The 57,671-nt window shown below is 58.2% G+C and carries 47 protein-coding genes and 2 pseudogenes (1 of these 49 running past the window's edge); 30 read left to right on the top strand and 19 right to left on the bottom strand.

Going from position 1 to position 57,671, the window contains the following annotated elements; all coding sequences use genetic code 11:
• Positions 1–1,105: 1,105 nt before the first annotated feature.
• The 3 genes and pseudogenes from ACZ5A6_RS19425 to ACZ5A6_RS19435 form a co-directional block, all read right to left on the bottom strand.
• A pseudogene (locus tag ACZ5A6_RS19425) lies at positions 1,106–1,234 on the bottom strand (type IV secretory system conjugative DNA transfer family protein); the annotation flags it as partial.
• Between the two features lie 54 nt (positions 1,235–1,288).
• Complete coding sequence (locus tag ACZ5A6_RS19430; RefSeq protein WP_464111290.1) at positions 1,289–1,597, bottom strand: mobilization protein; 309 nt, start codon at positions 1,595–1,597, stop codon at positions 1,289–1,291.
• Between the two features lie 187 nt (positions 1,598–1,784).
• Complete coding sequence (locus tag ACZ5A6_RS19435; protein ID WP_464111291.1) at positions 1,785–2,711, bottom strand: nucleotidyltransferase and HEPN domain-containing protein; 927 nt, start codon at positions 2,709–2,711, stop codon at positions 1,785–1,787.
• A gap of 408 nt (positions 2,712–3,119) precedes the next feature.
• Between ACZ5A6_RS19435 and traA the strand changes: the two genes are divergently transcribed.
• From traA to ACZ5A6_RS19455, 4 genes are all read left to right on the top strand, one after another.
• The gene (gene traA, locus ACZ5A6_RS19440) at positions 3,120–6,911 is read left to right on the top strand and encodes a Ti-type conjugative transfer relaxase TraA (RefSeq protein WP_464111292.1); all 3,792 of its coding nucleotides are present in this window, start codon (positions 3,120–3,122) and stop codon (positions 6,909–6,911) included.
• Positions 6,912–7,160: 249 nt separating this feature from the next.
• Positions 7,161–7,691, top strand: a complete 531-nt coding sequence (locus ACZ5A6_RS19445; RefSeq protein WP_111788556.1) for an MgtC/SapB family protein — start codon at positions 7,161–7,163, stop codon at positions 7,689–7,691.
• Positions 7,692–8,004: 313 nt separating this feature from the next.
• Positions 8,005–9,102 carry a hypothetical protein gene (locus ACZ5A6_RS19450; RefSeq protein WP_233284975.1) on the top strand — a complete coding sequence of 366 codons (1,098 nt, stop codon included), beginning with the start codon at positions 8,005–8,007 and terminating at the stop codon, positions 9,100–9,102.
• Between the two features lie 627 nt (positions 9,103–9,729).
• A complete protein-coding gene (locus tag ACZ5A6_RS19455) occupies positions 9,730–11,229 on the top strand; it encodes a DKNYY domain-containing protein (RefSeq protein WP_464111293.1) in 1,500 nt (499 codons plus the stop codon).
• 40 nt (positions 11,230–11,269) lie between these two features.
• Here ACZ5A6_RS19455 and ACZ5A6_RS19460 read toward each other — a convergent pair whose 3' ends face one another.
• Positions 11,270–12,070, bottom strand: coding sequence for a hypothetical protein (locus ACZ5A6_RS19460; RefSeq protein ID WP_464111294.1), 801 nt, complete (start codon positions 12,068–12,070; stop codon positions 11,270–11,272).
• Between the two features lie 397 nt (positions 12,071–12,467).
• On the opposite strand from ACZ5A6_RS19460, the gene ACZ5A6_RS19465 reads away from it, so the two are divergent.
• Positions 12,468–12,746 carry a hypothetical protein gene (locus tag ACZ5A6_RS19465; RefSeq protein ID WP_013760976.1) on the top strand — a complete coding sequence of 93 codons (279 nt, stop codon included), beginning with the start codon at positions 12,468–12,470 and terminating at the stop codon, positions 12,744–12,746.
• A 429-nt stretch (positions 12,747–13,175) separates the two neighbouring features.
• Here ACZ5A6_RS19465 and ACZ5A6_RS19470 read toward each other — a convergent pair whose 3' ends face one another.
• The 12 genes from ACZ5A6_RS19470 to tssH form a co-directional block, all read right to left on the bottom strand.
• Positions 13,176–13,625 (bottom strand): hypothetical protein, encoded by a 450-nt coding sequence (locus ACZ5A6_RS19470; protein ID WP_013760977.1) that lies wholly within the window; start codon positions 13,623–13,625, stop codon positions 13,176–13,178.
• Between the two features lie 2 nt (positions 13,626–13,627).
• Positions 13,628–14,176 (bottom strand): hypothetical protein, encoded by a 549-nt coding sequence (locus ACZ5A6_RS19475; protein WP_013760978.1) that lies wholly within the window; start codon positions 14,174–14,176, stop codon positions 13,628–13,630.
• Entirely contained in the window at positions 14,173–15,510 is a 1,338-nt protein-coding gene (locus tag ACZ5A6_RS19480; RefSeq protein ID WP_464111295.1) for a hypothetical protein, read from the bottom strand. Before ACZ5A6_RS19480 ends, ACZ5A6_RS19475 begins: the two co-directional genes overlap by 4 nt.
• Positions 15,392–15,769, bottom strand: coding sequence for a PAAR domain-containing protein (locus tag ACZ5A6_RS19485; protein WP_013760980.1), 378 nt, complete (start codon positions 15,767–15,769; stop codon positions 15,392–15,394). Before ACZ5A6_RS19485 ends, ACZ5A6_RS19480 begins: the two co-directional genes overlap by 119 nt.
• A gap of 16 nt (positions 15,770–15,785) precedes the next feature.
• Positions 15,786–16,319 carry a hypothetical protein gene (locus ACZ5A6_RS19490; protein ID WP_112154279.1) on the bottom strand — a complete coding sequence of 178 codons (534 nt, stop codon included), beginning with the start codon at positions 16,317–16,319 and terminating at the stop codon, positions 15,786–15,788.
• 6 nt (positions 16,320–16,325) lie between these two features.
• Entirely contained in the window at positions 16,326–17,291 is a 966-nt protein-coding gene (locus ACZ5A6_RS19495; RefSeq protein WP_236763077.1) for a hypothetical protein, read from the bottom strand.
• On the bottom strand, positions 17,288–17,764 hold the full coding sequence (locus ACZ5A6_RS19500) for a hypothetical protein (RefSeq protein WP_139104368.1): 477 nt from the start codon (positions 17,762–17,764) through the stop codon (positions 17,288–17,290). Before ACZ5A6_RS19500 ends, ACZ5A6_RS19495 begins: the two co-directional genes overlap by 4 nt.
• Positions 17,761–19,914 (bottom strand): type VI secretion system tip protein TssI/VgrG, encoded by a 2,154-nt coding sequence (gene tssI / locus ACZ5A6_RS19505; RefSeq protein ID WP_013760984.1) that lies wholly within the window; start codon positions 19,912–19,914, stop codon positions 17,761–17,763. Before tssI ends, ACZ5A6_RS19500 begins: the two co-directional genes overlap by 4 nt.
• Before the next feature lie 13 nt (positions 19,915–19,927).
• Positions 19,928–20,428, bottom strand: coding sequence for a type VI secretion system amidase effector protein Tae4 (locus ACZ5A6_RS19510; protein WP_112154277.1), 501 nt, complete (start codon positions 20,426–20,428; stop codon positions 19,928–19,930).
• Positions 20,429–20,439: 11 nt separating this feature from the next.
• Entirely contained in the window at positions 20,440–20,829 is a 390-nt protein-coding gene (locus ACZ5A6_RS19515) for a Rap1a/Tai family immunity protein (RefSeq protein ID WP_174060789.1), read from the bottom strand.
• Between the two features lie 108 nt (positions 20,830–20,937).
• On the bottom strand, positions 20,938–21,414 hold the full coding sequence (locus ACZ5A6_RS19520; protein WP_004431488.1) for an Hcp family type VI secretion system effector: 477 nt from the start codon (positions 21,412–21,414) through the stop codon (positions 20,938–20,940).
• A 57-nt stretch (positions 21,415–21,471) separates the two neighbouring features.
• On the bottom strand, positions 21,472–24,141 hold the full coding sequence (gene tssH, locus ACZ5A6_RS19525) for a type VI secretion system ATPase TssH (RefSeq protein WP_464111296.1): 2,670 nt from the start codon (positions 24,139–24,141) through the stop codon (positions 21,472–21,474).
• A 220-nt stretch (positions 24,142–24,361) separates the two neighbouring features.
• On the opposite strand from tssH, the gene tssA reads away from it, so the two are divergent.
• From tssA to ACZ5A6_RS19595, 14 genes are all read left to right on the top strand, one after another.
• Entirely contained in the window at positions 24,362–25,417 is a 1,056-nt protein-coding gene (gene tssA, locus ACZ5A6_RS19530; protein ID WP_112493165.1) for a type VI secretion system protein TssA, read from the top strand.
• A gap of 65 nt (positions 25,418–25,482) precedes the next feature.
• Entirely contained in the window at positions 25,483–25,992 is a 510-nt protein-coding gene (tssB, locus tag ACZ5A6_RS19535) for a type VI secretion system contractile sheath small subunit (RefSeq protein ID WP_013760989.1), read from the top strand.
• A gap of 96 nt (positions 25,993–26,088) precedes the next feature.
• Positions 26,089–27,570, top strand: coding sequence for a type VI secretion system contractile sheath large subunit (gene tssC, locus ACZ5A6_RS19540; RefSeq protein WP_004431481.1), 1,482 nt, complete (start codon positions 26,089–26,091; stop codon positions 27,568–27,570).
• Positions 27,571–27,625: 55 nt separating this feature from the next.
• Entirely contained in the window at positions 27,626–29,020 is a 1,395-nt protein-coding gene (tssC, locus tag ACZ5A6_RS19545; protein ID WP_111802158.1) for a type VI secretion system contractile sheath large subunit, read from the top strand.
• Positions 29,017–29,838 carry a type VI secretion system accessory protein TagJ gene (locus tag ACZ5A6_RS19550; protein WP_111796484.1) on the top strand — a complete coding sequence of 274 codons (822 nt, stop codon included), beginning with the start codon at positions 29,017–29,019 and terminating at the stop codon, positions 29,836–29,838. The genes tssC (ACZ5A6_RS19545) and ACZ5A6_RS19550 overlap by 4 nt, the downstream gene beginning before the upstream one ends.
• On the top strand, positions 29,831–30,340 hold the full coding sequence (gene tssE / locus ACZ5A6_RS19555) for a type VI secretion system baseplate subunit TssE (protein ID WP_464111297.1): 510 nt from the start codon (positions 29,831–29,833) through the stop codon (positions 30,338–30,340). The genes ACZ5A6_RS19550 and tssE overlap by 8 nt, the downstream gene beginning before the upstream one ends.
• Complete coding sequence (tssF, locus tag ACZ5A6_RS19560; protein WP_464111298.1) at positions 30,333–32,114, top strand: type VI secretion system baseplate subunit TssF; 1,782 nt, start codon at positions 30,333–30,335, stop codon at positions 32,112–32,114. Before tssE ends, tssF begins: the two co-directional genes overlap by 8 nt.
• Before the next feature lie 9 nt (positions 32,115–32,123).
• Positions 32,124–33,128: a type VI secretion system baseplate subunit TssG gene (gene tssG / locus ACZ5A6_RS19565; protein ID WP_464111299.1), complete on the top strand. Its 1,005-nt coding sequence runs from the start codon at positions 32,124–32,126 to the stop codon at positions 33,126–33,128.
• A gap of 4 nt (positions 33,129–33,132) precedes the next feature.
• Positions 33,133–34,338, top strand: a complete 1,206-nt coding sequence (locus ACZ5A6_RS19570) for a type VI secretion system-associated FHA domain protein (RefSeq protein WP_464111300.1) — start codon at positions 33,133–33,135, stop codon at positions 34,336–34,338.
• Positions 34,328–35,668, top strand: a complete 1,341-nt coding sequence (gene tssK, locus ACZ5A6_RS19575) for a type VI secretion system baseplate subunit TssK (protein WP_464111431.1) — start codon at positions 34,328–34,330, stop codon at positions 35,666–35,668. Before ACZ5A6_RS19570 ends, tssK begins: the two co-directional genes overlap by 11 nt.
• Positions 35,665–37,176, top strand: a complete 1,512-nt coding sequence (gene tssL / locus ACZ5A6_RS19580; RefSeq protein WP_464111301.1) for a type VI secretion system protein TssL, long form — start codon at positions 35,665–35,667, stop codon at positions 37,174–37,176. Before tssK ends, tssL begins: the two co-directional genes overlap by 4 nt.
• Positions 37,173–40,652: a type VI secretion system membrane subunit TssM gene (gene tssM / locus ACZ5A6_RS19585; protein WP_464111302.1), complete on the top strand. Its 3,480-nt coding sequence runs from the start codon at positions 37,173–37,175 to the stop codon at positions 40,650–40,652. The genes tssL and tssM overlap by 4 nt, the downstream gene beginning before the upstream one ends.
• Positions 40,653–40,733: 81 nt before the next feature.
• Positions 40,734–42,146: a type VI secretion system-associated protein TagF gene (tagF, locus tag ACZ5A6_RS19590; protein WP_025594822.1), complete on the top strand. Its 1,413-nt coding sequence runs from the start codon at positions 40,734–40,736 to the stop codon at positions 42,144–42,146.
• The gene (locus ACZ5A6_RS19595; RefSeq protein ID WP_162694281.1) at positions 42,136–43,023 is read left to right on the top strand and encodes a protein kinase domain-containing protein; all 888 of its coding nucleotides are present in this window, start codon (positions 42,136–42,138) and stop codon (positions 43,021–43,023) included. The genes tagF and ACZ5A6_RS19595 overlap by 11 nt, the downstream gene beginning before the upstream one ends.
• 11 nt (positions 43,024–43,034) lie before the next feature.
• Here the strand turns inward: ACZ5A6_RS19595 and ACZ5A6_RS19600 are convergent, their stop codons facing one another.
• The 3 genes and pseudogenes from ACZ5A6_RS19600 to ACZ5A6_RS19610 form a co-directional block, all read right to left on the bottom strand.
• Positions 43,035–44,171 (bottom strand): polysaccharide biosynthesis/export family protein, encoded by a 1,137-nt coding sequence (locus ACZ5A6_RS19600; protein ID WP_013761001.1) that lies wholly within the window; start codon positions 44,169–44,171, stop codon positions 43,035–43,037.
• A gap of 572 nt (positions 44,172–44,743) precedes the next feature.
• Positions 44,744–45,260, bottom strand: a pseudogene (locus ACZ5A6_RS19605) (SRPBCC domain-containing protein); the annotation flags it as partial.
• A 320-nt stretch (positions 45,261–45,580) separates the two neighbouring features.
• Positions 45,581–46,048: an Lrp/AsnC family transcriptional regulator gene (locus ACZ5A6_RS19610; RefSeq protein WP_019566776.1), complete on the bottom strand. Its 468-nt coding sequence runs from the start codon at positions 46,046–46,048 to the stop codon at positions 45,581–45,583.
• A 120-nt stretch (positions 46,049–46,168) separates the two neighbouring features.
• Between ACZ5A6_RS19610 and ACZ5A6_RS19615 the strand changes: the two genes are divergently transcribed.
• From ACZ5A6_RS19615 to ehuA, 11 genes are all read left to right on the top strand, one after another.
• Positions 46,169–47,647 (top strand): NAD-dependent succinate-semialdehyde dehydrogenase, encoded by a 1,479-nt coding sequence (locus ACZ5A6_RS19615; RefSeq protein ID WP_448799163.1) that lies wholly within the window; start codon positions 46,169–46,171, stop codon positions 47,645–47,647.
• A gap of 14 nt (positions 47,648–47,661) precedes the next feature.
• Positions 47,662–49,065 (top strand): aminotransferase, encoded by a 1,404-nt coding sequence (locus ACZ5A6_RS19620; RefSeq protein WP_464111303.1) that lies wholly within the window; start codon positions 47,662–47,664, stop codon positions 49,063–49,065.
• Between the two features lie 159 nt (positions 49,066–49,224).
• Positions 49,225–50,673 carry a MocR-like ectoine utilization transcription factor EhuR gene (ehuR, locus tag ACZ5A6_RS19625; RefSeq protein ID WP_060642585.1) on the top strand — a complete coding sequence of 483 codons (1,449 nt, stop codon included), beginning with the start codon at positions 49,225–49,227 and terminating at the stop codon, positions 50,671–50,673.
• 68 nt (positions 50,674–50,741) lie between these two features.
• Positions 50,742–51,761 carry a hydroxyectoine utilization dehydratase EutB gene (gene eutB / locus ACZ5A6_RS19630; protein WP_464111304.1) on the top strand — a complete coding sequence of 340 codons (1,020 nt, stop codon included), beginning with the start codon at positions 50,742–50,744 and terminating at the stop codon, positions 51,759–51,761.
• A complete protein-coding gene (eutC, locus tag ACZ5A6_RS19635; protein ID WP_464111305.1) occupies positions 51,758–52,771 on the top strand; it encodes an ectoine utilization protein EutC in 1,014 nt (337 codons plus the stop codon). The genes eutB and eutC overlap by 4 nt, the downstream gene beginning before the upstream one ends.
• The gene (gene doeA / locus ACZ5A6_RS19640) at positions 52,768–53,946 is read left to right on the top strand and encodes an ectoine hydrolase DoeA (RefSeq protein WP_013761010.1); all 1,179 of its coding nucleotides are present in this window, start codon (positions 52,768–52,770) and stop codon (positions 53,944–53,946) included. The genes eutC and doeA overlap by 4 nt, the downstream gene beginning before the upstream one ends.
• A gap of 3 nt (positions 53,947–53,949) precedes the next feature.
• Positions 53,950–54,963 carry a N(2)-acetyl-L-2,4-diaminobutanoate deacetylase DoeB gene (gene doeB, locus ACZ5A6_RS19645; protein ID WP_013761011.1) on the top strand — a complete coding sequence of 338 codons (1,014 nt, stop codon included), beginning with the start codon at positions 53,950–53,952 and terminating at the stop codon, positions 54,961–54,963.
• A 60-nt stretch (positions 54,964–55,023) separates the two neighbouring features.
• A complete protein-coding gene (gene ehuB / locus ACZ5A6_RS19650) occupies positions 55,024–55,875 on the top strand; it encodes an ectoine/hydroxyectoine ABC transporter substrate-binding protein EhuB (RefSeq protein ID WP_464111306.1) in 852 nt (283 codons plus the stop codon).
• 60 nt (positions 55,876–55,935) lie between these two features.
• Complete coding sequence (gene ehuC / locus ACZ5A6_RS19655) at positions 55,936–56,601, top strand: ectoine/hydroxyectoine ABC transporter permease subunit EhuC (protein ID WP_013761012.1); 666 nt, start codon at positions 55,936–55,938, stop codon at positions 56,599–56,601.
• Between the two features lie 12 nt (positions 56,602–56,613).
• Positions 56,614–57,306, top strand: coding sequence for an ectoine/hydroxyectoine ABC transporter permease subunit EhuD (gene ehuD / locus ACZ5A6_RS19660; protein WP_004431448.1), 693 nt, complete (start codon positions 56,614–56,616; stop codon positions 57,304–57,306).
• Positions 57,303–57,671 carry the 5' end (the start) of an ectoine/hydroxyectoine ABC transporter ATP-binding protein EhuA gene (gene ehuA, locus ACZ5A6_RS19665; RefSeq protein WP_013761013.1) on the top strand. It continues 411 nt past the right edge of the window, so the window shows 369 of its 780 coding nt (coding positions 1–369); the start codon lies at positions 57,303–57,305; its stop codon lies beyond the right edge, outside the window. Before ehuD ends, ehuA begins: the two co-directional genes overlap by 4 nt.

Here is a 57,671-nt window from a genome sequence, read left to right on the forward strand (position 1 = left end):
CCACGAGTCCAAGCTTGATCGCCGAAACATTTCGAGTGAGTGCTATCCTTGAGGATAGCCAATTCCAAACAGCAGAATGGAAATGCTCGAAATGTCTGATGCTTCTTGGGTAGATTAGTTTCCTCTCGTCTTTTTCCCGGCCAAGATCATAGTGCTCGGCATAGGCATGTATTATGCGATCAAGTGGCATCACGATCAGGCGAAGAAAGATAGCGAGACCAAAGGGCACTGAGCGTGCCCCCTGCTGTCCGTCGCTCAAGCCCGCATTGCGTTGCTGGCTGAAGGCGACGAGAGCGGCAAGCAGTTGCAGCGCCTCCCCGGCGAATTATCAGCCTCATAACTGTCGCGGAACAACGGGCGAACTATGTGAGAACATCCGCGCCAATTGCTCTACATTAGATTTTTCCCAATGAGAGCATTGGCTTACCTCTATCAAAAGCCGCTCCAGATAGCTGGAAGCGGCATGCTTGATGAAATAAATAGAATACGAGTAGCCAATATTCGGGAAAGTATTTGAGCTAGAAAAACGGTGCTCGTTCCCATGAAACGTGGAGATCAATCGAGACTTTCACTCAATTTGTCAATTAGCTCTCATGGATATGCTTAATCTGTAAGCCTCAGCCCATGGCGTCAACGACAGTGCGCCAGCCGTTCGGTGCTCCTTTCCGATTGGGTCCCAGGTCGCTATCGCCTCGTAGAGCGGAGGTCGATCCAGATTTTAAGCGTCAAAACACCTGTTTGCAGGTATACCCAGATAGATTATCAGCCCAAAAAGTGTCATGCCCGGGGTGTCACAAGCGTGAGGAGCCCCACAGCTCATGTGGGAGCTTACGGCATAGTAAATGAGATACGCAATCGATCCAGAACCCGCTATTATTCCTTCACAGCAAGACGCACGCCCGTCCTGCCGCTCACTTCGGCACTATGGGGAGCGCGTTCGCGTCAGGACAGGCTGGATCACCGCGTACCATATTCCGTTCCAGTGGACGCCTGTTCTCGGGGCTTGCCGAGCCATATCCACTTCCCACTACGGTCAAGATAGCACGAGGGCCGCGCGTACAATGGTGTGACGGGTTGCCCAACCGCCTTCTGGACACGCTTCCCGTCAGACTGGATCGAACATCTCCCTGAATTCCGGATCGGCAAAGTAGGCAAGCTTTTCAGCGAAAACTGGTCGTTGCCCGGCCAGGAACAGCAACTGTCCGTGCGCCGGCAGATTGCGCACCTCATCAGGGCGCGGCGGCTCGCATCATGTTCTTGAATGCGTCCCGAGAAAGTCGCAACCGGTTCATGGAGCGCCCTGCCCGCTGTCGCCACCCACTCCCGTGCCCGGCAGTCCTTGTCCGATCAGATCGTCAAACAGCGCCTTGTCATTGTCGCGCGTCAGAAAGCCCGGCAGTTCGCGGCGCAGCCAGTCATCGAGCTGTTGCTTAAACTCCTGATCATTCGCGGTCTCCAGGTGATGCAGAACGAGCGAGCCGATCAGGACCTTGCGGCGCATATCGTTGTTGCGCTCGGTTTTCGAGAGACGGGCCTTGAGGGCGGAACGTTGCGCCTCCAGTTCAGCCAGGCGCTGTTCGATGGTTTTCCTTGCCACGATTATTCCTTTCGATTGCGGTCGCACCGGAACTGCCGCTGTTGAACACGGCTTCGTTCCTGGAAGACAGACCAGTTTCTATGAGGAGATCGACATAGCGATTGTGAGAGTAGGTTGGACCTTATGGTTCATGAGGCTGTAGTCGCCGTCACCTGAGCACAGGAGACTTTGTGCTAACCCGTGAATCTCAGTCGCTGGAATTTGCGGCTTGTCCTGCGGTCTGTTCGAGCTTTTCGATGTGCTCGCGGCAGAGCGTCTCAACCAGCTTGTGAAGTTCCGCGGTCCGCTCCAGAAGCCAGGTGAGCGCCTCTTCGGAAACCTCGAAACGCTTCGAATAGCGTGCCTTGACGTAGGCCTCATTCAGGATGTTGTACCATGTGGTAAATCGCTGACGATCGCGCGGCCAGATGTCGATCAAACGGTGATCACGACCTTCGGAAAGTCCACGCAGGAATTTGAGATTGTGCGACGCGGGCGAATAGTTTGTCAGCGTCAGGAGGTAGCAGTTGTAGGCAGTCTCCACTGCCTGATGGAGTGTAAAGGCCGCTAGATTGAGGTACCCCGACTTCAGGTAAAAACCGACGCCTTCGAGAAATCCCGCTGCATTTTTGAACTGCTTTTCAAAATGCTCCTCTGCCACCCTTAGTGCATCGGCAGGTCTGAGCGGTTTCGGTTCAGCCAGCGGCCTATCGTCGAATTCGTAAAGCACGATGCCTTCACGTGCGAGATCGACAAAGAAGGGTTGGCCATCATTCAAAAAGTTGCTGATCTCGCGGGCGCCATGCACGATAAGGCCGACGGGTGTCTCGATCTCCTTGTCCCACATCAGCCGGTCTGTTGTCTTGTCCCAGTATTTGGGATCGGCAAGTTCCTTGTTGCTGACGATGACGAGGATGTCGAAATCCGAGCGATAGCCTTTCGACGTATGTGGTTCATCCACCCAGGTGCCACGCGCGTAAGAACCGAACAGAATGATTTTGAAGATCCGCCCATCCTTCTTGGCGTCAGACTTGGAGCGCTCGACCAGATCAGCAAACTCTTCCTGGATAATTCCGACGACGCGCGCAAGCTCGCGTTGCTTTCGTTCCGGCAAATGTTCAAGGCTGGTCTTCATGTCTGCTCCGTTTCTGGACGGTATCCTGTATGGTCCATTGTAAACTTCTTTGAAACTCCGATTTTTGGCAGCCGCCAATCAAATGCCTGTCTCCTGCACGCAAATTCTTCCGGCGGGTTGCCTGCGCGCGCTCCTCTATGTCGAGCCGCGCCTGCAATGTCTTCCTCCACTCCTCCCTTCTCCCCGATCAGTCGTGCGATCGACCTGCGCCTATCGCCCTCCCCGGAATGATGCGTTTGCATGCCTATTCAAACACGAGCAATTGCCACTTGGCGACTACTACTTTTAGTAGTCGAAATGCCCGTTCGTTGTTGCTAGCCTCGCCACCGGTAAACAGACAAGGGCGCACTTACGACTTGCGGCGCGTTTGGGCGTTTGGTCTCCCCGTTTGCGTATCGGAGATTTCGTTTGGCGATTTATCATCTCAGCACCAAACCTGTCTCGCGCTCATCCGGTCGCAGCGCTGTCGCATCTGCCGCCTACCGTTGCGCGGTTCTTCTCGTCAATCGTCGCGATGGCCTTGTGCATGACTTCACCCGCAAAGAGGGTGTCGAGCATAAAGAGATCGTGCTGCCGCAAGGCGTGTCTGCCGACTGGGCTTTGGATCGTTCGGCTTTGTGGAACGCTGCCGAGTTTGCAGAAAAGCGCAAGGACGCCCGTGTCGCCCGCGAATTCGAAATCGCGCTTCCGCATGAGCTTTCACCAGAGGGGCGACTGAAGGCTGCGCGTGCCTTTGCTCAGGATCTGGCAAACCGCTATGGCGCGGCCGTGGATTTTGCAATCCATTCGCCGAGTGAGCATGGTGATATCAGGAACTACCATGCGCATGTGCTGATGACGACGCGACAGGTTGGCAAAGCCGGCCTTGGCGAGAAGACCTGTCTTGAGCACAAGAACGCACGGCTGTTGGCAAATGGCATGGCGACAACCGACATGCAGCTTCGCGATATCCGGCAGTCATGGGAAGGAATCGCCAACCGTCAGCTTCAACGCGAAGGTCTGGATGTTCGCATCGATCATCGCTCGCATATTGAGCGCGGTCTTGAGTTGTCGCCGACCGAACATATGGGCGTGCATGCGTCGCAGATGCGCCAGCAAGGAATGGCCGTCGAGCGCGGGCGGCTGGATGACGAGGCAGCACGGCAAAATGCCGCGCTGATCCGCCAAAAACCGGAACAGGTTCTGACGCTGATCAGCCATGAGAAGAGCGTGTTTGATCGACACGACATTGCGAAGACCTTGCATCGCTACATCAACGATGACGCCCAAACATTCCAGAACGCCTTTGCATCTGTTTTGGCATCACCAGCGCTCGTGGAACTTCAGGCTGAGCGCATCGATGCCGAGACAGGCGAAGTGTCCAATGCGCGCTATTCGACGCAGGACATGATCGACCTGGAACTTGGCATGGCGCGATCGGCGGAACGGCTGCATCAGGCGCAGTCCCATGGTGTCGATCCGCGCCATGTCGAGCGTGCGATGGAGAAGCAGGATAACGCTATTCGCAAAAGTTCCGGCGGACCGTCGGCTGCGAGCGATCCGTCAGCGGGATTGTCGGGCGAACAGCGTCAGGCGATCGCGCATATTACCGGTCCAGAACGCATCGCCGCTGTGGTCGGGTTCGCCGGCGCTGGCAAGTCCACCATGCTGGCAGCCGCTCGTAAGGCGTGGGAGGCTCAAGGCTATCAGGTCCATGGTGCAGCGCTTAGCGGAAAGGCAGCCGAGGGTCTTGAGGAAAGTGCCGGTATTCAAAGCCGCACCCTGGCGTCATGGTCTTACAGCTGGGACCGTGGCCGGGATCTGATCGGTCGCGGTGACGTGTTTGTCATTGACGAGGCTGGCATGGTCGGGAGCCGTCAGCTTGCCCGGTTCATCGGAGAAGCGGAAGAGCGCGGCGCAAAGATCGTTCTTGTCGGCGACCATGAGCAACTGCAGGCGATCGGGGCTGGTGCACCCTTCAGGGCGATTGCCGAGCAGATTGGCCATGTCGAACTTTCAAATATTCGCCGCCAGCGCCAAGATTGGCAGAGACAGGCGTCGGTTGCCTTTGCGACCCACAAGACGGCCGAGGGGCTGGCCGCCTACCGCGATCACGGCGACATCCACTTTGCGGAAAGCCGCGACAAGGCGATGGCAGAAATCGTGCGTGATTATCTTGCCGACAGTGAGAAGCGTGCCGATGGCACCCGGGTTGCCATGGCGCATCGCCGCGCCGATGTGCGCGCCCTCAATGCCGCCATCCGCTCCGAGCTTCAGAACAGACAAAAGCTGGAGCGCAGCCCCGGGCTGGGCACCAGTGCGGGGCGTGGGAATGGTGAGGACCGTGTAGGTGGTGGGGATGTTGGAGAACGCGTGTTCCAAACCAATAACGGCAAACGCGCCTTCGGCCCCGGTGACCGGATCATCTTCCTCGAAAACAACCGCGACCTCGGCGTCAAAAACGGCATGCTTGGCACGGTCGAGCATGTGGAGCCGGGCAAGATCATCGCCCGGCTCGATGGTCGAGGTGGCGACAGTGTCAGCGTTCCCACGGACACCTATCAGGCGATCGACCACGGCTATGCGACAACGATCCATAAAAACCAGGGGGCGACGGTGGATCGCGCCTTTGTGCTGGCGTCGAGTACCATGGACCGGCATCTGACCTATGTTGCCATGACAAGGCACCGCGACAGCGTGCAGCTCTATGCCGACATCCAGGAGTTCACCAATGCGGGCCGGCTGGTTGATCACGGTATTGCGCCCTACGGGCATAACCGACAGGCGCGAGAAAACTATTTTGTGACGCTGGAGAACGACAAGGGCGAACCGCGTACGGTGTGGGGCGTCGATCTCAAGCGGGCCATGCGAGATGCATCGCCAAAGATCGGGGACAGGATTTCCCTGCAGCATGAAGGCGCCACGCCTGTCACGCTTCCGGATGGCACCCAGGCCGAGCGTAATGCGTGGCGTGTCGTCAAGGGTGACGCGTTGGCGTACGAGCAGCTGACAAGCCGCCTGTCGCGTTCCGGCGCGAAGGAAACCACGCTGGATTACATCAGCGACTTTGCCGAGCGGCGCGGAATCGCCAGCGACCCATGGATCGTAGGCGACCAATGGATCGGGCAAGAGTTTGGTGTCAGAAGCGAGATTGAACTTGCTTCCGCCAAAGATGAGCGCCAAGAGGTCTTGTCCCGTGCGGCCCATCTGCAACGGGAGCAGCAGGACCGGCCATCAGAGCGTCAGCAGGTTTACGAGGAACGTGCCGGCGATCTGGCCGGTCCTGCTTACCGCGAAAATCCTAGCAATGAGTTCGCCCGGACAATCGATGACGGACGGCGCGACGAGCGGACAGAAGGCAATAAAGGGTATCGACGCATCCGGTGGTCTGACCTCATGTCACAAGACAGCGCCGTCCCTGCCCCCACAGAAGCTATCGGCCAGCAATTGCCGACGGAACCCGGCAAGCCCACTCCACTGGTGCCAGCGATCACGCGTCACGACCACAGCATCGAAGAGGTAGCCAGCGAGAGGGCGATGTCCGTCATCGAGCAGAGATTCGATACGGTGGAATCTCTCGTGCGGCACGTGTTCCGTGACCCGGTCGAGGTCGCGGCGAGACTGCGCACCGCGATGACCGAGAAGGAAGGCAACGGCAAGATCATGGCAAAGGCCATGGCCGAGCAGCCCGAGCGGTTCGGGGAGCTACGCGGCAAGTCGGGTCTGTTCGGAAACAACAAGGAGCGGAAAGAGGCGCTGCAATATGCCAGGTCTCTGTCTGCCCATATTGGCTACGTCTCCGAGGCATGGGAGCGCCGGCTTGGCGAAGAACGTCAGAGCGAACAATGGCAGCGTGAGCAGCGTGACGTGATCGAAGTGCCCGGCCTCACGCCGCGCAGTGCTGAAATCATTGCCAAGGTGGAGAAGATGCAGGTCGAGAGGCGAAGCAAGTTCATCAAAGAGCTGCGATCGTCACCTGAGGGGCAAGCCGCGCTCGATGAGGCCACGCTGGTGGCCGAAGCGCTCACGCGGCGGTTTGGCAGTTCCGATCCTCGCAGGTTCGCCGAGGAGCTTGCGGCACGCCCGGAGCTCGCAAAGCAGGCCGAGCAGATCAACACAATCGCCCGCATGGTGCATCGTACACGCCATGCCGAGCTTAGCCATGACCACGCGTTGAGACAGCAGCTGAACCGGTCTCAGGGGCTTGGATTGAGCCGATAGTGCGTGCCGACGACAACATTGGCGTCCTTTAATCGGTCACCCCAAAAGTGCGCCACGCTTCCAGATTTCCTAGGCGTCCCGATGCACCTATCACCGTTCAGCGCTCGAGACGGCTTCCCTCAGCAGTTCATCAGGACTGAATCAAACAAGCCGAGCTGTCCGGCGAAACGGGGTACACTCCAGCCTGCCTACAGAGGGCCCCCACGAAATTGGGTCACACGAAGCCCAAGTAGCCCAGCGGCCTGCGCCCTGCCCGCCATCCTCGAAGTTAACGAGGATATCCGCATGGGCGGCCAGGTGGTGACGGGGATAGGCTTCCTTGGCGCAGGACTGATCATGCGCACCGGCCTCAACATTCGCGGGTTGAGCACGTCGGCGACAATATGGGCTACGGGAGCGATCGGCGTCCTTGCGGGTTATGGAGAAATTTTCGAGGCTGCTGAGGCAACGCTTCTGATCTTGCTGATCAACATAACCTCCCCCAGAGTTGTTCGGCTCATCGAGCGCTTTGTTCCACAACACCCAGTCGAGTCACAACGTCGTAGGGTTGAGGTCCGCACGACCACGGAAAGCGAAACCGAGGTCCGGTCGAGTTTGATGAGCCAAACGCGTGACCATCAACTAGCAGTCACATCACTCGCACCGCGCGTCAATTCACTGGATAGGACCATCACCATTGATGTCACTATTTCAGGTGACGACGTTAACGACGAAGTCATGAGCGTTCTTGCGCAATCTCTTAGCTTGTCGCCAAACATTCTTTACTGCACCTTCACGTAGTTTGGAGACGCCAGGGCCGGTTCAACGACAACGCCATAGCCGCCATGTTCGCGCACACGAACATCACATTCCCTTGACATCTGTTCTCGGAGATTTTTGAGAGCTGTCACGATTTCGGCCGTCTGGCGCTTTTTCCAATGCCGTTTCCATGAGAGTCTTCACCAGTCTAAACTCAGAGGTTGTGTCGCTGTACTTTTCATTGCACGGTTAGGCACAATTATAATTTTTGATGTTGACCGGGGAGCGGATGGTACACGGAGAGAAATGCCGGTCTTTTGCATGTGTGCTTGTCGCAACTTCGGTCGCCGTTACGATGTTCGCCGGAACCGGTTTTGCACAGGATAACGATAGTGCCGTTCAAAATGCCGTACCGGTGATGAGAAAATTCGATTTCTCAGCGCCAGCCCTCAATCTTGAAGGGACGCTTTCCCCAAATGCTACGGTCGAAACCGTACCAATGAGTCCGACGGAGCCTGGCACAATCGGTAATGTGAAAGTCATCGGAAAAATAACTTCAGATTCGTCCAGTCCGAAAATCGAGACGACCTTTATCGGGTACAATCTGCAGGCGCCATCGGCAGCGTTCCGGATCTGCACTTACCAGGCAGACACTGCTGGATACACAACGCGCGTCTCAAAAGTTGCATCGGACCTGACAGAAGCTATGCTTCTGGGCACCAAGGATCAGAGCGGCGAACCACATAGCGCCCTTATCAGCTATTGCTTCTCTCGCGGGAAGCAGGCGCTGGGCATAAATTTCGTTGCAGATGTCAGCAACGCGGCGGATGCTGACGCGGCTTATGATCTGGTAGTTCGGGCTGACAAGTATGCCGTTGCGTTCATTGACAGCCTCTCATGGGAAAATGGAGAAGAATCAAGCTTTGGGGAGGAGCTGCAATCGGTTCCTGTTCGGATAGCCAACGAGCGGATCGCACTCCGCATCCCGGACCAGTGGGAAATACCGATCAACGATTTTCATGGCGCTTTGCCGGCCGAGTTGCACATGATCAGGCGCAAGGGCGGAAGAGATGTTGGCCTGATATGGCTGCTCGTTCAGGACATGAAGGAAAAACCGGACCTGGAAATGGCCGGAGCCACGATCGTGAGGGATTACTTTGTCAGGCAGACACCTGATGCCCGGCCACCCGCACTGATATCGAGTGAGGAAGACAGTCTGCTTGCAAAACAGGGAATCCCCGCACGCACCTTCCGGTTTTCAGTGACAGACAAAAAAGGTCAGGACAGCGGCGATATAGATGCGACCGTCATATGGCGGAATGGGCGCCTGCATGTACTCACCCTTTGGTCAGCGTGGCCCTCCGCCGCCGATAACAGCAACTTCTTTTCCCGTCTTCCAGCTCTTACTGTCTACGATATCGTGCGACAAGCCATGGTAACAACGCAGCAATAAGGTCCGGCGCAGATAAAGAACCAAAGCGCACAAAATGTAGAAAAAACATCAAACTAGGGTATTTTCTTAAAGTAAAAAAAGCCTGTTTCCTTCTGGTATTTTGAGCCGCAAAAAATGGCGCAAGATAGACAGGTAAACTGGCTTGGAACCACGGCTGGCATTGACACCACAGATCGGAGCGGACTTGGGCGGAACTAAGCTGACTGAACTTTTCCCACTACCCTATGCCCATTGGTATGCGGCCACTCTTTTTGCCGAGGCCGGATATGCTGCGTCACAGATATTCGAGCGTCTCAACATAGATCCCGCGCGCTGGCAACGGTTCCAAGAGCGCTACAGCCAACTTCATTACGCCAATACAAATTGGGTTGCGGCCGCGTTCAGGCGGGACGGACTTCCCGAACCCGAGCAGGATCGGGCGCTTTTCCAGCGTCTGACGGGGAATGACGGCATCGGCCTATCGGTAACAGAACCCTTCAGCATGCGCACAGAGCTTGCGGCTTTGCGGCGGTCAGTCGAAGCTAATCCTGTATCGGCCCCTTCGCCAATGTCGACTGGGTCGCGCATTACATCGGAGAAAGACGATTCCCTACCATCCGCTATATCCACAATGGCCATCAGGTCTATGTGGACGGCGCACCAATCCGCGACCGCAAGGGCGTCCCGTTGTCCGGGGTAGACCCCTTCACCTTTCGACAGCTTGGTGACCGCTGGTTTTGCGACGATAGACATGTCTACGGCCAGGGCGAGACACCAACGAAGCTTTTCTGGTTCTCAGCGCGCGGCGCCGATCCAGACAGCTTCACCGTTCTGAATCAACGTTATGGTGTCGACAAGGCCGCCGGTTATTACATTACCAACTTGCGCCTTCCCACCGAGGAGCCGGGTACATTCGGGATCGTCAGCTATTATTACGGCAGCGGCCAGAAACCGGGCATCCGTATCGAGGAGAGTCACTACGCAAAGGACAGTCGCAAAGTCTATGCTTACGGGGTCGCGATTGAAGGCGCGGATGCGGCCAGTTTCCATTCCATCGGCGACGAAGGCAGATATTTCGCTGACAGGAAGCATGTCTATTGGGAGAAGAGCCTGATTCCCGACGCGGACCGAGAGAGTTTTGTCTGCGCATCAGAAGCTGGTCAGTATCGCGCTTATGACAGCGAGCGGCCGTACTATGCAGGGCAACCTCAATCAGTTTCGGCAGAATTTGAGTCTTGGAGCGGCTATTTCGAGAACCATCCCGAGATTGCCGACAGCTGGTGGCACCGGGAAAAGGCACGCCGTGCGGTAAGCGCGTCTGTGGGGAATGAGCCAGTACCGATCGGCGGTCTCTATTACAGCGATGGACGCAGGATTCTGGTTAGGCCACAGCGTCCGCAGGAAGCCGAATGGGTCTCACTCGATCATTTCGACCACGACAGCTTCCGACACATCGTTGATGTGTTCGGGCAGGATCGGCACGGCCTGCGCTACTTCTTGCCCGGCCTCGAACATTACGGGATGGAGCCCATTAAGAAAGCCGATCCCGCGAGCTTCGGAAAGCTCGACGGCCCATGGTTCAAAGACAAGCAGCAGGCCTATTACATCGACAGTACAGCACCTTTACCAGAGCTTGCTGTCGTCAAAATCGACATGGCGAGCTTCGAGGTTTTGGGCGGCGCCTATGCTCGTGACGCAAAAGGGCTGATCGTGGAAGGTGTGCGCAAGCGCGGCATCGACAATCCCGCAGCGGTGGAATCGCTCGGCTATTCCTTTGCACGGATGGGCGATACCCTGCTTTATCGCGGGAAGCCCATCAACCGGCCCGGCAAGGTCAATCCCGCCACAGCGCGTGGTGTCAACGATCAGCTTCTGATTGATGCGAACGGCGAGATGCTGTTCGGAGGCAGTTATCGCAAAAAGATTCCTGGAATCGATCCAGCCATTCTGCATTTCCTCAACCGTGTATTCGCAGTTGACGCACGGCATGTTTATGCGATGACCGATACAGGACTGCTGCTCATTGAGGATATTGAACCGGGCGAAGTCGAGCTGGCCGGCCTCTACTCGATCCGGGTGGGTGACACACAGCTCCACGTTTCCGGTGGCATCGTAAGGCGGTTACGACCCGAAGATACAAGTGGATGAGTAATGCCTGAGATCAAAGCTCCCGGCGAGGCTGGGTGCGTCAGTAGTGACGAGCGGCGTGCGGAGGTGCCAGGGCGGTGAAACCTGCGCCGTTGAAGTCATGCAGGCGCGAGTAAAACTCAATAGGCATGACATCACCGGATCGGAAGTCGCTTTTTGCCAGCCTATAGAGGCACCCGCCGCGTGCAAACACCAGATCGCCGCCATCCCAGTCTGCCCAATCCGTTTCCGGAAGGTCGACAAGCAATGTTCCGTCCCGGTCATACACGCGGTAGTCCAGTCCGTACCACGCCTTTTGACTGCGACCGATCGAATGAAGAACCATCTGAAGGCTCCGGCCGTTTGCACCCGGTTTTTGCAGGACACGCGGCTTGTTGAAGCTGTAAAAGGTCGAGGCCTTCAGGCCATTGGTTTGCCCCTCACCGGCGTCGATCACACGCCAACCGTCACGCGCAAGTATGTAGCCGCTGATGGGCTCGTCCTCTCCACGTCCCGACAATATACCGCACGGGTCCACTTGCATGCCTCGCTTCAATCGAAAACCTGGAGCGAACGAGACGCGGTTATCGTCAAACGGATGGTTGAGAAGCAGTTTGTTCTCGTCCTCGAAAACACCGCCTCCTCCCCACGCGTCTCCTTTTGGCCAAAGCGTCAGTGCGGTGAAGAATGGCGGCTTCGATATGGCCGTCCAGCTCGCGTAGGGCGGGCGATTTGTGGCCGCGAAGTAGACCAGAAGTTCTCCGGACGGAGAAAGATCGCAGCGTCTCTCGTAGACCCGTCCCTTCAACCATTGACCATGTTCAAAAGTGTCGGTGCGCAAGTCCCAGCGAATGAGCTGCACCAGCCGGCTCGGGCCGCGCCGAAATATGACACCTGTTCTCGCTGACCGTGCCAGGATCGCATACAGCCTCGGTGCAAGTGCCTTCCGAGAAGGATCTACAGTCTGCTTGCCTTTCTCTACAGCCACCTGAGCAACTTTCTTCCGGCACTATCTGATGCCGTCATGTAGGACGTCACATGACAGTTTATCCCTGTGTCCGCATCGAGCTTGCGGACTTCCATCTCTCACCTCTCCGAAATACCGCGCAACACCATTATCAGATACTGGACGAAAAAATCGACATTGCGTAGTTTTAAACAACAACTGCATCCATTGAAGCGATTTGACACTTCGTCTCCCACGATTTGATCCAAACCCGGATACGTCGCCGTTTCAACCGATCGCACAGGAGAAACGCTTGCTGATACTTGAGATCGTCATTTTTTCTGCGGCTCTTATCGCGGTTGGCCTTCTGGCTGTGCAGCAGATTATCGCGCAGGTTCGGGAGTATAATTTCTACAAGAAGAATGGTGGTGATTTTTCTGTCGACAGCAACATGGATCACGTCAAACTTGACAGATCCATGCACTACAACGACCTCCGCCTCACGAACTGGCAGCGATTTTATCTGTTCCGCCCAGCCTGCATCGCGATGCTCGTCTTTGTTTGGGCTATGATGGTAGTCTCTTTGCTTTAACTGAAACGCCAGGCTTAGGTTGCCCTTGGCATTGCTCGTCGACCAGACTGTTTCGGCAAGCCCCCTGCAGCACCTCACCGGTGCCAAGACAATGCGATTTTGTTCGGCAAGCGGTCGGAGGCAATGGCGATCTTAGTCATTCGGTTTAGGCCGAGGTTTAAATTTGACGTGCCTGCGTATAGCGCTGCGATTGCGTGTGGCCATGCGGGCTGTTCAAAGCCACCTCGACGTTAAGCGGATACAAATGCCTCTTCTGGCTGCGCAAATCCGCAAGATGCGCTTAAACGCTGAACTCGAGGTCCAAATCGTTGACCTTCGCGATCGCATTCGTTCCGCTCTTCGTGTAGACGACCTAGGTGCCGGCCAGCGAATACATTCCCAGACCCTTCCCGCACACCCGTGATCAGTCCTCAGTGGGGTCGTCCGCCATTACCCGATCGTATAGTTCGATGCTACGCCGCGAAGATGTGTGACCGTCGCTTGCGACAAAACACCACTGCCCAGATAATCAGCAAAGCTGAATGAGAATATGTCACTTCGTTCTATCGCCTTGACCAGATTGGTATCACCAAAGACAACGAGGTATTCGTGATCCTCCGGCGCCCAGATCCAGAGATCATGAGCTGAAAAATGGATCAGAAGGCCATAAGGCGAATTTTCAAACAGTGCATCAAGCACCAACCCGACCGGTTGCGGTGCAAAATGGCGCGGAGGCTGACCGAACTCGTAAGCAGCGAAATCAATCTCGTTACTACCGATACGCGCGGCGACGAGAGCGATTTCCTCCTCGCTTGGAAATTCGGGGTAAATCCTCGCCGCGAAATTTCTGTTTCGAATGGCCTGATGATCCAGCGTGCAGTCTTTTCCAATGAAGTCCATAATTAAACCCCAGGTCCGTCATTATAGCGTATCTCGGTCTGACGACCGTTTGGCCTACGTATTTGCAACGTCGGACGACCGTCAGAGCTTCCCGGACGGACGGTAACCTTGCTGCCGTCTTCCAGTTCCCCCGTGCGGCCCGGCCCGTATTGTGTTTCGATACCTTTCTCCTTGCCCGGTTTCAAGGAATCGAAGTCGCGTTCAGCTTCCGCCATACCGCCATCCTTTTCGCCGTGTTTTGTCTTACCCTTTGTCTGTTGACTGACGCCCGCTTCATCCTCCAGTTCCTCTTGCCGCTTCTTCTGTTCTTCCGCCTTTGCCGAATCGCAGTTCCCAGTGCAGCTTCCCGCCTCGCCATCGGCGGGTTCAGAATGGCTCTCATTGTACATTTTGTAGAGTTCGTAACCTTCATAGGCCAGCATGGCGAGGCCGATTGCTGCACCAACTGGCCCAAGAAAACCGAGCGCGGCGCGGGCACCGAGCCTCGTTGCCACGCCTGCAGCCGCACGGCCAAGCAGAACCTCCCCGCCAGCAGCAGCCACGGCAGTCATGCACCCCCCCGTTCTTTCGCCGCATTCGCCATCAGCCGCATCATTTCATCCAGTCGAGCGTCAGGGTTGCGGCCTCTGAGGTTCTGGCGAATATCAGGTGCTTCGATGAAGCGCCCGTTGCTTGCGCTCATAAGGTAGGTCCACTGAAAGAATCCGCGCTCGGTTTTCAATCCGTAAATTCGTGCCTGTGTTTCATATCGTTCCATGAACATGAGCGCTTCGCGCTCGTCCATGCCTTGTAGCAAGTGCGGCGCGGACCTTTGAAAGGCCGTCACTCGGCGGCGACGCGCGGCGAGCATTCGCGATGCACTGATGACCTCGATATTCTCAGCAGTCAGGCGCAACATGCCGCCCTGCGCGACGACATCAACCGGTCGATGAGCGCGCTTGATGTTCCCACCCCATGCCTCGGCCGGAGCGAAGTAGATTTCTTCGGCCGGGCCCATAAGGCGCACCACCTGTTCCGGCGAAAGCGCCGGCAACACCTGCATCATGACATTCGGGTCGGCATGGCGGAAAACAACAATTTCGCTACGACCCCGCGCCTCTTCAAGATCAAGGGCAAACGATGCCCCTTCTTGCGCATCGCCGGCCGCCAAGGAGATATCACCGGCTTCTCCAGAAACCGAACCGCTCAATCCTGCGAGCGCGTCTCGCTCAAGCGGCAGAAAGATACGGTTAATACCACGAAGATGCCTGTAGATTGTTTCCTCAGAAAGGCCGCGATCACCGACCCAGAATACCACAGCCGGCCTGTCTGCGATAAGCTTGAGCAGGGCCTCTATTCTGCTCTTTACCCGCCCAGGCAAATCGATCTCGTCGGCTGGCATCAAGCCGCCGCCACTTTCATCACCATTGGCGACTGCTTTCGCCATGTCATTCGACAGTTTCGCTGCCAGCGCCTGCAGTTCCTCGTCGCTTGGCTCCGCCGTCTCGACCAAGCTATCCGGCGCACTTGAGGCCGGCGGCGAAAGACTAAGTGAAACGAGCCACGGCCCGCCGAGCACAATTGCCGAATTGGAACCCGCCGACCGATAGAGCGGCCTGTGGCACAAACCAGCCGCCGAAAGATCCGCTGTTAGGTTACCGAAGAGAGCTCCGTCCAGCACCGCATAGATTCGCCTGTCGCAACTGTCCGCAATCCGGGAGAGGCGTTTCAGATAAACCTGACCGACCGCTGGCACCTCCGCTCCGCCGTTAAGCTGGCTCTGCATCTTATCCTCGAACCGTTGGAACGGACCGCGCGGCCATGCTTGCCTGGCACGAGGTTGCATCACTGCCGCCCTTTGGCTCACGGTCGCCGATGTAGACGTCGGTCGAACCGGTTTGCGCATTGCCGCCACAGTCAATCGCATCGCCTACTCGACCGGCCCGCTTGCCGTTGATGAAGACGGTGGATGCTCCAGCCGCCAGAGCCCGCGGATGTGAGGGCTTCGGGCAGGACGGGCAGCCATGCGGCAAATAGGCATCCCCGACGCGCATCAGCGGCCGACCATTCACATAGACATTATTACTACCCCCGGTCGCCGGTGTGGGTGGAAAATGGCAGGAATGGGATGAACCTATATCGGCACGGCGATGAGCTTTGGGCATCGGCTATATCCCCTTTTCAGCGCGCCTGAAGCATGGCGCGTGTCAGTAACCCAAGCCGTGCTCCCTGCGGCGGGACAAACGATCCAGGGAGCCATTCGGGCTTCGAGGCCAAGGCAAGAGCAACAGCAAAATCGTCATCCTCGGTGCGCAGAAGCGCACTCAGATCTACAGGAACAATAGCGGGATTGAGCATAAGCGCAGCAAAATCGCTGCCGATTTCAGGGTCGATCTTCCAATGCAAACTTTTGCCGCGTCCTGCGACCTCGGAAAAGGTCACATCCCCCTGACACCAGGACAGAGCGGAGCAGCCCAGCGGTGTCCAGCCTTGGCCATCGCACAGCATTCTCCATCTGTCGGCCGAGAATTGTGATAGATTTGCCAACAGCTCATGTTGGGTTCTTATAGCTTTCAGCGCGATGTCACGGCTTGAGCCACCCGCATTGAGCATGCGTACATAGGTATTTTTCCACTGACGCTCGGTGGAATGGAGCTCTAGCCAAATTCCCGCCGGCGTAGATCCGTCGTCAAATTTCACTGGCTTTGATAACATCCGGCCTCACCTCCCCTCATAGAATATATGTTGCTTGTCCATAGGCACCCAAGGCATGAACGGGTTACTGTCAGGGGAACGCGCACCCGAATAGAATTTCTCGGTCATTTCTACCGACCTCTGCAGTGCATAGCCGGAATCAGGGAAACCGTATTTAGAGGGATTGACCTGCATGTCCCTAGTGATCGAGTTGATGATACGGTCCTGTTCCGCGATACGATCAAGCTGCTTTTGATAGGTATATTCTTCCGACTTCCATTCACGGAAATATGGATGAACGTTGTAGGCTTGGAATGGGTATTCCTCGCGTTTTGACCGGGACAACTCGTTCCAGAGCGAGTACCATTTTTTAACTCGCCAAAAGCCCATCATGGAACCCAGGGACGCGCCAACCAGGGTGGCTTCGGTCTTGACATTGAGGGCCGTCGCCCCTTTGAAAAGATTGCGGGCGTCGGCAAGATAATATGTCCCGACCCCTATTGCCGCATCAACAGAAGCCCCTGAGACCCACCCCATGGTGTAATCCAGATCGTTGATACAAAACGGTTTGAGAGCGCTCATTCCGTTCTGTTGCGCAGCAAGAAAACGGTAAATTTTTTCAGCGGAATCATACTGGTCTCCCGCTGTCGGGATGTCCGATATGTCCTTTGCGGTTTTCATATCCTCTATCGTCTTGAGTTGTTCGGAAGCCCCGCCGCCCTGACCGATCCTCATCGACTGCCCGCCGCCGCGTTCAACGCGCTTGGCGGCATTGGACATGCCGTAACCTGCTGACAGGCCGGCCCCGTAGAACGAGGCGACACAGGCGCACAAGTTCTCCCGGCCGAACAACAGAAAGGTGTGCGCACCAAGAATCAGAGATGCGCCACTGTCATAACCAATCAGCCATGACTGGGATTTGGTATGTGCCAATCCAGCCCAGGAGTCGGGAGTTTTCAGGTCGTTGCCATAGGGAAATGCGCTGTCGCTCATTGCTCCGCCTGACCGTATTTGAATGGCACATAGGGTACGAATGGTTTCGACGGATCGAAGTTCTGCTGTCCCGGATAAAGAAGGCAATAGAGCTTCTGTTTGTAAACGACCGCCAGTGGATAACACGCGTCCTTCTTGGCCATGCCGCCCGCGCCACATTGCTGGAGCCCCTCGAGAACCTCCATCGCTCGGCACTTTTCTTCCCTACAGTCGTAGTCCCTGATGTCCTCATAACCTTTAGAATAGAAAATGCGCGTTTTCGTATAGCTGTCTAACGGCCCAAGAACGGCCGCAAGCCCTGCATAGGCTCGGTCAACATCCTGCTTCTCTCCGATGTTGAAGGTGGATGGCGTATCCGATGTGAAGGCGAATTTGGCCGGATCGGTTTCGCATTCAATTGCGAAGGAAAAAGAGCTGGAGGCCATAAGGATCACACATGCCGGGGCCAGGATTCTCGTCATATTGCTTCTCAATTCAAATCTATCCTTCCGCCATTGACGACAACACGCTGTTCGCCATTGATCTCGATCTCTTCAAAGTCGAGAAAGAGCTTCGTACCGCTCAGCGTGACAGTTCCATCCTCATGCATCAAAACATTGGCCTTTCCGCAAGTCAGGTGCAATTCGCCCCCGCTATGTACGGTCGCGCTGTTTTGCGCAGACAGCGACATCGTGTCGTTGCTCATGAGATTGACACGTGTTCCTGCGTTGACGCTGTAGGACATACCGACATTGGTAGCCATTCCGGCCCCCACGTTGACGGCTTTGAACACACCCACGCTCTCAGTATTGTTCTTCTCGACGATGACGGACATATTGCCCTCGCCAGGATTGAGAAGCCCTGGAAAACCGAGGTTCTTTGCAACGTCGCCAATCCCGCTCACAAGCGAATTCAGCACCGAATTCACGACCCTTCCTATCCCGCTCGGCCCAACTGTAACCATCATATTGCCACCAACAACCTCGTGGTGGTTGTTGCGCACCTCTATCGACTTATTGTGGCCAACCGACTGGACCCAGTTATTATCAATCCGTTCGCTGTGATTGTTTCGGATTTTTTCGTTGCGGTCTTTCTGCGCGTGAATGTAAATTTCCTCGCGGCCATTCTCGTCTTCGAAAGTCAGTTCGTTGAAGCCCGAACCTTTGTGCGTGTTAGTCCGGAACGTGCTCTTGGTTTTGTTGGCAGGCAGCTCATAAGGCACTGTCTGACGCGCATTCGGCACCACGCCGGTGACCAGGGGCCGGTCCGGATCGCCATCCACAAATGCAACCATCACTTCCATGCCGATGCGCGGGATGATCTGGCCGCCCCAAGTGGAGCCCGCCCAGTTCTGCGCAACCCGCACCCAGCACGTATCCGTACCATCCTTCTTTGCCTTGCGATCCCAAGGGAACCACAGCTTGATGCGGCCATACTGATCCGGGTGGATTTCCTCACCCTCCGGGCCAGCGACGATCGCCACCTGGGTGCCTTCGATGCGCGGGCGTTTTGTTGACCGATGGGGCGTCAGCGGCACGCGGGCCGGAATTGCCTCGAAGTGATTGCGATATTCCGGTTCGTTGCTGTTTGTCTCATAGGAGAGATCAACGATGCTGTGGCTTGCCCTGATGATCACATGCTCTTCATAGGCATGTTCGGGATGGGCGACCTCGTAAGGCGTAAAGCGACGGCCGGGTTCGAGAATGCGTGAGGTGGACGATCCGAATACCCGGTCGTGATCGGCCTCGATCGCCTGGGTGCGCAGTTTCTGCGCCCGTTCCGCTTCTTCAACCGTCTTGATGCGGGCCGGATATTCGTAGAGCTCGCGCTTCGTCGCGTCCGGCATTTGCACCAGAGACGGCGTCATCGTGCCAGGCACCATGCCCGGCGTCTCGAAATTCCAGTCCGCGCCCGCCCGCTGGCCGGAGACATAGGAGAACCGCCGTGCCCAGTCATTGATGTGGTTGCGGTCCGACGAGCCCTGCGCCAGCCGCACCGTTCCCTCCCCCTGGGCAGCCGGAGACGGCCCGAGCCAGCCGCTGGCGCTATCGGCAACATGCAGCTTATGGGAACCGTCCTCGTGGCTGAACCAGTAGAACAGGCCATCCTCTTCGAAACGGCGGGTGAGATAATCCAGATCGGTCTCGTTAAACTGCACGCTGTAGTGCTGTGCAGGCGGCGGCGAGATGATGCCTGACGTATCGGGAGCAGGAATTCCGTGTTCGGAAAACAGCGTCTCAACGATATCGACCGCCGTCTTGTCCATCCAGATGCGGCAATCGGAACGCCGCGAAAGCAACCACATCTGTGGCCGGATGGTCATCGAGTAAGAGCGCAACCCACGCGTGATCGGAGGACCTTCATGGAGCTCTGTTACAAGGCCGTTAAAGGGACGGCGAACACCGCCGCCCTCACCCTCGCCCTGGCTGATCTCGAGCGAAACATCGACCAGCCGCCCGATCAGTTCCTCGGGCTTAACCGCCTCCTTCTTGGCACGCACCGTCAGGCGAATATCAAAGAGCTGCGATACGCCTTCCTCGACCGTCAGACGCTCCGGCAGAAGCTGATCCTCTCCCAAAGGCGACTTGACCTTGAGGACGCGGCTTGCCTGAACGAAATCAGAAAGTGACGACTGGTCGTTCATGGAACACTCCTAATCAGGACCCGCGGCTGGACTGAAGTGGCCAGAACCAGATCGTTTCCGAATTGTAGTAGCAGGCCGACGCGCATTGGGTGGCCTCTGAGCCACCCCGCACAAGATCGATATGGCCGCCTCCGGTGTAACCAGGGATATTGTTGAACGCCACAACACCGTTACGGGCACCGATGCCATTACGCGCTGTCGCGGGGGTAAACGGTTCGGGCTCGCCTATATAGCTCGTCCGTTTCACCAGATTTGCGAGGCGGCGCATGTTCACCTCAATGCCCTTGCCCGCATATGGACCTTTCTGGATGCGATGCGAGGCTGGCACGATGTTGATCCCCGATTTCACGAAAGCGATGCTAACGCGGATGGCACAGGTATTGTGATAGTTCGGGTTACCGATAAAATCATCCCAGCCTATTTCCGTGAAAAGATCACGCTGGCTGACATAGTTCGGGTGCGACGGGTCGCTGCTCGGATAATTCTTATAAAGAGTGTCAAAGTTAACGCGCATGGTTCGTCCCACTAGTTACTTTTCTGCTCACAGGGAAAGGAGACCTTGAGCGCCTCCCGCACGAGAGTGGCTGCCTGTTCATCCAGTTTTTCCGCAGGAAGATCGCCGAGATAGGTGTAGATCCGGTCGTTGAGTTCATGGGGCGCCACGGCGCCTGCACCACACCAGTCCGATCCGCTCGTCAGATCGGCCACGCCAGCGATATAGGCGCTTGATTTTGCAACGGAAACCAGCCGCCGCATTTCCGGATCGGACACCTCCGGGGCAAGCTTACCCTCGATGGCCTGCTTGAGTTCGGCACCAGAGAATATCCATGTCCGTTCCGCTGCACTGACCGGCGAAAGACCGGAAGATGCCAGAACAACCGGCACGGAAACAAAAAACGCATATAGGGAGCGCATCAAAAAACCACCTAGACCAAACTCGACGTGAAACATCACGACGTGAGCTGCAAAACTGCATTGAAAACGTTCCGGTGCCGGCAACGCCGGCACCGGGTCGCGTCACGATCAGGCAGCCTTCGTCGTCGCCAGATCGTAGGAGGCGATCATCGGAGACTGCGGCGAGTTGTTGTCGTCGAACGGCGTGTACTTCACTTCCATCTTCGTGAAGTTGAGCTTGACGGTTTCCACCGGACGGTCACCGCTGGAATCCACCGAGTAGCTGGCGATAAGCGTGTTTGTCAGCAGATACTCGATATAGGTGTTGCCGGGATTACCCGTGGTCACCAGATGAATGGTTGCGAGCTTGCCGGTCCGGCCGGCGCAGGCTTCCTGGAAAAGCTTGGTGGAAGAAGAATCGCTAACCTTGGTCAGAATGACTTCCGAAATGGTCGGTTCGGATGCCTCGCGGTTTGCAGCAGAACCAGCAGAAGTGTTCATGTTGCGGGCCACGTTCCAGTGAATGGCTTCGATATCCATCCACTTGCGATGTTCTTCATGGGTGGCGTCGCCCTGGATACCGTCAATCTGCAGATAAATTGGCATGCTGTAAGCTCCTGTAGCTAAAATGACCTCTTGCTCCGAGGCCGAGTTACCCTTCGTTTAATGCCGCATGCGTCGGGTAGCCCCATCCGACGCGGCAACTTTATCCACCCCAACCTCTTCGGTTACGGCGAATTCATCTGCTTCCCCAGCCTCTTCGGCACGAATGCCGAACCCGTTTTCACCAAAATCGACAACAATGTTCCCGACACGCTCTCCCGCGATTACCTTTTCGAGGAAAAAGCTGGAAAGAGGCGGCAGGAGGTCCTTGCCGATCATGATTTCAATGGCGCGTGCGCCAATCTCACTTGCACCGGCGCGCGCCACCAGGGCATCTCGCGCCACATTGGACAGGGTCAGGTCGGTGCCATATGTTGCGAGCAAACGTTCCCTGATCTTGCCAATCTGAATATCCACGATCCTTGCAAGCGCCTCCGTACCAAGCGGCATGAAGGGAAGAATGATCGTGCGCCCGAGGAACGCGGGCTTGAACTGTTTGGTAAGCTCCGGCATCAGAAGCGCTTCCAGCGCTTCGCCTTCCGGCATCGTGTCGGGATCGGCCGACAGCGCCGAGAGCAACTCCGAGCCTGTATTGGCCGTCATGAAGATAGTGGTGTTCTTGAAATCCACGTCGCGGCCTTCGCCATCACGCAACACGCCCTTGTCAAACACCTGATAGAAAATGTCCTGGACGCCGGGGTGAGCCTTGTCGATCTCATCCAAGAGCAGAACGCCGAACGGCCGACGGCGCACCGCTTCCGTCAACACGCCGCCTTCGCCGAAACCGACATAGCCGGGCGGCGAACCGAGAAGCAGCGAAACCTTATGCTCTTCCTTGAACTCCGACATGTTGATCGTCGTCAGATGGCTGTTGCCGCCGTAGAGCATATCGGCGAGCGACAGCGCGGTTTCGGTCTTTCCTGTTCCGGACATGCCAACAAGGAAAAAAACGGCCGGCGGGCGGCGCGGATCGGATAATCCGGCCCGCGCAGTGCGCATGGCATCGGCAATCCGTGCGATTGCAGCATCCTGCCCCACCACCCGCTGCCGCATACGCGCATCGAGTGTCCGGGCACTTTCGATCTGGTCCGCCAGAAGTTTGCCAAGTGGAATTCCGGTCCATCGCGAAACGACGGCGGCGATCGCCTCACGATCAACGACCGTCGGGACAAGTCTCTCGGCATTTGCCGGTTTTGCCTCAACCGCAGGCCGCAGGGGAGACACATTGGAAACATCGCCTTCAACCGGCTGCTCTTCGCTTAGCTCAGCCATCTCCGCGTCGTAACGGCTGCGCAGATCATCGATCCCACTCTCAAGCTTTTCGACTTCGCCCCGTATCGACTGGATACGGCTGTCAATCTCGCCATCCTGCGGTTCACGCAGAAGCCAGTTCAACTCATCGGTGAGAAGGCGCCGCTCGCTTTCCATAGCGCGCAGCCGCTCCGGCTCGGTCTGCCGTGCCAGTGAGACGGCAGCCGCGGCCGTATCGAGAAGGCTGACGGCCTTGTCCGGCAACTGCCGCGCGGGCATGTAGCGTGCGGATAATTGCACCGCGGCCACGACCGCCTCGTCACGAACGACAACGTTGTGATGGCTGACGAAGCTGTCAGCGACACCGCGCAACATACGTATGGCGGTCGTCTCATCCGGCTCGCGCACATGTACAGGCTGGAAACGACGGGTCAGCGCCGCATCCTTTTCGAAATACTTCTTGTATTCGCTCCAGGTCGTCGCCGCGACGGTGCGCACTTCACCCCGCGCCAGAGCGGGCTTGAGAATATTGGCCGCATCGCCCTGCCCGGCCGCACCACCCGCACCAACGAGACCGTGGGCCTCATCGATAAACAGGATGACCGGTTCGGTAGAACGTTTGACCGCATCGATTACGCCATGAAGGCGGCGCTCAAACTCACCCTTAACGCCGGCACCGGCCTGAAGTAGCGAAATATCGAGGTTCAGCAGGCGGACATTGCGCAACTTTTCCGGAACGTTGCCAGACGCGATTTCCAGCGCCAGCGCCTCGGCAACCGCCGTTTTGCCAACCCCCGCCTCACCTACCAGGATGGGATTGTTCTGTCGGCGGCGCGTTAGAATATCAACGAGCTGGCGTAACTCATCATCGCGGCCGATAACAGGATCAACCTTGCCATTGCGGGCATCTGCGGTCATGTCCTGGGTGTAAAGGCGCAAGAAATCATTCTGGCCTGCAGACTGTCCTGTCCCTGCCTGCCCTGAGCCTGCCAGCGCGGAAGGAACATCCACGCCTGCGCCATTTTCAGTCGAGTTGCGAAGACGCTCAAGCGCGGTGCGATCCATCGCCTTGAGAGAAGGAAATGCCGAGCGGACGAAAGAGCGAAGTGAGGTTTCCTCATCCATCGCCAACAGAAGATCGCAAAGCGTAACACGGTCGCGGCCAGCCTCCAGCGATGCGAGAATCCATGCCTCCCGGGCTGCCGTGAGGATGTTCTGGGAGAGCGACAATGCCTCTCCGTCGCCGATGATGGACTCCTCCAGACTGCGGCTGATTTCAGCCTGCAATACCGGAAGTGGAATTTTTAATTCCTCGAATGTTTTCGCATAGATGCCGGAGTCCACAACCGCAAGCAGCCAATGCGGGATATCCACGTATCTGTGCCCCATGCGCACCGCAACAGAAGCCGCAGCTTCAAGGGTAACACGCAGGTCTGGCTCAAGCGCTCCAACAAGGCGGTTGAGATCGATATGCGACATGCAATGAGCCTCCTGCCCGGGTTCATTCCACAACGTGACGTGGAGTAAATATGATGATGAAACCAACTTGTCCACCCCGAAGTTGATTTTTTGTCAGATGAGATTATCCACTAGACGCCACAATTTAGACACATTTAGAATAAGTCTGTCTTATGAATAGCCTTACGTAAGGGAAGTAACTACAAAAAATCCACTACTATTTCTCGGAGATAGACTGCCGTTGAACGCGCCGAACGTTAAAACAGATGTAGAATTTCTGAATGACTGCGGAGAAAATATCCGGGTCAACGCAAGAACGCGTGAAATATACTATAGAATTAAGGATGAAAGAAACCAAGCTCGTACAGAAGAGCGCGCCGCTTCTCCGCAGGATAACCTGAAAATATCCAGTAGCTGGGATAATGTCAGCAATCTTGGATTGCAGATTATATATTCCGAAAGCAAGGATGTTGAAATATTGGCGTGGCTTGCGGAAGCATCGCTGCGCCTGCGCGGCTTTCATGGTCTGCGCGAAATCTACGACCTCGGCAAAGAGCTGTTTTACAACCACTGGGACTCGCTGCGGTCAATCAGCGACGATAATGACGAAGAAAAATTTGCACCTTTAGCGGGATTGAACGGTGTCGGCAGCGAAGGAACGCTTGTTCAGCCTTTGCGCCTCGCCTCATTGATCCCAGGCGGCAAATTTGGCGAACACAGCCTATGGGACTTTCAACTCGCGCAGCGCCCAAATGAGAGCAAACGTCGCGAAGAGCTATATCGGCTTGCGTCTGAAACTGGCGTTGCCGCCATGTCATCCCAGTTGGCAGAGGTGACTGCGTGCCTCTCCTCGTTTGATGCCATCATGGCCATCCTTGCCGAGCGCTGCGGGCAATCCGCACCACCGAGTTCCCATATCCGCAACACGCTGGTCGAAGCAGCGTCTGCAATTCGCTCGCTCGGCGGGCGTGACCAGGAGCCGGCATCCGTCGAACAGGAACCTGTGGGCATCAGTGGTTCAGACGAGAGCGGGCCGGCGGCCGCGCGGCCCGCCGTGACCGCACCGGAAGGCATATTATCGCGCGACGAAGCATTTGAAACTCTTCTCTCGGTTGCGCGTTACTTCCGCCGTACCGAGCCGCATTCACCGATCTCCCTTGCCATAGAGACACTGGTGCGCAGGGGACGCATGGATTTTTCGGAGCTGCTGGCCGAGCTTTTGCCGGAAGCCCAGGTTCGCAACGCAGTCTTAACCGCCGCCGGCATCAAGCCAAGCGGAGAGAGCAACGGAAAATAGAAAGCGCGGAGCGCGACGCCGCTCCGTAACAGTCGTCTGTGCCAAAGGGCACCAAGGAGGTTGAAATGGCAAGTGTACATGAGAAGCTGGAGCGTGTTCGCAAACCACGCGTTCACATCAAATACGAAGTCGAAACCGAAGGCGCGATGGTAGTCAAGGAACTGCCTTTCGTGGTCGGTGTGCTCGGTGATTTCTCCGGCAATCCCACCCAGCCGCTCAAGCCGTTCGGGGAGCGTAAATTCGTTCAGATCGACCGCGACAATTTCGACGAAGTCATGCGGCGCATGACGCCCGGCCTCAATATTTCCGTTGCCAATACGCTGCAAAAGGATGGCACGGACATGCAGGTCAACCTGAAGTTCGAAAGTATGGATGATTTCGAACCCGGCGCTGTCGTGCAGCAGGTTCCGGCGCTCAAGGCGCTTTTGGATGCCCGCAACGAACTGCGCGACCTTCTTTCCAAGGCCGACCGTTCGGAAGATCTGGAGCGGATGCTGGAGGATATTCTGCAAAACAAGACCGACCTCGCAACGCTGGTTTCCGAACTCAAGGAAAAGAACGGCGCGAACGAATAATCGCCTGTGTGGAGGAAAATCTCCTCGAACGGCCCCGCTTGGGGCTTCTAACTGTTCAAGCGGCATTTTCAAAGCCGCATGTGGAAGGACTGAAACATGAGCGCTGAGAGCCTGCTGAAAAATGAAGCACAGGCAACGACCGCCGAAGATCAGGGACTGCTGTCCAAGGTGGTTGCCGCTACCCGTCAAACCGAACCGGACCGCGCGCAGAACCTCCTGCGTACGCTGACCGATCAAGCACTGAAGGGGACGGTAAAATATGATCGCAACCTCACCGTCACCCTTAACCACGCGATCGCGGAGCTGGACCGCACGATTTCCGAACAGCTCGCCGCTATCATGCAGGCGCCCGAATTTGCCAAGCTTGAGGGCACTTGGCGCGGGTTGAACTATCTCGTCAAGAACTCCGAAACGAGCGTCAACCTCAAGATCCGCGTCATGAATGCCGGCAAGCGTGAACTGGCGCGCGATCTCGAAAAAGCCGTCGAATTCGATCAGTCCCGCCTCTTCAAGGCGATCTATGAAGACGAATTCGGCACCCCCGGCGGCGAACCGCTCGGCGCCATTATCGGCGATTACGAATTCGACAATTCCTTCGATGACGTCCAGCTGCTGCAAGGCGTCTCATCGATCGCGGCGGCAGCCTTCGCGCCATTCATCTCTGCTGCCAGCCCGCACATGTTCGGTTTCGAGGACTATCGCGATCTCGCCCGTCCGCGCGATCTGGAAAAGATTTTCGACACGGTCGAATATGCCAAGTGGCGCAGCTTCCGCGAAAGTGACGATTCCCGTTTCGTCACGCTCGCTCTTCCGCGTGTGCTGGCGCGTATGCCCTACGGCCCGAAAACCAACCCGATCGATGACTTCGCCTATGACGAAACCAAGGGTGCGGTGAATGGTGACCTTGAGCATGACGAATATTGCTGGATGAACGCCGCATACGTGATGGGCACCAAGCTGACCGATGCCTTCGCAAAAAGCGGCTGGTGTACGGCTATCCGAGGGGCTGAAAACGGCGGCAAGGTGGAAAACCTGCCCATGCATGTCTTCTCCAGCGATGACGGCGACCTGGATCTGAAATGCCCGACCGAAGTCGGCATTACCGACCGCCGCGACGCCGAACTCGGCAAACTCGGCTTTCTGCCGCTGTGCCACTATAAGAACACGGACTATGCGGTGTTCTTCGGCGCCCAGACCGCGCACAAGCCGAAGCTCTACGACAAGCCGGAAGCAACGGCCAACGCCGCCGTTTCGGCACGTCTGCCCTACATCATGGCCACGTCGCGTTTCGCGCATTATCTCAAGGTCATGGGGCGCGACAAGATCGGCTCATTCATGGAAGCGTCCGATTGCGAAGTCTGGCTCAATCGCTGGATCGCCAACTACGTCAACGCCAATGACGAGGCGGGTGAGGAAAGCCGCGCCAAATATCCGCTGCGCGATGCCAAGGTGACCGTGCAGGAAGTGCCCGGCAAACCCGGCGCCTACAATGCGGTCGCATGGATGCGGCCCTGGTTGCAGATGGAAGAACTGACGACCTCGCTGCGCATGGTCGCCCGTATTCCGTCGAAGAACTGAGCCTGGTGCGGGGTGCTCAGCCACCCCGGCCCCGTTCATCATCCGGAGCACACTCATGGCGCATCAGTCCTTCACGGACGCCCGTATTTTCGCCGACCAGCTCATCGCCCTCATCGACGATGCGCTGACCGGCCAGGTGAACGCTATTCTCCACCATCCCGATTTTCAGGCGATGGAGGCGAGATGGCGCGGGCTTGCCATGGTCGTGCGCGAGGCGGGCCGCAGCACCGACGTGAAGGTGAAACTGCTGAACGCCAGCTGGCGCGACCTTGCCCGTAACACGGAACGCGCCACCGACTTCGACCAGAGCCATCTTTTCGAGGTCGTCTATAACCGCGAATTTGGCATGCCGGGCGGCGAACCGGTCGGCCTTCTGATCGGTGACTACGCCTTTTCCCCTGATGATCTTGATGGTGCCGATTCCATCACTACGCTGTCACAGATCGGCATGGTGGCTGCGGCCGCCTTCTGCCCTTTCGTAGCGGCGGCTTCGCCCTCCACCGTTGGGCTGCAGGACTTTTCGGAGCTCAGCCGGGTCCATGACTTTTCCTGGCTGAAACAGGAGAAATCGCGGCTGCGGTGGAATGCGCTTCGCGCACGCGACGATTCACGCTTCGTAGGCCTTGTCGCACCGCGCGTTTTGCTACGTTCTCCCTACAGGCCCTATGCGCGCGGGCGGGATGACGGATTTCCATTCCGCGAGCATGTGGCGGAAAGCGGCGAGACCCTGCTGTGGGGCAACGCCGCCTTTGCCTTCGCAACGGTTGTGGTGCGCAATTTCGTCGATTCCGGCTGGTTTGCGGATCTGCGCGGTGTGACACAGGACGCCGTGGATGGCGGCATGCTCTCTGCCCGACAATTGCCACCGCTTGATCTCGGCATCGAGAGTAACGGCCTGTCCGCCCAGCCGCCCGTGGAAGTGCAACTGACGACTGGGCAGGAACAGCAATTTTCCGATCTGGGCATCATACCAGTCTCCACAACCTATCTTTCCGGCATGGCGATCTTCAACGCCAACCAATCCCTGCATGCACCCGGCCATTACTCCACCGAAGCGGCGAGGCAGAACGCCCGCCTCGCTGCCATGCTGCAATATGTGCTGTGTGCCTCCCGGTTCTCGCATTACCTCAAGGTCATCATGCGCGATGACATCGGCCAGCTCAGCGATGCCACGACCATCGAGCGTAAACTGGAAAGCTGGCTTTCCTCCTATACGCTCGGCAACGACGATGCGGAGGCGGCGTTGCGCACGCGCTATCCGCTGCGCTCTGCAGGGATCAATGTCTTCGAGGTTCCCGGCAAGCCCGGAACATTCTCATGTACCGTCCGCCTTCAGCCGCATTTCCAGCTCGATGACGTCTCCACGAGCTTCCACCTCATTGCCGAAACCATGATGCCGGCCACCGCCGCATCCCGGCCTTCGGCCGAGCCGCAAAGGATATCCGCATGACGCTGCGCGACGAAATTTCCCGCCTCCTGGACGACAACCAGCTGCAAGACGCAATCGGGCTCGCGCGGGACCATGTGAAAACCAGGCCGACCGACAAGGATGGCCGCCATTTCTACATCGATCTGCTGGTCCTCGCCGGCGACTATGAAAAGGCCGATGCGCAATGCAATCTGGCCGCAACATTCTCACCGCAGGACAGCGTCGGTTTTTCCCTCTTCCGCCACCAGCTGCGCGCCATGGCCGCACGCAATGCGTGGTTTGAAAGCGGCGCCGTACCGGATTTCCCCGGCGGCCCCTCCGAACTTGACCAATTGGCCATCCGGGCGAACATTGCCGCGCGGAGCGGCGACGTCGAGGGCGCGAAAGACGCGTTGAATGAACTCGACGAAAAACGCGGCAATGTGCCAATCGGCCACGACGGCAAAAGCGCCGGCGACATCCGCGATCTGGACGATCGGGTTCCGCATGCGCTGGAAGTCCTGACCAATGGCGGACGTTATCTCTGGATCGATTACGGACGCATCGAGAGCCTCAGCATCGACCCCATGAGCCGCCCGCGCGACCTCGCCTTTCGCGGCGCCGAACTGACGTTGCGCGACGGGGCAGTCGCATCCGTGCTGCTTCCTGCGATCTATCACGGTGCGGGCGACGATGTCGGCCTCCTTCTCGGTCGAGAAACGCACTGGAGTGAGGGTGAACCACTGATAACGGGTCTCGGCCAACGCTGCCTGCTGATTGGCGACGATGTTGTGCCGTTCCACGAAATCGGCGCGCTTTCCGCCCTGTCCGACGAAGAAAGGCAGATCGCTCGTGGTTGATCCGCTGGAGCAATATCGCGCAGGGCAAAGGATGCTGTCGCGCTCGGTTCTGGACCGGCTGCTCGATGACGCGCCGGATGCGGAAACGGATATGCTCGTTAGCCTGAAGGATCAGGCCCGCGAGATGCGCGAGGTGATCCGCCGCGACCTCGAGGCATTGCTCAATACTCGCCGCAACCCGGCCGGCCCGCCGGCTGCGTTGAAGGAACTGTCCGATGCCCTCGTAAGCTACGGCGTGGACGGCATTCTTTCAGCCAATCTGGTGACGGATGCCTCCAAGGCGCGACTCGCTCGCAGCATCGAGCGGCGGATTTCCCTGTTCGAAACACGCCTTGCCGACGTGCATGTGACGATCCTGAAAAACCGCACGGATGGTGACCGGGCGCTTCGCATGCGCATACAGGCAAGCTTCCGCCTACAGGAAGGAATGCCGCCGATCAGCTTTGAATCCCGGATCGATCCTTCCACGCAGCAATTCCTGGTGGAGGCGACGAATGGCTGAAGGCTTCCTCGAAAAGTACAATGACGAGCTTTTTGCGCTGCGAAAGCGCGCATCTCGTTTCGCGGCGGCGTTTCCGAAGATCGCCGGAAGGCTGCGGATGACGGGCGACGTTGCCGACGATCCGCATGTCGAGCGTCTGATCCAGAGTTTCGCCTATTCCGCCGCCCGGGTGCGCCAGAAGCTGGATGACGAATTCCCCGAACTGTCGGACAGTCTGCTGGAAACGCTCTATCCGCATTATCTTGCCCCGATCCCTTCGATGAGCGTCGTGCAATTCGCCCCGAGCCCGGCGCTGGCAACCGTGCAGACGCTTCCCCGCCACAGCGAAATTCTCGCCGAACCGGTTGGCGGCGAAAGCTGCCGTTTCCGCACCACGCAGGACGTCGAGATCGTTCCACTGGAGATCGCAGCTGCCACACTCACCGGTCAGCCGATCGATGCCCCTTTTTCGGCGTCCTTTGCCGGCACGGCCAGCTGTTTGAGGCTTTCGCTACGCAGCACGGCCCCGCGCAGCGGTACTTTCCCGGAAATGGGACTGACGAAACTGCAGATTTTCCTGTCCGCCGCATGGCAGCAGGCGACAGCGCTTTACGAGCTTTTGACCAACCATTGCGTCGGCATGGCGCTTGCGCGTCACGCCGAGGACAAGGAAGCCGTTTTCCTGCCCGCCGGAAGTCTTACGCCGTCCGGGTACTCTCGCGATAAAGCCATGCTGCCATATCCAGCCAACAGTTTTGATGGATACCGGCTTCTCACCGAATTCTTCGCGCTGCCGCAGAAATTTCTGTTTCTCGATATTGACGGCCTGCAGAAATGGGGCGGCGGCGACTGCGAGCTATACATTTATCTGGATGCGGCGGACACGCGGCTTGAGCGCATGGTGTCGGTCAGAGATTTTGTGTTGAACGCCTCACCGGTGATCAACCTGTTCAAACAAAGTTGCGAACCGCTCAGTCTTGATGGTACGCGGACGGAATACAGGTTGCTGCCGGATGCACGGCGGCAGCGGACGCGCGAGATCTATGCCGTTGAAAACGTTCAACTGACCAGCCGTTCCGGACAGACCGAGAAGACGTCTCCGTTTTTTGGTCGCACACAGCGCAATAATGGCGCAAACGTTTACTGGCAGATACAGCGCCGGTTCGATGATGACGGCTCTTCCGATACGGACATCGCCTTCGTGGATCAGAAGCGCGGCCCGCTTGGGCCGCTCGACATGGTGGCAAGCATCGATACACTTTGCCTCAACCGCGAACTGCCAAGCCAGCTTCCCTTTGGCGGCGGGCACCCATTCCTGCAGCTTTCTACCGGTAACGAGGCGGTGAAATCCATCCATGCACTGATGCCGCCGACGGAGGCGATCCGCGTCAACGAGCGTTCGGCACGCGAGTGGCGGCTGATCTCACATCTTCTCCTCAACCATCTCTCGCTCAGCGACAACGGCGGCGCACCGCTGAAGGACATTCTGTCACTGTATTCCTTCAGGGACAGCCCGGAAACCCGACAGATCGTGGAGGCGATCAGCCATGTCGAGGCGCAGAATTCTCATGCCCGGATTGGCTCGGCCATGGTACCGGGAACAGATATCACGGTGGAGTTTGACCCGGCACTGATCGCGCGACCTGCCGCATTTGTTTTCGCCGGCGTCCTCAACCATTTCTTCGGGCTCTACACCTCGATCAACAGTTTCACGCGACTGACGGCGACGATGCGAGGCCACTCCAAACCGATTGCCCGCTGGCCAGCCCGCGTGGCCGACCGGCCGCTGCTTTAGGAGACGGGTATGGAACAGCAGACGCCAACCATCAAAGACAGACAGGCGGCGCTTCTCAGCAACGATCCCGGCCGTTTTGACCCTGCAACCGCGTTTCGCGTCGCCCAGTTCGTTTCGGCGGATGACGGGATCGTCATCGGCGCCCATGGTGGAATACAGCCGACACCGCTTGCAGTCAGCGGTTTCAGCCGCAAGCGCGGTCATGCCGAACTGAAATCAGCCTTCGCGCCCATCGTCGGGCCGCTTGGTTCACTACCGCCGACCTACGGCGAACTGCTGCAACGGGAAGAACGCAATCGTTCGGGCGCGCTGGCGAGCTTCTTCAACCTATTTGCGGCAAGGTTCAGCGAACTGTTCGTATCCGCGACGGAAAAATACCGTCTTGCAAGGGGTTTGCGCTGGTCGGCCGGTCAGACGGACAACGGTTTCCGCAAAACACTGCTCGCCCTCACCGGGTTCCGCACCGCTGGTCTGGTTGAGAAAGCAGGCGTGAGCGAAGACGCGCTCCTGCGTTTCAGCGGCCTTCTGGCCGGCCGCAACCGCAATGTTTCGGCCCTGACATCAATGCTTTGCGAATTCACGGGACTTCCGGTCCATATCGAACAGTTTCGCCGGCGTTGGGTGGCTTTACCGCTTCACGAACAAAGCCAGCTGGGGAAGGCATCAGGACTGAGGCTCGGACAGAACTCGACAGCGGGAAGCGCTGTCGAAGATATGAGCGGCGGCTTCCGGGTCGTGATCGGCCCTGTCGCATATGCGGATTACCTAGCCCTCACGCCCGGTTCGAAACGGCTTGCGGAAATATTTTCTCTGACACGCCTGTTCGTCGGAAGCGCATTGCACTTCGATGTGCAGGTGATCCTGAAAAAGGAGGACATTCCCTTTTGCCGCCTCGGCCAGTCCGATGCTCCCGCCCGTCTTGGCTGGAACAGCTGGGCTCGCGTGGCACCCGCCCAACAAGACAGCGCTGACGCTGTGGTGACCGAGCGGGAAGGCTCGGCAATTTCCGCGTGAGGGCATGGATATGAAGCTTGCACTCAAGGACACACGCAATATTGGAGCAGCAAGAGCCAGTCAGTGGACTTTCGAGCGCGGCCGCCGCGTCATTGGCCGATCGCGGGAATGCGACTGGCAGATCGACGACAATGAACGGCGTGTTTCCAAGCTGCACTGCACGCTCAACCGCGATGGCGAGGGCTTCACGATAATGGACCAGAGCGCCAATGGCACGCTGGTCGATGGCCGCCTGCTGCTCGAAGGCGAAAGCGCACGTCTCCGCGACGGTTCGCAAATCAACATTGGCGGGCAGGTTTTTCAGGTCGCCATCAGCGGCGATGCCGAACTGGACTTTTCCGATCCCGACGCATCCCTGCGAATGAGCGACGAGCCGCTGACCATTTCGGCGATCCTTGCGGATATCGCCCCGAACGGCCGTTCGGCCGGCGGCATGATGGGTAACACTGCCTCCGTCGACGATTGGTCCGAAACATGGCGGGAGGGCGCCAAACGGAAGGCGAAATCCATTTCGCGAAATGTCGAGATCGGCTGGAGCGAACCGCCCGCGGCGCATGGAATAAGTGCCATTCTGCCTGATAACTGGGATGAGGAGCCGGTTGCAAGCAGCGAGCACGAACATACCGACGCGCTAAACACGCCCGTCATGATCTCTCGCCCGGTTTCGGCCGCCCGCAGCGAAGATTTCGACAATCTTTTCCCGGAGACAGAAGAAAACTTACGAGTGGAAAACGTATCGGCTGCAGGCGTTTCTACCGCGCCGGAGATTGGCGATCTTCTGACCACGTTGGAGCAGGAAAGCGCCGATTGTCTAGCCGTTCTCGACCTCGAGAGCGAGCGCGCTGGCCAAGGTTCGTCAGCCTCCTTGAGCGAGCGGATGGAAAGGCTCATCCGCCAGCAGCGGCAACTTGCCTACGCGATTGAAACCCTGATCCATGGTTGCACGCAAAGGCTCGAGCCGAGGCTTATCGAGGCGTCTGTCGACGCCGGCAGCGATTTCCGGGCAAAGATCGGCCGCCGGGACTGGCAGGGGCTAATCACCAAAACAGACTATTGGTCCGCCTACAAAAAGCAATTCGAAGAAAACGGCCGTCCATTGCCGGTCAGGCAGTTCCTGCAGCGCGCAGCGCGTGGTGAAGCCGCGCCGGGACGGCAGACTGACGCGGCCACAGCCGATGCCAAGGGGGTAAATGACCACGATGAGACATGAGAACCGTGTAGCCTGGAGCGAGGGCATGTTTCTTCGCGTCCAGCATTTTCAGCAGTCCGACCGTTGGACCGAACGCCTGGTGCGCAACACCACACGCAACCTTTCGCCCTATCCGTGGGGCGTCGCCGAGATCGGGGTCGATCGCAGCGCCTTGTCGATAGGGCAATTCGCTCTGTCGAACCTGCGCGGCATTCTTCCAGATGGAACGCCCTTCGAGGCGCCTGAAGATTCCGACCTGCCGCCGCCGCTCGATCTCGATGAAAGCGTCAAGAATGCCATCATTTATCTTGCCCTGCCGGCTCGGCAACCGGGCAAGGCCGACATGTCCGCCAGCGGCCACAATGACACCAACAATGTGCGTTTCACCGCATCCACCTATCAAGTCTCCGATACCAATATAGAGACGGATTTCGTGGCCCCGATTGATGTCGGCCGCCTGAGCCTGAAGTTCCTCAAGACCGGTGACGATCTTTCAGGTTATGACCTCATCGGGCTGGCGCGGGTGATCGAAGTCCGCTCCGACCGTGCGGTCATTCTTGATCCTGATTTCATCCCGCCAAGCCTCAGCTGCGCGGCTGCGCCCCGTCTCAACGAATTGCTGACGGAGCTTCTGGGGATTGTGCGCCACCGCGCCCAGGCGATCGCCGAACGCATCGGTGACCCGACGATCCGTGGAACGGCGGAAGTGGGCGATTATTTCCTGCTGCAGATCCTGAACCGGGCCGATCCGCTACTGGCGCATCGCTGTGCCAACGCTACGCGTTTTCATCCCATCCGCTTTTACGAAGACTGCATCCAGCTTGCCGGCGAGCTCGCCACCTTCACCACGGATAGAAAGCGGGCGACAGATTTCCCGCCCTATCGACACGACGATCTGAAAGCCACCTTCGGCGCTGTGTTTGATGATCTGCGCACCTCGCTGTCTGCGGTTCTGGAACAGGCGGCCGTCGCAATCGAACTGGTGGAACGCCGTCATGGCGTCCGCGTCGGCACTATCCACGACCGCACGCTTCTGCGCGACGCCGGCTTCGTGCTTGCCGTGCGGGCGGATATGGCTGCCGAGGATATTCGCCGTCGCCTCCCGGCACAGATCAAGGTCGGTCCGGTGGAACGGATTTCCGAACTGGTTAATGTGGCACTGCCGGGTATTCCCGTGCGGTCCCTGCCGGTTCTGCCGCGGCAACTACCCTATCGATCCGGCACCGTTTATTTCGAGATCGACACGCAGTCGCCGCTCTGGAAACAGCTCGATACTTCAGGGGCGATTGCCCTGCATTTGGCGGGAGAATTTCCCGGGCTTGAAATGGAAATGTGGGCATTACGCGAATGAGCACGGAAAACCCCTCTTCCTGGCAAGACTTGCCAACGGTGGTCGAGATCACCGAGGAAAGTCGCCGGCGCAACCAGAACGCCCGCAACATGGCGGCAATCCTGGAGGACATCGTCGAGACCGACGAGCCGGCAGGGCCCAGCAGGGCAAAGGCGACTGCCATGCCGGTCGAACAGCTGCTGACCGGTTTCCACTTCGGCGGCGAGGAGGTTCCGACACTTGTGCAATCGGCAGCTCCCCTTCTCAACCTCGCACATCTGCTGCGCTTCAGCGATGCCGAGCCGGATCCCGACCAGCTTCGCCGCGCCTGCGTTGAAGCAATTACACGCTATGAACGCGACCTCGCCTCCGCCCGCATCAGCCCCGAGCGGGCAAGGGCTGCGCATTATGTCGTCTGCGCGACGGTCGATGACGTCGTTCTCAGCAAGCCTTGGGGTGTGCGGGCAGGCTGGGCGCGCTCCGGGCTCGTTTCCACGTTCCACAATGACGTCACTGGCGGCGACCGGGTTTTCGACATTCTCGACCATTTCCACCAGTCGCCCGGCGCCAACAAGGATCTGCTGCTTCTGATCTATCTGTGCTTGTCGCTGGCTTTCGAGGGACGAACCCGCGTTTCACCGAAAGGAGCGCTCGAGCTTTCACGCATCCGCGACAGCCTCTACAAAACGCTGATCGGCCAATATGGCGCCTTCGAACGGGAGCTTTCTCCGCATTGGAAAGGCGTCGATGCCCGACATACGCCATTGCGCGCGATGGCGGCGCTCTGGACCCTGCTGTCGCTGATGGCGCTCGCCTTCGCGCTCGGTTATCTCTTCTTCACGCTGTCGCTCAACAGCGCATCCGATGTCACCTTCGAAAGACTTGCTCATCTGCCGCCGAACGAAACACCGAGCGTGTTGATCGCAAGCCCTCCTGCACAAACGCCGCCGCCAATTGAAGTGGAAACTCCCCGCGTCGTTGATCCACCCAAAATCGTGGAGCCGAGACAACCCTCCCGGCTTGAAAAGCTGATGGCCTTCCTGCAGCCAGAAGTCGACAGGAAGCTCGTGACCCTTGCGGATGTGAACGGGCGGCTGCGGGTTCGCATCAACAATTCGGGCCTGTTCACGACAGGCAGCGCCGATGTCAGCCCGCAGTTCCGCGATCTCATCCAGCGTATCGGCGGCGCGCTTGCGGCTGAGAAATTTCGTGCGGTGGTCATCGGTTATACCGACACCGTGCCGATCAAGACGGTGGAGTTTCCATCGAACTGGCACCTTTCCGAGGCGCGCGCCAAGGCCGTTGGAGACATTCTTTCCCAATTCACCGGCCCTGAAGCAATCCTGACCGAAGGCCGGGCCGACAGCGACCCGATCGCCGACAACAAGACGGAAGAAGGCCGTCAGATAAACCGCAGAACAGAAATCATGGTCCTGACCAATCCCGATGAAAAACTGAGCGATGCCGGCATTCTCTCGCCGCCCATACAGAACAGCCCGGGACAGCAGCCGGGAGAGACCCAGCCATGAATCCATTGAGCTATTTTTATACGATCCGCTCCTATGTAGAGAGCTATGCGGCCCTCGTCGGACGACGTTTCCTGTCGCTTTTATGGGTGATAGCGCTCTGCGTCGTCATCTGGTTCTACGGCTATCTGATTGCGCTCGGCGATTTCAAGCCGCTTGGAACGGTGCAGGCCCGGCTCATCGCCATCGGCATCATCGTCGCCATCTGGCTTGTCTACATCGTCGTCACGATCTACCGCGGACGCAAGCAGGACAAGGAACTCGTCGACAGTATCGAGCGCGAGGCGCTGGCCAATCGGCAGGCGGAAATCGGCGAAATCCAGACACGCCTGAAGGAAGCGCTCGCTCTCTTGCGACGCGTCACGAAAAAGCGCTTCGGTTATATTTACGACCTGCCCTGGTATGTGATCTTCGGCGCCCCCGGTTCCGGCAAGACGACGGCACTCACCAATTCCGGCCTGCAATTTCCGCTTGGCGATGCGCTCGGCGAAAATGCGGTGAAGGGCATTGGCGGCACGCGCAACTGCAACTGGTGGTTCGCCGATGAGGCGATCCTGATAGACACCGCCGGCCGCTATACCACGCAGGACGATCTCGACGGATCCTCAAAGGCCGGCTGGGAAGGTTTTCTCAGCCTCCTGAGGCGATATCGCCGTTCGCAGCCGATCAACGGCGCATTGGTTACCCTCTCCATCCCCGATCTGCTCAACCGTGATCCCGAAGAACAGCGGCAGGAACTGCGCTCCATCCGTCAGCGGCTTTCGGAACTCGACGAATATCTGCGCGCTCGGGTCCCGGTCTATATCGTTCTGACGAAGGCCGACCTGCTGCATGGTTTCGTGGAGTTTTTCGACGGTTTCAACAAGACCGATCGCCAGCAGGTTTGGGGCGCAACCTTCAAGCTGGATGAGAGCTACTCCGCCGAGAACCTGCCGCAGCGCCTGGCGGAAGAATTCGAGCTGCTGCAGCAGCGGGTCGATGCCATGCTGATCGAACGCCTGCAGCAGGAACAGAATGCGGAGATACGCGGACGCATCTTCCGTTTTCCGGCCGAGCTGGCGCGGCTGAAAGACCGGCTGCACGAAGCCCTTGCCGAGCTTTGCGCAAGTTCGCCGCTCATTGAGGCGCCGCTTCTGCGCGGCGTTTATCTCGCGTCGGGAACGCAGCCGGAAACGGAAAGATCTCCCGCATCCCCCAGAACCCGCCGGAGCTACTTCCTCTCGCGGCTGTTCAAGGACGTCATCTTCCCCGAAGCTGCACTGGTGATGCGCGACAAACGCCTTTCCGGGCGGCAATTGCTGGTGCGGCGCATTGCCTATGGCGCATCCGCCGCCGCGGTCGCCATTGTCTTTACTGGCTGGATTTTCGCCTATTTCGCCAATACACAGGCGCTCGCCGAAGCGGATCGCAAACTTGGCGCTTATGAGCAACTCGTTCAGGGAATTCCCGTACGAGACGTCGCAGATGCCGATTTCCTGCGCATCCTCCCCGCGCTCGACAATCTGCGCGATGCCAATTCCGGCTTTGCCCGCGAACGCATGTGGAATGTCAGCTTCGGTCTCGATCAGGAAGACAAGATTGCCGGGCGCCAGCGTGATGCCTATCAGCGCGCGCTCAACGCCCTGCTGCTGCCGCGCATGATCGTGCAGCTGCAAAAGCAGCTTAAGGACGAGAAGGATGTCACCCGCACGTTCAATTCGCTGAAACTCTATGGAATGCTGGGCGGGATGGGTGCACTGGACCGCGATTTCCTGACCGTGCAGACGCATCAGATGTTCGCATCGCTTTACCCTGGTGATGGAAGGGCTGCGGTGCGAGAAGCGCTGGACCAGCACGCAAAGGCGCTGGCCAACGGCGTGCTTGCACCGATCGAGCTCGATGCGCGGCTCATCGCTACCGCCCGCGAAACGATCCGCGATCAAGCGATTAGCACACGCGCCTACGATATTCTCGCCGGTCTTCCGCAGGTGCGCGAATTGATGGAATGGACACCCGCGGCGGCTTTCGGTCCTCTTGGAGAGCGTGCTTTCGAGCGTCGCAGCAAAGCGCCTATGGCGGAGGGCATAGAGGGCCTCTTCACTGCGGACGGATATCACCGTGTCGTCATTCCGCAAGTCGCTCATGCCGCCCGCATCGCACTTTCCGAAGGCTGGGTGCGTGGTTCTGATGATGCCATCAAGGGCGCGACTGTGGAGCAGGTGGCGCAGGCCACGCTACAAATCTATTTCGACCGTTTTGAGAAAAAATGGGTTGATATGCTGGCCGACCTTCGGGTCAGACCGTCCCAGACCCTCGGCGACGCAGTGGAAACGACCCGCGCGCTTGCCAATGAGCGCAATATCGTGATGGAGGCTGCCAGATCGATCGCGAAGGCGACCGATCTCCGCCCCGGAGCAAACCCCGCCACCCTCGCCTCCGCTGCGGAAGGCGACGCAACCACAGCCGTTCTGGCGGCCTCGGTGAATGCGTCCGATCCCTATGCGAGACTGCGCGACATGCTGGCGACTAAAGACGCAGCCACAACGGGCGAGCAGGCCAATGGCGACAAGACCGGTGGTTCGCCATCGGAACAGTTGCTCGCGCATTTCAAGCTGCTGAACGAACAGCTTGCCCGCTCGGCAACAACCTCCGATGAAGTCGCCAAGGTGTTCGACGTGGACAGCCAGCTCACCAAGGCCAATCAGGACCTGCTGCAGCAGGCCCGCGAACTGCCGGCACCGCTCGACGTCTGGGTGGCAGGCGTGGCAGCGGATGTCGGCTCGCTCGCGGTGAAGTCCGCTCGCAGCCGCATTGCCGAACTCTGGGCATCAGATTCAGCCTCCCTGTGCTCTTCGATCGTCACCGGTCGTTATCCCTTCGACCGGACTTCCGCGCGCGATGTCGCCATTGCGGATTTCACGCGTCTCTTCGGGCCGGCAGGGGTTTTCCAGAGTTTCTTCAAACAGCGCATGGAACCGTTTGTCGACAAGACGACGACCCCATGGAGCTGGAAGGGTACCTTTGGCGCGGCCGGCCTTCCCAGCAGCGCCGTCGCCCAGTTCGAAAATGCCGACAAGATTTCGCGCGCCTTTTTCCCGAATGGTAGCGAGACGCCGGCGGTTTCGATCAATGTCAAACCCGTCTCCCTCACCAATGCCTCCAGCGCGGTGATGCTGGAGATCGAGGGCGAGCGGGTCGTTTATTATCATGGTCCGGTCCAGGCGAAATCGATCACCTGGCCTTCGCGCGAAAACACGGCAAGCCTGTCACGCATCGCTTTCCAGCCCGGCGGCTGGCAGCAGGCCAAAACCGAAAATGGCGACTGGTCGCCCTTCCGCCTGTTCGACGGTGCCGATATCGAGAACCAGTCGGGTGATCTGCTGCGGGTGCGGTTTGAGAATGGCGGACAGGCTGCCGAATTCGATATTCAGTTCGGCTCGGTTCTCAATCCGTTCAAGCTGGATGCAATTGCCAGCTTCGCCTGCCCCGCGCAGTTCTAGGGACGGAACGGAATGGTGAGTTTCAAAGGAGAGGATTAGAATGAAGGCAGACACGATAAAGACAGCGGGTCATCGCAACTGATGGCCGATCAGGCATCAAGGTCCACGCAAACGGCGACGGAAAGCGATCGCATCGGTTTCTTCGGCAAGGTCCCAAGTCATGGCGATTTCATCTCCGATGGGCTCGAGCGGGAATTGATCGGTACCTTTGACGGCTGGATGCGATCCGGCATGTACGCCGGTGCGGATATGTTTACGGGCCGATGGCCCGAAATATTCTCTTCGTCGCCACCCATACGCTTCATCATTGAGCGCGGCATATGGGGAAACTGCGCCTATGTCGGTGTACTGGTGCCGAGTGCGGACCGGGTGGGACGCAAATATCCGCTCGCCATCATCGCGCAGCTCAATGGCTTTCGCGAACATCCACGAAGCCTCTATCTCGACGACACCTGGTTCATGGCCGCGGAGGCGCTGGCGGAGACATCGATGACCCGCGATTTCGACATCTCCCGGTTTATTACTTCGATCAAAAAACTACGTCTGCCAAAATCGCGGGAAGAGGAGGATGTGCCGGAAATGGTGCGCGGCCGTATGCCGACGAGCCTCTGGTGGTATATCGACCCGGTCAGCCGTCGTGCCCGCGGCCTCAAATTTGACGGCAAACCCAAAGCCTCCGATTTCGTGCGCCTCTTTAGCGACATGCCGGGCAAAGGCGGCGAGGACCGTTCAACGCCAGCGCCAATTCCAGCAACGGCGCCGGAGGAAACAAAACAGCAAATGCCGCCCGTGGCGCCAGCGCCTGCGCCGGCAGCGGAACAGCCGTCATCTGTGACCTACAGCTATGCCACACACCCTGGAACGCGGCTTTCCCTGAATGCGGATGCTCTTTTCGTTTCCCAGACACCTTCCCTCTTCGCCATAGCGGATGGCCAAGGTGATTCGCACAGCGCTGCAGAGGCCGCCCGTCTCGCCACGAATATTCTTGCGGAAACGCCAGATGCCGAAAACCCGGAGATGATGGCGCAACAGATCAGGGGAAGGCTTGGCACCATCAACAGCCTGCTCCTCTCCCGCCAGACGACCGGTGCCGATGTCAGGCCGATGGCCAGCGTCGTCATAGCTTCGATCATCTCGCGCAGGCTGAGCGTCCTGTGGTCTGGTGATGCGCGCGCCTATCTCCTGAAAAACGGCACCATGCACCAGCTTTCGCGCGATCACGTCGTTGTCGGCATGAAAAAGCAACTCTCGCAATGTGTCGGGCTTTCCCAGCAGTTCCGGCCGGACATCGTTTTCGAGGAGTGGGGTTTGCAGGACAGGGTCCTGCTGTGCAGTTACCCGCTGGTGCAGATCCTCCGGGACCGCGCCATCGCCGAGATCGTCTTCAACACCCCGGTCAAGGATTGCGCCAATGCCCTGGTCCAGGAAGCTCTCATCGAAAACGCCCGCGAGAATATAAGCGCTATTGTGATTGGAAACCGGCGTGAACAATGAACTTGCCTATCCGGAGGTAGCCGCACGCTTTTCCGACCTCTGGCGAAGCATCCGCCATGAGGGCACGCGGCAAAGAAGCTATCAGGAGCAGCAAGACCTGATCGACCAGATCCGAAATGCGCTGGATCGAAAATTACCAGATATTTCTGGCGAAAAACCGGACTGGATTGCGGACAGCTTTGCCGTGAATTTCACAACTTACCAGAGCGAGACGACACTTTTGCTCCAATTGCGCCACCGCGATCTCGGCTCGCTGCACGCACTTAAAACCGTGCCGCCTGCCCGCAGGGACGACACCGTTTTGCTGCACCGTTTATGGGACGAGGCCGAGATCGGGCTCGCGCTGCGCCATCCCTGCCTTGTGGAAACGTCCGCCCTTTTGCGGTTACCAGATGGTCGGCCGGGTCTGTTGCAGCCGTGGTTTGCGCACTCACTGGCATCGATCATATCTGCGCAACCGATTGCCGCCTCGGAGGCGATCGTGATCCTTCGCCGCGTGCTGCAAGCGCTGAGTGCAGTGCATGCATTTGGATATGTGCACTGCGACGTCACGCCCGCCAATATTCTGCTGTCGGATGGTAAGTTCGAAACGGCAAGACTGGGCGACTTCGGCATCGCCCTGCAGATTGGTCGTAAACACGCCGGACAGGGCCTGCGCTTTGCTGCCTCAACTGAATTTTCGCCGCCGGAACAGATGCAAGGCGCACCTGCAAAGCCGGATCAGGATATATATGCCGTGGGACGGCTCGCGAGGCGGCTAATCGAGACGGATAAGGCACAATCACCGCAATGCCTCGCAGATCTTGCGGACGCCTGTTGCCATTATGATCCCGCTTTGCGCCCACAATCGGCAATGGAAGCTTTACAGCTTCTGTAACGCCTCATTGGTCAGTTGCCGCCGCCGGGAAGCGGCGCCGCCGCAGTCGGCACACTCTTCTGGAACACGGTCAGCAGCTTGGCCGAATCCACCAGCGGCGCGTTGCTGGCATAGAGCACATCGCCCTTCTGCATCTGGAAGAGCTGCATGAGTGCGATGCTGGAAGCGTCGCGCATGTTGACGTGATATATCACAGGCCGCATGGTCGTGGCCGTAGCGACCGGGCCTTTCGCGCCCGGTATCCTTGCGGCTGGAACCTGAACAATCTCATTGCGGAAGACATAGACATTGCGCGCGTCTGCGCGGTCATCCAGCAAGCCACCGGCGCGGCCGACGGCCTGCGCAAGGGTCAGCTTTCCGGCTTCAAACTGGAATTCACCGGCACTCTTGAAGGCACCGAGTGCGGTGTAGCTCGCCGCGTCGCCATCGATCATGATCTGATCATCCGGTGACAGGCGGATGTTCTGACGGTCTTCTCGCATGACGCGGTCAAGAGGCACGCTGGCCCTTTGCGAGCCGCGAACGACAGTGACCGTGGCCGCGCCCGCAGCGACAGTAGGGCCACCTGCTTGATTGAGCGCATCGAGCACCCGCTCCTGCCGGGCGGTGAGCACGATCTTTCCGGGATTTTTCACCGCGCCGCTGAGCATGACGGCGCTCGTCGGCTTATCAACGACAGTAACGACGGCCTGCGGATTCACGGCCGACCCCTTGAGGCCGGCAACGACCTGCGATTGCAGCCCTTCCGGTGTGGAATCAACAACTCTCTGTTTGCCAACAAATGGAATATTCACCGAGCCGCTCTGATCCACTGTAAAGCGGCCAAGATTAAGCGTCTTGCTCTGTGTCGGGGAGAAAAGTCCGTCTTCTCCCGTATCCAGCACGGTAATGTCGATAACGTCGCCGCGCCGCAATCTCTGGGAGTTGTAACCGGTGTTGCGAAGCGCGGTAAGGCCGGGCCCGGAGGCGTTCTGTGTGCTTGCGGCGGAAACCGTGGCTGCCGATGCGTTAGCCAGCTCGATGACGGGGATTTTCTCGTTGGTTCGCGGTAAAGTCGCAGACCGGATATTGCCTGCGGTCGGTCCGTCAGATGGCTTTGCACATGCGCTCAGAAGAGCCATCAGCAAAATCGCCCCCAACTTTTTCATCCCTCGTCCCCTCAATGATTCAACCTGACGCAGAGATAACATCCCGACACGTCATCGCAACAACTTTAGCGGTTGCAATTTATGGAAAACCTTCTGTCGAAAGAAAGGGTGTGACCATTCCGCAACCTTTTTGGATCCGGCCGAAGCAAACTCCTAGAATGCACCGATGAGAAATAAGCAGGACAACGACTCCGGTGGCGGCAATTGGCTTCTCCAAACCGGATGCAGGAGCCAAGGCTTTCAACAATCCCGCAGCGCCGAAATCAGCCCGCCCTCAAAACGATCCCGAGCACTTGTTTCCTGTTTACATCGTTGGAATGCCATCACCGACAGAAAAAGACTGTCTGCCGCAGCAAACTTGCTCCCATATACACAGTTGACAAAAACCCGTTGAGCCGATAGAAGCCGTTTCCTTATCAAGGAACTCACCTCTAATTGCAGCCGCTTGTTTTGGCGTTCGTGTGGCTTTCCCACGATCTCCGCCACCCCGCACTGGTTCTGATGATTTTATCGAGCTCCCCTGGCGCGGCTCAAACGGGTCCAGTTGCTGTGTACAGCGCGGAACAACTTTTTCAAGGCGATAGGATCGCTGCTGAGGAGTCAAAGCGCTCCAGCCTGGCCAACGTTTGCTGACCCAGTTCCACGGCACCGAAACCCTTCGCTCGCTGGAACTCGGCTTCCGTGCTGAACACCATGCCCAGCACAACTTTCGTCGTGCCATCCTGATCTTCAGGCCCACGCATCGGCATGTTGTGGCCCGTTTTCGCCCCATAGCAGCGTATAGGCGATCCTCTCTTCGGACCGGACCTCGACATAACGATGATGGTTCGGAAAGACTGTTCCGCCAGGGCTGATCATGTCAAAGACCCATGCGCCGCCGGTCCGCCGGTCAATGCTCATCATGCGGCGGGAAAAGCCGTCAGGACTCCGCCATTGTGGCAGCGCCTCTTTGTTCATCCAGGCTTTCCAGACGATGTTTCGCGGCACCTTCATCGTTCGCTCCAGCACCATGGTTCGCCCGGCCACGCTGGCCAGATTGCTGAGACCGGCACTGAAACCTTGTTGATAGCCATCGCGCATATCCTCCGCCTTAACAGCCTGAAATGTGTTTCAGCGTGGGATTTGACCCCTCCATGGCGCGAGAGGCTGACCCCCGCCACGCCGAAGAAACGGCAAATTGATCAGCGTGTTAACCTGCCCCAAGCAGGGTCAATTTTTCCGCGAGGCGTACAGGAAACGATAGACGTCGCCGCGCCTGTGATACGTGGCATAGGCGTCGAAATCCGTAGGCTCAAAACGGCGAAGGGTTAACTGCGAGGTCTGGATGGGTAGAGAGGTCTCAGGAAACACTCATCAGCCTTTTCAACCACCCCGGACGTCTAGTGGCGAGATCTGTGAACCGCAAGTCGTCAAACCTCGATCGGAAAGGAAAATCCGGCCTTTACCCGGTCCATGACGACCATGGTCTTGAAGCCCTTGATATCGTGGTTTTCGTAAAAGAACCGCCGGGTAAAGGCCTCATAGTCCTCCATGTCCTTGGCGGTGATGACCAGAATGAAGTCGGCATCTCCCGTCACATAATATCCGATCATCACTTCCCGGGTCGCGCGGATGGCCGCCTTGAAGCGATCGACAATATCGGCGCGTTCGCGCTCCAGTGAAACGAGCACGATCATGGTAATGCCGCGCCCAACGGCCTTCGGCGACACGATGGCGACATCCGCTTCGATGACGCCATCTTCGCGCAGACGTTTGAGGCGCCGCTGGCATGCGGTCGGTGAAAGATTGACGAGTTGCGCCAGCTCTTCCGACGTAAGGCGATTGTTTTTTTGAACGGCCTCAAGCAACGCCTTGTCCGCTCTATCGAGAGTATTCATGCACAAATCCTGCGTACGGAACCTAAAATAAGCGAAATTCCGGCTTGAACGATATAATTAACGCAGTCAACCGCTCAATGCGCTTGATTAGTCTCCCTGTAAATCTACCGGGAGCTCCATATGAGAAGTATTGCAAGCACTGCATTAAAAAACCTGCGGCGGCCCGATTTGATCGAGCGACGCGCTTTTCTCCATGGCAGTTGGGCTGCTCGCGATGAAACGCTCAGTGTCATTGATCCGGCGACCGGAGAAGATCTCATCGGTGTGGCGGCATGTTCGCTTGAGGATGCGGATGATGCCGTCAGTACCGCGAAAAATGCCTTTCCAGATTGGCGCGACAAGCTTCCAACCGAACGCGGGCAGATCTTGCGCGAATGGGGCAAGTTGATGCGCAACAACGCGCATGATCTCGCCGTCATAATGACGGCCGAACAGGGCAAACCACTCTCAGAATCGCTTGGTGAAATTGCTTACGCTGCCAATTTCCTTGATTGGTTTGCCGGCGAAGGCGAGCGCGCCTACGGCGAGACGATACCGAGCCATTTGCCCGACAGCCGTGTCTCGGTCCAGATGCAGCCGCTAGGCGTCACCGTAGCCATCACCCCGTGGAACTTTCCCTCTGCTATGATCACCCGCAAAGCGGGCGCAGCGCTTGCCGCTGGCTGCACAATGATCGTCAAACCGGCGCCTGAAACACCCCTCTCGGCGCTCGCTTTGGCAAAGCTCGCTGAGGAAGCTGAAATGCCCGCCGGCGTATTCCAGGTCATCACTGGTCACGCCGCACCACTTGCGCATCGTCTGTTGCAACACACCGATGTGCGCGCATTTTCCTTTACCGGCTCGACTGAAATCGGTCGTATTTTGCTGGCGCAATCGGCGGCGACCATCAAGAGGGCCTCGCTGGAACTTGGAGGTCACGCGCCCTTCATCCTGTTCGACGACGCCGATGTCTCCAAAGCCGTAAAAGGTTGCATCGGGGCGAAATTCGCAACATCGGGGCAGGACTGCCTCGCTGCCAACCGGATTTACGTCCAGCGAGGTATTTATGACCGCTTCGTCAGTCAGTTCGGCAAGGCAAGTGCCGAACTCAAGGTCGGCCACGGTTTCGAGGCTGGCATCGATATAGGGCCGATGACACGCCCCTCCGTCGCTGAAAAGTGCCGCAAGCAAATCGCGCAGGCCCTCTCTGCCGGTGCACAACTCATCTGCGGCGGGCAGGACAGTCCGCTCGGCGGCAATTTTGTCACCCCGACCGTGCTGGCCGATGTCACAGACGACATGCTGATCGCGCGGGAGGAGACCTTCGGTCCGGTGGCCGCGATCTTGCCATTCGATGACGAGCGGGAGGTCGTGCGACGCGCCAACTCGACGGAGATGGGGCTTGCGGCCTATCTCTACACCAACGATCTCGGCCGGGCGATGCGTCTGACGCATCAACTGGAATATGGCATGGTAGCCGTCAACACGCCGAAATTTACCGGCGCGCCCGTTCCCTTCGGCGGCTGGAAACAGTCCGGCCTTGGTCGTGAGGGCTCGCGTCATGGTCTCATAGAATATCTCGAACCCAAATATGTCTGCTTCGGCAACTTAGCTGCGTGAAAAGGAACTCGCCTATGACAATCGACGTCAAGAATATTGCGGAAATGGATCGAAACGCCGTTTTGCACCCTTTCACGCAGCTCAAGGATTTTGCCAGCGGCAAACTCGGCGAGCCCACCATTGTCGAAACCGGCAAGGGCATCCGCATTCAGGACGCGCACGGCAAGCAGTTGATCGACGGTTTCGCCGGTCTTTATTGCGTTAATGTCGGTTATGGACGTACCGAGGTGGCTGAGGCGATTTCACGCCAGGCCTACCGCCTTGCCTATTATCATTCCTATGCCGCCCACACGACGGATGAGCTGGCCATCCTTTCCGATCGCCTCGTCAGAATGGCACCAGGCAAAATGAGCAAGGTCTTCTACGGCATGTCAGGGTCAGACGCCAACGAGACACAGGCCAAGCTCGTTTGGTATTACAACAATCTGCGCGGCAAGCCGCAAAAGAAGAAAATCATCTCCCGCGAACGGGGATATCACGGCTGCGCCGTGGTTTCCGGCTCAATGACCGGCATGAGTTTTTATCACGACCATATGGACCTTCCACGGGCCGGCATCCTGCATACAGGCGTTCCGCATCACTATTGGGGCGCAGAAGCCGGTGAGACGGAGCTGGAATTTTCGAGGCGGCGCGCGGAAGAGCTGGACGCGCTTATTCTGCGCGAAGGACCGGACACGATTGGTGCATTCATCGCCGAGCCGGTGCTCGGAACGGGCGGTATCACACCGCCGCCGGAAGGTTATTGGCCGGCCATTCAGGAGGTTCTCAAAAAATACGATATCCTGTTGATTGCCGATGAGGTTATTACCGGCTTCGGCCGCACGGGTTCGATGTTTGGTTCACAGCATTATGGCATTGAGCCGGATCTGATCACCGTCGCTAAAGGCCTGACCTCGGCCTATTTCCCGCTTTCCGGCGCTATCGTCGGGGAGAAAGTCTACAAGGTGATGGAAGAAGGCGCGGATCGCGTCGGCGCCTTCTCCCACGGCTACACCTATTCCGGCCATCCTATCGGAGCGGCGGCTGCAAACGCCGTGCTCGACATCGTCGAAAAGGAAGACCTGCCAGGCAATGCACGAGCCGTTGGCAGCTATTTCCAGGAACAACTGAAGGCGAAGTTCGCCCAGCTTCCGATCGTCGGCGAGGTGCGCGGCGTGGGACTGATGGGCGCTATCGAATTCGTGGCGGACCGGGAAAAAAAGACGCGTTTTGCCCCTCAACTCACGGTGGGTGCACGCGTTTCCAAGGCAGCGCGCAACGGCGGTCTCATAGCACGCGCCATGCCGCATGGCGATATTCTGGGCTTTGCACCGCCGCTCGTTACGACCCGGGAGGAAGTCGACGAGATCATCGCCATTGCTGAAGCCGCTGTCCGCAGTGTCATGGATGATCTGGTCCAGGCCGGCGAGAAAATCTGATCGGCAGCTTCAGTTTTCAACGTCGCAAATGCTGCTCATTTCGACGGCAACTGCGCCTCTTTGCAGCGCAGTTGCTGTCTGCGCTGCATAAGGCTTCATCTTTTCATAGAAGCATGCATAATGTCATGAAATTACCTTCGTCGAAAACGAGACAATTTCATGCGTCGTCAAGCCAATTCACCCAGCCCAGATCCAGTTTCCCCAACGAGACCGGTGGCATGGCGACCGACGCTAGCCAAGCAGAAAGGCGAAACGAAACATTCCGCACTGACGGAACGCATCATTGCTGATATCGACGCCGGCGTTCTGAAGCCGATGGACCGCATGCCGACACACCGCGATCTGGCCCGCGAACTCGGCCTTTCTGTCCAGACGGTCAGCCTTTCCTACAAGGAGGCGGAGCGGCTTGGTTATCTCAGCGGCGAAATTGGCCGTGGAACCTTCGTGAAGACGCGGGTGACGGAGCGGGCAGGTCGCATGATGCTTGATCACAGCCCAACCGAGGTGCTCGATCTATCCATCATCCGCGGCGTTTATCTCGATGACCATGAAAATGCCTCGCGCGCCATTCTTCGCGAGATGGCCGATGGTGACAATTCTGGCTTCATGCGCCCCTGCCGGCCGGTCGCGGGGCTCGAGAGCCATCGCGAAACGGCCAGAACATGGCTTGGCATGATGGGCGTGACCGCCGGTCCGGAACGCATTCTTGTCACCAATGGCGCGGCGCACGGCATTTTTCTCGCTCTGAGCTGCATTATCCGCTCTAATGACGTGGTGCTCTGTGAAAACCTGACCGACCACGGCATTATCGGCCTGTCTAATATCCTCGGCTTCAGCCTAAAGGGCTTACCCACCGACGAAGAAGGCATTTTGCCCGAAGCGCTGGAGGCCGCCTGCGCAGCCGGAGGTGTCCGCGCTCTGGTGCTCATTCCCACGCTTAACAACCCGACCGGGCATGTGTCGGGCGCAGCGCGAAGGCAGGCCATCGCCGCAATTGCCGAGCGGTACGGCATTTTTGTCATCGAGGACGAGGTCTACCGTCCGATGATTGAGGATGATCTGCCATCCATCACCGAAATGCTGCCTGATCTCGGCTTCTTCGTCACCAGCTTCACCAAGACAGTGTTGACAGGGCTGCGCGTCGGTTATCTCGTCGTGCCACCCGCCTATTCCATCCGCGCCGCCTCCATCCTGCGTGTGTCGAGCTGGAGCGGGACATATCTCACGGCCGAGATCGCTACCCGTTGGGTCGAAAACGGAACGGCACGGCTGCTGCTGGATGTCCAGCGCACCGAGGCCCGTGCGCGGCAGAAAATCGCCATGGACATACTGGGCCACCATATAGGGTCGACCCACCCCCTCTCCCTCTGCGCTTGGCTGAAGGTTCCCCAGCGCTGGACGGAGGACGGCCTGGTGCGCGCGCTCACGAACCAGAACGTCGCGGTAACTCCGTCAGAACCATTTATTGCCGGTCCTAGCCATGGCGGCGGCATTCGCATATGCCTCGGCGGTCGCCTCAATCATGCAAGCCTCGCCAGGGCTTTGACCACTGTGCGGCAGACATTCGAGCAACTGCCGCCGGTCTACGATATCGGGTCAATCGGCTGAGGTTGCCAGCCGAAAATCATTGAATCATTACAATATAATAATTGACATGATTTTATTTCGCTCTCAACATGACAATCATGAAGAGCGAAAACCTGTCCATATCCGCCGCCGACAACTTGCTTCCAGTCTCACTGGCCGCGATAAAGCGAGCAGCGGCGCGGCTTGCGGGACAGGTGGAGCGCACACCGCTGGTTCGCTCGGACTTTCTCTCTGAGCGCTGTGGTCATCCCGTTCATCTCAAACTTGAAACCCTTCAGCCCATCGGCGCCTTCAAACTGCGCGGCGCGATGAACGCCATTCTCTCGCTGGACGATACGACGCGCCAGCGTGGCCTCGTCACCGCCTCGACGGGCAATCATGGCCGGGCGGTGGCCTATGCCGCAGACAAACTCGGCATCCCCGCCACAATCTGCATGTCGGCGCTGGTGCCGGCAAACAAGGTGGAGGCGATCCGCGCGCTCGGCGCGGAAATCCGGATTGTCGGCAGATCACAGGATGATGCGCAGGAGGAAGTGGGGCGCCTGACCAAAAGCAGAGGCTTGACCGCTATCCCGCCTTTCGATCACGCCGACGTCGTGGCTGGCCAGGGCACTATCGGCCTCGAGGTCGTCGAAAACATGCCTGAACTGGAGACAATTCTCGTTCCTCTATCGGGCGGTGGCCTTGCGGGCGGTATCGCCGTTGCGGTGAAGGCGCTGAAGCCGGAGGCACGTGTCATCGGCGTTTCCATGCAGCGGGGCGCGGCCATGCATGCGTCAGTCACTGCCGGGCGGCCCGTCACCATCCAGGAAGAAGAAACGCTGGCGGATTCGCTGGGAGGGGGGATTGGATTGAAAAACCGGATCACATTTGCGCTCTGCCAATCTCTTCTCGACGAGATCGTGCTGGTATCCGAGGAAGAGATCGCAGCCGGCATCCGCCATGCGACGCATGAAGAAGGTCTGACGGTCGAGGGTGCCGGCGCAGTCGGTTTCGCGGCGATCCTCTTCGGCAAGGTGGACATCACCGGCCCAACCGCGATCATCGTGTCGGGTGGAAATATCGATCCGGCGGTTCACAAGACGATCATCGAAGGGCCTGCCGCATGAGCCAAATCACCATCCTAACCGAAAAAGATCTGCGCGCTGTCGTGAAGCTCGACCTGTCGGCAGTCGAGTGCGTGGAGCAGGCCTTTGCAGCGCTCGCAACCGAAGCGGTCGCCATGCCGCCGATCTTGCGGCTCGATATACCAGAGTTTCGTGGCGAGGTGGATGTAAAGACGGCTTATGTGCCGGGTTTTGACGGTTTCGCCATCAAGGTCAGCCCCGGCTTTTTCGACAATCCCAAACTCGGTCTGCCGAGCCTCAACGGGCTGATGATCCTCTTCAGCGCAAGGACCGGACTGGTGGAGGCCCTTCTTCTCGATAACGGCTATCTCACAGATGTGCGTACCGCCGCAGCCGGGGCGGTCGCAGCACGGCATCTCGCCCGCGAAGACGCTTCCGTCGCAGCAATTTTCGGAGCGGGCATGCAAGCCCGTCTGCAGTTCGATGCGCTGAAACTGGTGCGACCCATTCAATCCGCACGCATCTGCGCTCGTGACCATCAAAAGGCCGAGGTGCTCGCAGGCGATCTGGCACGCGAACACGGAATAGAGGTCATCGCCGCGGCCGATCCGCAGACCGCTGTCCGGGGCGCCGACATCGTCGTGACCACGACGCCAGCCGAAAAGCCGATACTGTTTGCCGGCTGGCTTGAAGAAGGCCAGCATCTGACGGCCATGGGATCGGACGCCGAACACAAGAACGAGATCGATCCGGCCGTATTTTCCAGGGCGCGCTATATCGCAGACCGGCTTTCGCAGACCCGAATCCTCGGTGAATTGCACCACGCTATCGCCGCGGGGCCTGTCACGCTGGATCAAGAATTCGCCGAGCTCGGTGCTGTCATCGCTGGCAAGGCACGCGGTCGCGTATCGAGGGGCGACATCACCTTTGCCGATCTGACCGGCACCGGAGTGCAGGACACCGCCATCGCCAATCTCGCGTTTACCCGCGCAAAAGACGGCGGCAGCGGCCAAATCATCGAAAACAGTGTGAAAATGGGAGACGCAGCGTGAGCGTAACGCTGAACTTTACGCGCGAGGAATATGCCGCGCGCCTGTCCAAAACCCGCGACGCCATGGAAAAGGCAGGCATCGACCTGCTTGTCGTCACCGACCCATCCAACATGCATTGGCTGACGGGCTATGACGGCTGGTCCTTCTATGTCCACCAATGCGTGCTGGTGCCGCCGCAAGGCGAGCCGATCTGGTATGGCCGCAAGCAGGATGCCAATGGCGCCAAGCGCACCGCCTACCTCGCCCAGGACAACATCATCGGTTATCCTGACCACTACGTTCAATCGACCGAACGGCATCCGATGGATCTGTTGTCGAAGATCTTCGATGACCGGGGCTGGTCAGGCCTGTCGATCGGCGTCGAGATGGACAATTACTATTTCTCGGCTGCTGCCTTTGCATCCTTGCGGAAACATCTGCCGAACGCCCGCTTCAAGGATGCCGCCGGTCTTGTAAACTGGCAGCGCGCGGTCAAAAGCCCGACCGAACTCGACTATATGCGCAAGGCCGGCAAGATCGTCGAGCTGATGCACAAACGTATCGTTGACGTAGTCGAGCCGGGCATGCGCAAATGCGATCTCGTCGCCGAGATCTACGATGCCGGCATTCGTGGCACTGCGGAATTCGGCGGGGATTATCCCGCGATCGTACCGTTGCTCCCGTCGGGTGCCGATGCTTCTGCGCCGCATCTGACATGGGACGACAAGCCGATGCGCTTGGGCGAAGGCACTTTCTTTGAAATCGCCGGCGCTTATCGCCGTTATCATTGCCCGCTCTCTCGCACTGTCTTTCTCGGCAAGCCGACGAAGGCGTTCCTTGATGCGGAAAAGGCCACGCTTGAGGGCATGGAGGCCGGTCTTGCGGCTGCCAAACCCGGCAATACCTGCGAAGATATCGCCAATGGGTTTTTCGCGGTGCTGAAAAAATACGGCATCATCAAGGACAACCGAACCGGTTATCCCATCGGCCTCTCTTATCCGCCGGACTGGGGCGAGCGCACCATGAGCCTGCGCCCCGGCGACCGCACGGAGCTGAAGCCCGGTATGACGTTCCATTTCATGACCGGTTTGTGGCTGGACGACATGGGGCTCGAAATCACCGAGAGTATCGCCATTACCGAAACGGGTGTCGAGTGCCTCTCCAATGTGCCGCGGCAACTGTTCGTGAAAGGCTGAGAGATGTTAAGCACCGCGCTACGCCCCTCACCTATCACGTCGTCGGTCGATTTTGACAGGAAAGGCGTGCAGCACGGTCATCTGCGGCTACCATACAGCCGCGATGACAGTGCATGGGGGTCGGTAATGATCCCGATCTGCGTGATCGCCAACGGCGAGGGGCCGACAGCCCTTTTGACCGGCGCCAATCACGGCGACGAATATGAGGGGCCGGCCGCACTTTTCGAACTTGCCCACACACTCGATCCAGATGACGTCAGCGGGCGTATCATCATCGTGCCAGCACTCAACTATCCGGCCTTTCGCGCGGGAACACGCACCTCGCCGATCGACCGCGGGAACCTCAATCGCAGCTTTCCCGGTCGTCCGGACGGTTCCGTGACGGAGAAGATCGCCGATTACGTGACACGCCATCTGTTACCGCTTGCGGATATCGTTCTTGATTTTCATTCAGGCGGCAGGACGCTTGATTTCCTGCCTTACGCTGCCGCTCACGAATTACCCGACAAGATACAGGAAGCCCGGTGCTTTGAGGCGGTGGCAGCTTTTGCTGCCCCCTATTCGATGAAGATGCTGGAGATTGACGCCGTCGGCATGCTGGACACAACGGCCGAGGAACTGGGAAGGGTCTTTGTCACCACCGAGCTTGGCGGCGCGGGCACGGCCAGCGCAAAATCGATCGACATCGCCCGCAAAGGCACCATCAACCTGCTGCGCCATGCAGGCATCCTGACCGGCGCCGCGGTGCCGGCGCCGAGCCGCTGGCTGGATATGCCCTCCAGCGACTGCTTCACCTTTGCCGAAGATGACGGGCTCGTCGTCTTCGTCCGCGATCTCGGCGACACGGTCAAGGCAGGTGAAACCATCGCTAGGGTCTACCCTGTTGGAAAAACCGGTCTTGCGCCGGTCGAATACCGCGCCTCTATCAGTGGCGTGCTCGCAGCGCGCCACGTTCCCGGCCTCATCAAGGCCGGCGACTGCCTTTCCGTCATCGCCACGGTCACGGAGAATACCTAGTCCGAAGAATGAAGTGAGATCCGAAAACGGACCACGCAACCCAACCAGAGGAGTTAGAACATGAATATGACAAAACTCGCCGGGCTTTCCGCCCTTGCTCTTTCCATCAGCGTGACAGCGGTCAGCGCACTCACCCTCGAGGAGGTGAAGAAGCAAGGCTACATTCGCGCAGCGACTGCCAATGAAGTGCCCTATTCATACATGCAGCCCGACGGCACCTCTGCCGGCATCGGCCCCGATGTCGCGAATGCAGTTCTGAAATCGATGGGCATCGAGGAGGTCAACTGGACGGTGACCCCATTCGGCACGCTGATCCCCGGGCTGAAGGCGCGTCGCTTCGATTTCGCAGCCGCCGAACAGAACATTTCGCCCGAGCGCTGCAAGCAAGTGGCCTTCACCGAACCGAACTCGTCCTATGGCGAAGGCCTGCTGGTGAAGAAAGGCAATCCTAAAAAGCTGACCACCTATGCCGATATTGCCAAGGATCCTGCATTGAAGGTCGCCGTCGTATCTGGCGCCAACAATGTAGACTTCCTGCGCGCCGTCGGCGTCAAGGAAGATCAGATCGTCTTCATCCCTGCCAATGCAGATGCCATCCCCACTGTCCAGAGCCGCGCCGATGCCTATGCCGCCACGGAACTGACAGTGTCAGAACTGGCCAAGGGCCAAGCCAATGTCGAGCAGGTGAAGCCCTTCGTTGATCCTGTCGTGAAGGATGCGCCTGTGCGCAACTACGGCGGTTTCGCTTTCCGGCCGGAGGACAAAGAATTGCGTGACGCCTTCAACGCCGTGCTCGTCGAATTCCGCAAGACCGACGACTACAAGAAAATCCTCGCAAAATACGGCCTCTCCGAACAGAGTATCGCGGCAGCGGCCGAAAAGAAGGTCGCCGATCTCTGCGCCGGAAAATGACGCCAGCCGGCGCCCGTGCGTTACCGGGCGCCGATTACCATGAACTCGGGAACACTCCAGATGGACATGACCGCCTACCTGCCGATGTTGTGGCAAGGCGCCGTCGTCACGATGACGATGACGCTCGCAGCCCTTGTTGTCGGCACGGTACTCGCCTTTTGCTTCGGCATTCTTCGCGTCGAGGGTGGACCAATCCTCTCGACTGTCGCATTGTGCTACACTGAGGTGTTTCGCGGCACCTCGCTGCTGGTCCAGCTTTTCTGGTTCTATTACGCGCTGCCGCTCGTCGGTCTGAGTTTCGATCCGGTCACCACCGGCGTCATGGTGCTCGCCGCCCATGCGGGTGGGTATGGCGCCGAGATCGTTCGCGGCGCGTTATCTTCCGTTTCGGTGCAGCAGCTGGAAGCCGCACGAGCGCTAAACTTCACGCGGATGCAGACGCTGTTTCGCATTTCCTTGCCGCAGGCGATCGTCGAGATGATGCCGTCCTTCGGCAATCTGGCCATCGAAACGCTGAAGCTTTCCTCACTCGTATCGCTGATCTCGATTACCGACCTCACCTTCGCGGCACAGTCTATCCGCAACCTGACGCTGGATAGCACCAGCATCTATTCGATCACACTCCTCTGTTATTTCGCGATGTCGCTGATCCTGATGGCCATCATCCGGGTGATCGAACATGTCGTGCGGCGCGGCAATGTGTTTCCGCGCACTCGCCATTCGTAAGGATATTCAGTCATGATGTATGGTTACGAATGGGACACGACCACCTGGATCACCTACACGACCTCGATCCTGCCCATCATTTTGATCGGCCTGACGGTAACGCTGAAAGCAGCCGCCGCCGGCTTTGCCATCGCGCTTATTCTGGGGCTGGTTTTTGCGCTGCTGCGCCGCAGTCGGGTGAAATTGATTTCCTGGCCGACCGCAGTTGTTGTCGAATTCCTTCGCGACACTCCGCTTCTGGTGCAGCTTTTCTTCCTCTATTACGTTCTTCCGGAATTCGGCATCGTTCTGCCGGCGTTTCTCACCGGCGCGCTGGCGCTGGGCCTTCAATATGCCGCCTATACGTCTGAGGTCTATCGCGGCGGCATGGAGGCGGTGCATCATGGCCAGTGGGAAGCCGCGACTGCGCTTAATCTGACGCGCATGCAGACGTATCGGGATATCATCATCCCGCAGGCGATCCCGCGCATAGTTCCGGCCATGGGCAACTATCTTGTCGCCATGATCAAGGAAACGCCGGTGCTTTCCGTCGTCACGGTTCTAGAGATGATGGGGCTGGCAAACATGATCGGCGAGCGCACCTTCGAATATCTGGTGCCGCTGACGCTTGTCGGCCTGATCTTCCTTCTTCTGACCATAATCTGCTCAGCAGGCCTCAGCCGCCTGCAAAGGGCGCTTCCAAAAGCAGGAATACCCTTGCGATGACAAACAACACCAATCAGCCGCTGATCGAATTTTCCGATGTCACAAAGCGGTTCGGCATTTTGACGGTCCTCGACCAGTTCAATTTCAGCGTGGCAAAAGGTGAAAAAGTCACTCTTATCGGTCCTTCCGGCTCCGGTAAGTCGACGGTTCTGCGCATTCTCATGACGCTGGAACCGTTCCAGGAGGGAAAGCTGACGCTGGCGGACATTTCCTACCATCAGGCCGGCGGCAAAGGCCCCTTCCAAGCCTCGGAAAAACACCTGCGCCAGATCCGTAACCACGTCGGCATGGTTTTTCAGAGCTTCAACCTCTTCCCTCATATGACGGTGCTGCGCAACATCGTGGAGGCGCCGGTGCGTGTACTG

The sequence above is a fragment of the Agrobacterium sp. 6Ca8 genome (genome assembly GCF_055382765.1).

What these genes read in the sequence shown, in the direction of transcription:
- tagF (WP_025594822.1), top strand. Translation starts at nt 40,734, where the DNA reads ATGGCCGATCAGGCATCAAGGTCCACGCAAACGGCGACGGAAAGCGAT.
- ehuC (WP_013761012.1), top strand. Translation starts at nt 55,936, where the DNA reads ATGGACATGACCGCCTACCTGCCGATGTTGTGGCAAGGCGCCGTCGTC.
- tssL (WP_464111301.1), top strand. Translation starts at nt 35,665, where the DNA reads ATGAGCACGGAAAACCCCTCTTCCTGGCAAGACTTGCCAACGGTGGTC.
- ACZ5A6_RS19520 (WP_004431488.1), bottom strand. Translation starts at nt 21,414, where the DNA reads ATGCCAATTTATCTGCAGATTGACGGTATCCAGGGCGACGCCACCCAT.
- tssM (WP_464111302.1), top strand. Translation starts at nt 37,173, where the DNA reads ATGAATCCATTGAGCTATTTTTATACGATCCGCTCCTATGTAGAGAGC.
- ACZ5A6_RS19550 (WP_111796484.1), top strand. Translation starts at nt 29,017, where the DNA reads ATGACGCTGCGCGACGAAATTTCCCGCCTCCTGGACGACAACCAGCTG.
- ehuD (WP_004431448.1), top strand. Translation starts at nt 56,614, where the DNA reads ATGATGTATGGTTACGAATGGGACACGACCACCTGGATCACCTACACG.
- tssF (WP_464111298.1), top strand. Translation starts at nt 30,333, where the DNA reads ATGGCTGAAGGCTTCCTCGAAAAGTACAATGACGAGCTTTTTGCGCTG.
- tssH (WP_464111296.1), bottom strand. Translation starts at nt 24,141, where the DNA reads ATGTCGCATATCGATCTCAACCGCCTTGTTGGAGCGCTTGAGCCAGAC.
- ACZ5A6_RS19450 (WP_233284975.1), top strand. Translation starts at nt 8,005, where the DNA reads ATGTTCGCCGGAACCGGTTTTGCACAGGATAACGATAGTGCCGTTCAA.
- ehuR (WP_060642585.1), top strand. Translation starts at nt 49,225, where the DNA reads ATGCGTCGTCAAGCCAATTCACCCAGCCCAGATCCAGTTTCCCCAACG.
- ehuB (WP_464111306.1), top strand. Translation starts at nt 55,024, where the DNA reads ATGAATATGACAAAACTCGCCGGGCTTTCCGCCCTTGCTCTTTCCATC.
- ACZ5A6_RS19490 (WP_112154279.1), bottom strand. Translation starts at nt 16,319, where the DNA reads ATGTTATCAAAGCCAGTGAAATTTGACGACGGATCTACGCCGGCGGGA.
- tssC (WP_004431481.1), top strand. Translation starts at nt 26,089, where the DNA reads ATGAGCGCTGAGAGCCTGCTGAAAAATGAAGCACAGGCAACGACCGCC.
- ACZ5A6_RS19615 (WP_448799163.1), top strand. Translation starts at nt 46,169, where the DNA reads ATGAGAAGTATTGCAAGCACTGCATTAAAAAACCTGCGGCGGCCCGAT.
- ACZ5A6_RS19510 (WP_112154277.1), bottom strand. Translation starts at nt 20,428, where the DNA reads ATGCGCGTTAACTTTGACACTCTTTATAAGAATTATCCGAGCAGCGAC.
- ACZ5A6_RS19480 (WP_464111295.1), bottom strand. Translation starts at nt 15,510, where the DNA reads ATGCGCAAACCGGTTCGACCGACGTCTACATCGGCGACCGTGAGCCAA.
- ACZ5A6_RS19475 (WP_013760978.1), bottom strand. Translation starts at nt 14,176, where the DNA reads ATGACTGCCGTGGCTGCTGCTGGCGGGGAGGTTCTGCTTGGCCGTGCG.
- tssB (WP_013760989.1), top strand. Translation starts at nt 25,483, where the DNA reads ATGGCAAGTGTACATGAGAAGCTGGAGCGTGTTCGCAAACCACGCGTT.
- eutB (WP_464111304.1), top strand. Translation starts at nt 50,742, where the DNA reads ATGACAATCATGAAGAGCGAAAACCTGTCCATATCCGCCGCCGACAAC.
- ACZ5A6_RS19620 (WP_464111303.1), top strand. Translation starts at nt 47,662, where the DNA reads ATGACAATCGACGTCAAGAATATTGCGGAAATGGATCGAAACGCCGTT.
- ACZ5A6_RS19485 (WP_013760980.1), bottom strand. Translation starts at nt 15,769, where the DNA reads ATGCCCAAAGCTCATCGCCGTGCCGATATAGGTTCATCCCATTCCTGC.
- ACZ5A6_RS19610 (WP_019566776.1), bottom strand. Translation starts at nt 46,048, where the DNA reads ATGAATACTCTCGATAGAGCGGACAAGGCGTTGCTTGAGGCCGTTCAA.
- tssK (WP_464111431.1), top strand. Translation starts at nt 34,328, where the DNA reads ATGAGACATGAGAACCGTGTAGCCTGGAGCGAGGGCATGTTTCTTCGC.
- ACZ5A6_RS19495 (WP_236763077.1), bottom strand. Translation starts at nt 17,291, where the DNA reads ATGAGCGACAGCGCATTTCCCTATGGCAACGACCTGAAAACTCCCGAC.
- doeB (WP_013761011.1), top strand. Translation starts at nt 53,950, where the DNA reads ATGTTAAGCACCGCGCTACGCCCCTCACCTATCACGTCGTCGGTCGAT.
- ACZ5A6_RS19515 (WP_174060789.1), bottom strand. Translation starts at nt 20,829, where the DNA reads ATGCGCTCCCTATATGCGTTTTTTGTTTCCGTGCCGGTTGTTCTGGCA.
- tssG (WP_464111299.1), top strand. Translation starts at nt 32,124, where the DNA reads ATGGAACAGCAGACGCCAACCATCAAAGACAGACAGGCGGCGCTTCTC.
- ACZ5A6_RS19470 (WP_013760977.1), bottom strand. Translation starts at nt 13,625, where the DNA reads ATGGACTTCATTGGAAAAGACTGCACGCTGGATCATCAGGCCATTCGA.
- tssC (WP_111802158.1), top strand. Translation starts at nt 27,626, where the DNA reads ATGGCGCATCAGTCCTTCACGGACGCCCGTATTTTCGCCGACCAGCTC.
- eutC (WP_464111305.1), top strand. Translation starts at nt 51,758, where the DNA reads ATGAGCCAAATCACCATCCTAACCGAAAAAGATCTGCGCGCTGTCGTG.
- tssI (WP_013760984.1), bottom strand. Translation starts at nt 19,914, where the DNA reads ATGAACGACCAGTCGTCACTTTCTGATTTCGTTCAGGCAAGCCGCGTC.
- ACZ5A6_RS19570 (WP_464111300.1), top strand. Translation starts at nt 33,133, where the DNA reads ATGGATATGAAGCTTGCACTCAAGGACACACGCAATATTGGAGCAGCA.
- ACZ5A6_RS19435 (WP_464111291.1), bottom strand. Translation starts at nt 2,711, where the DNA reads ATGAAGACCAGCCTTGAACATTTGCCGGAACGAAAGCAACGCGAGCTT.
- ACZ5A6_RS19600 (WP_013761001.1), bottom strand. Translation starts at nt 44,171, where the DNA reads ATGAAAAAGTTGGGGGCGATTTTGCTGATGGCTCTTCTGAGCGCATGT.